Source organism: Synechococcus sp. CBW1002 (genome assembly GCF_015840915.1).
Lineage (GTDB): Bacteria > Cyanobacteriota > Cyanobacteriia > PCC-6307 > Cyanobiaceae > CBW1002.
This window is the reverse complement of record NZ_CP060398.1, coordinates 2357931-2413561: the sequence shown is the minus strand read 5'-3', so window position 1 is coordinate 2413561 and position 55631 is coordinate 2357931. Positions and strand designations below refer to the sequence as shown.

The 55631-nt window shown below is 67.2% G+C and carries 54 protein-coding genes, 1 tRNA gene and 1 pseudogene (2 of these 56 cut by a window edge); 28 read left to right on the top strand and 28 right to left on the bottom strand.

From position 1 onward, the window contains the following. Both H8F24_RS19485 and H8F24_RS11775 read left to right on the top strand, forming a co-directional pair. On the top strand, positions 1–49 hold the end of the coding sequence (locus tag H8F24_RS19485) for a transposase (RefSeq protein WP_197157219.1). It extends 461 nt beyond the left edge of the window; 49 of the gene's 510 nt are visible here — the last part of the coding sequence; its start codon lies beyond the left edge, outside the window; the stop codon is at positions 47–49. Then, positions 46–1104, top strand: coding sequence for an IS3 family transposase (locus H8F24_RS11775; protein WP_231597781.1), 1059 nt, complete (start codon positions 46–48; stop codon positions 1102–1104). Before H8F24_RS19485 ends, H8F24_RS11775 begins: the two co-directional genes overlap by 4 nt. A 246-nt stretch (positions 1105–1350) precedes the next feature. On the opposite strand, the gene H8F24_RS11770 is transcribed toward H8F24_RS11775, so the two are convergent. Then, complete coding sequence (locus tag H8F24_RS11770; RefSeq protein WP_197154028.1) at positions 1351–1680, bottom strand: RNA-binding protein; 330 nt, start codon at positions 1678–1680, stop codon at positions 1351–1353. Between the two features lie 302 nt (positions 1681–1982). Between H8F24_RS11770 and H8F24_RS11765 the strand changes: the two genes are divergently transcribed. Further along, positions 1983–2183: a hypothetical protein gene (locus H8F24_RS11765; protein ID WP_197154027.1), complete on the top strand. Its 201-nt coding sequence runs from the start codon at positions 1983–1985 to the stop codon at positions 2181–2183. Between the two features lie 145 nt (positions 2184–2328). Here H8F24_RS11765 and H8F24_RS11760 read toward each other — a convergent pair whose 3' ends face one another. The 6 genes from H8F24_RS11760 to H8F24_RS11735 form a co-directional block, all read right to left on the bottom strand. Beyond that, complete coding sequence (locus H8F24_RS11760) at positions 2329–4230, bottom strand: DEAD/DEAH box helicase (protein WP_370594705.1); 1902 nt, start codon at positions 4228–4230, stop codon at positions 2329–2331. A 374-nt stretch (positions 4231–4604) separates the two neighbouring features. Next, on the bottom strand, positions 4605–5021 hold the full coding sequence (locus H8F24_RS11755) for a phosphomannose isomerase type II C-terminal cupin domain (RefSeq protein ID WP_197154026.1): 417 nt from the start codon (positions 5019–5021) through the stop codon (positions 4605–4607). A gap of 711 nt (positions 5022–5732) precedes the next feature. Continuing rightward, positions 5733–7472, bottom strand: a complete 1740-nt coding sequence (locus H8F24_RS11750) for an ATP-dependent RecD-like DNA helicase (protein WP_197154025.1) — start codon at positions 7470–7472, stop codon at positions 5733–5735. Then, on the bottom strand, positions 7469–11392 hold the full coding sequence (locus tag H8F24_RS11745) for a UvrD-helicase domain-containing protein (RefSeq protein ID WP_197154024.1): 3924 nt from the start codon (positions 11390–11392) through the stop codon (positions 7469–7471). Before H8F24_RS11745 ends, H8F24_RS11750 begins: the two co-directional genes overlap by 4 nt. Then, positions 11389–14808: an exodeoxyribonuclease V subunit gamma gene (locus H8F24_RS11740; protein WP_197154023.1), complete on the bottom strand. Its 3420-nt coding sequence runs from the start codon at positions 14806–14808 to the stop codon at positions 11389–11391. The genes H8F24_RS11745 and H8F24_RS11740 overlap by 4 nt, the downstream gene beginning before the upstream one ends. Positions 14809–14820: 12 nt before the next feature. Further along, positions 14821–15501, bottom strand: a complete 681-nt coding sequence (locus tag H8F24_RS11735; RefSeq protein ID WP_197154022.1) for a metallophosphoesterase — start codon at positions 15499–15501, stop codon at positions 14821–14823. A 133-nt stretch (positions 15502–15634) separates the two neighbouring features. Here H8F24_RS11735 and H8F24_RS11730 point away from each other — a divergent pair, with 133 nt between their 5' ends. Next, positions 15635–15973 (top strand): hypothetical protein, encoded by a 339-nt coding sequence (locus H8F24_RS11730; protein ID WP_197154021.1) that lies wholly within the window; start codon positions 15635–15637, stop codon positions 15971–15973. 6 nt (positions 15974–15979) lie between these two features. Here the strand turns inward: H8F24_RS11730 and H8F24_RS11725 are convergent, their stop codons facing one another. Then, positions 15980–16300: an MgPME-cyclase complex family protein gene (locus H8F24_RS11725; protein WP_197154020.1), complete on the bottom strand. Its 321-nt coding sequence runs from the start codon at positions 16298–16300 to the stop codon at positions 15980–15982. Further along, the gene (locus tag H8F24_RS11720; protein WP_197154019.1) at positions 16297–17046 is read right to left on the bottom strand and encodes a pyridoxine 5'-phosphate synthase; all 750 of its coding nucleotides are present in this window, start codon (positions 17044–17046) and stop codon (positions 16297–16299) included. Before H8F24_RS11720 ends, H8F24_RS11725 begins: the two co-directional genes overlap by 4 nt. 229 nt (positions 17047–17275) lie before the next feature. On the opposite strand from H8F24_RS11720, the gene H8F24_RS11715 reads away from it, so the two are divergent. The 4 genes from H8F24_RS11715 to grxD all read left to right on the top strand — a co-directional run bounded on the left by H8F24_RS11715 (position 17276) and on the right by grxD (position 19360). Further along, complete coding sequence (locus tag H8F24_RS11715; RefSeq protein ID WP_231598282.1) at positions 17276–17983, top strand: 1-acyl-sn-glycerol-3-phosphate acyltransferase; 708 nt, start codon at positions 17276–17278, stop codon at positions 17981–17983. 56 nt (positions 17984–18039) lie between these two features. Then, a complete protein-coding gene (locus H8F24_RS11710; RefSeq protein WP_197159163.1) occupies positions 18040–18585 on the top strand; it encodes a hypothetical protein in 546 nt (181 codons plus the stop codon). A 100-nt stretch (positions 18586–18685) separates the two neighbouring features. Then, positions 18686–18919, top strand: a complete 234-nt coding sequence (locus H8F24_RS11705) for a BolA family protein (protein WP_197154018.1) — start codon at positions 18686–18688, stop codon at positions 18917–18919. A 117-nt stretch (positions 18920–19036) separates the two neighbouring features. Beyond that, entirely contained in the window at positions 19037–19360 is a 324-nt protein-coding gene (gene grxD, locus H8F24_RS11700) for a Grx4 family monothiol glutaredoxin (protein ID WP_197154017.1), read from the top strand. A 58-nt stretch (positions 19361–19418) separates the two neighbouring features. Here the strand turns inward: grxD and H8F24_RS11695 are convergent, their stop codons facing one another. Continuing rightward, positions 19419–19685 carry a DUF6761 family protein gene (locus H8F24_RS11695; protein ID WP_197154016.1) on the bottom strand — a complete coding sequence of 89 codons (267 nt, stop codon included), beginning with the start codon at positions 19683–19685 and terminating at the stop codon, positions 19419–19421. A gap of 159 nt (positions 19686–19844) precedes the next feature. Here H8F24_RS11695 and H8F24_RS11690 point away from each other — a divergent pair, with 159 nt between their 5' ends. Beyond that, entirely contained in the window at positions 19845–20624 is a 780-nt protein-coding gene (locus H8F24_RS11690) for a response regulator transcription factor (RefSeq protein WP_231598280.1), read from the top strand. Positions 20625–20641: 17 nt separating this feature from the next. On the opposite strand, the gene H8F24_RS11685 is transcribed toward H8F24_RS11690, so the two are convergent. The 3 genes from H8F24_RS11685 to crtH form a co-directional block, all read right to left on the bottom strand. Next, a complete protein-coding gene (locus H8F24_RS11685) occupies positions 20642–21181 on the bottom strand; it encodes a hypothetical protein (protein ID WP_231597780.1) in 540 nt (179 codons plus the stop codon). Next, complete coding sequence (locus H8F24_RS11680; protein ID WP_197154015.1) at positions 21178–21462, bottom strand: hypothetical protein; 285 nt, start codon at positions 21460–21462, stop codon at positions 21178–21180. The genes H8F24_RS11685 and H8F24_RS11680 overlap by 4 nt, the downstream gene beginning before the upstream one ends. A gap of 151 nt (positions 21463–21613) precedes the next feature. After that, the gene (gene crtH, locus H8F24_RS11675) at positions 21614–23179 is read right to left on the bottom strand and encodes a carotenoid isomerase (RefSeq protein ID WP_197159161.1); all 1566 of its coding nucleotides are present in this window, start codon (positions 23177–23179) and stop codon (positions 21614–21616) included. A gap of 99 nt (positions 23180–23278) precedes the next feature. Between crtH and H8F24_RS11670 the strand changes: the two genes are divergently transcribed. Together H8F24_RS11670 and H8F24_RS11665 are read left to right on the top strand one after the other, a co-directional pair. Continuing rightward, positions 23279–24211: an NAD(P)-dependent alcohol dehydrogenase gene (locus H8F24_RS11670; protein ID WP_197169742.1), complete on the top strand. Its 933-nt coding sequence runs from the start codon at positions 23279–23281 to the stop codon at positions 24209–24211. 53 nt (positions 24212–24264) lie between these two features. Beyond that, the gene (locus H8F24_RS11665) at positions 24265–25356 is read left to right on the top strand and encodes an IS630 family transposase (RefSeq protein WP_197169690.1); all 1092 of its coding nucleotides are present in this window, start codon (positions 24265–24267) and stop codon (positions 25354–25356) included. 68 nt (positions 25357–25424) lie between these two features. Here H8F24_RS11665 and trmFO read toward each other — a convergent pair whose 3' ends face one another. Genes trmFO through H8F24_RS11650 form a run of 3 tightly spaced genes read right to left on the bottom strand, consistent with a single transcriptional unit; the run spans position 25425 to position 27550 of the window. Beyond that, positions 25425–26858, bottom strand: a complete 1434-nt coding sequence (gene trmFO, locus H8F24_RS11660; protein WP_197169741.1) for an FADH(2)-oxidizing methylenetetrahydrofolate--tRNA-(uracil(54)-C(5))-methyltransferase TrmFO — start codon at positions 26856–26858, stop codon at positions 25425–25427. 7 nt (positions 26859–26865) lie between these two features. Then, positions 26866–26988, bottom strand: coding sequence for a photosystem II protein Y (locus H8F24_RS11655; protein ID WP_197154013.1), 123 nt, complete (start codon positions 26986–26988; stop codon positions 26866–26868). 46 nt (positions 26989–27034) lie between these two features. Next, positions 27035–27550, bottom strand: coding sequence for a gamma carbonic anhydrase family protein (locus tag H8F24_RS11650; RefSeq protein ID WP_197169740.1), 516 nt, complete (start codon positions 27548–27550; stop codon positions 27035–27037). Positions 27551–27701: 151 nt separating this feature from the next. Between H8F24_RS11650 and H8F24_RS11645 the strand changes: the two genes are divergently transcribed. Next, positions 27702–27773: transfer RNA gene (locus H8F24_RS11645), tRNA-Lys, on the top strand. A 372-nt stretch (positions 27774–28145) separates the two neighbouring features. Here the strand turns inward: H8F24_RS11645 and H8F24_RS19480 are convergent. Then, positions 28146–28355 carry a hypothetical protein gene (locus H8F24_RS19480; RefSeq protein WP_231597779.1) on the bottom strand — a complete coding sequence of 70 codons (210 nt, stop codon included), beginning with the start codon at positions 28353–28355 and terminating at the stop codon, positions 28146–28148. A gap of 439 nt (positions 28356–28794) precedes the next feature. Between H8F24_RS19480 and H8F24_RS19475 the strand changes: the two are divergent. The 3 genes and pseudogenes from H8F24_RS19475 (at position 28795) to H8F24_RS11625 (ending at position 30262) form a co-directional block, all read left to right on the top strand. Beyond that, positions 28795–29208 (top strand): annotated as a pseudogene (locus H8F24_RS19475) (linear amide C-N hydrolase). A 249-nt stretch (positions 29209–29457) separates the two neighbouring features. After that, positions 29458–29913 (top strand): hypothetical protein, encoded by a 456-nt coding sequence (locus H8F24_RS11630; RefSeq protein WP_231597778.1) that lies wholly within the window; start codon positions 29458–29460, stop codon positions 29911–29913. 28 nt (positions 29914–29941) lie between these two features. Continuing rightward, complete coding sequence (locus tag H8F24_RS11625; protein WP_197154009.1) at positions 29942–30262, top strand: helix-turn-helix transcriptional regulator; 321 nt, start codon at positions 29942–29944, stop codon at positions 30260–30262. 9 nt (positions 30263–30271) lie between these two features. Here the strand turns inward: H8F24_RS11625 and H8F24_RS11620 are convergent, their stop codons facing one another. Then, entirely contained in the window at positions 30272–31600 is a 1329-nt protein-coding gene (locus tag H8F24_RS11620; protein ID WP_197169737.1) for an FAD/NAD(P)-binding oxidoreductase, read from the bottom strand. Positions 31601–31934: 334 nt separating this feature from the next. Further along, the gene (psbA, locus tag H8F24_RS11615) at positions 31935–33014 is read right to left on the bottom strand and encodes a photosystem II q(b) protein (protein WP_197154007.1); all 1080 of its coding nucleotides are present in this window, start codon (positions 33012–33014) and stop codon (positions 31935–31937) included. A 348-nt stretch (positions 33015–33362) separates the two neighbouring features. On the opposite strand from psbA, the gene H8F24_RS11610 reads away from it, so the two are divergent. Continuing rightward, on the top strand, positions 33363–35027 hold the full coding sequence (locus H8F24_RS11610) for a ferrous iron transporter B (protein ID WP_231597777.1): 1665 nt from the start codon (positions 33363–33365) through the stop codon (positions 35025–35027). Beyond that, the gene (locus tag H8F24_RS19470; protein WP_231597776.1) at positions 35018–35266 is read left to right on the top strand and encodes a nucleoside recognition domain-containing protein; all 249 of its coding nucleotides are present in this window, start codon (positions 35018–35020) and stop codon (positions 35264–35266) included. The genes H8F24_RS11610 and H8F24_RS19470 overlap by 10 nt, the downstream gene beginning before the upstream one ends. Here H8F24_RS19470 and H8F24_RS11605 read toward each other — a convergent pair. From H8F24_RS11605 to H8F24_RS11595, 3 genes are all read right to left on the bottom strand, one after another. After that, on the bottom strand, positions 35239–35496 hold the full coding sequence (locus H8F24_RS11605; RefSeq protein WP_197154005.1) for a FeoA family protein: 258 nt from the start codon (positions 35494–35496) through the stop codon (positions 35239–35241). The genes H8F24_RS19470 and H8F24_RS11605 overlap by 28 nt on opposite strands. A 73-nt stretch (positions 35497–35569) precedes the next feature. After that, positions 35570–36139 (bottom strand): DUF3122 domain-containing protein, encoded by a 570-nt coding sequence (locus H8F24_RS11600; protein ID WP_231597775.1) that lies wholly within the window; start codon positions 36137–36139, stop codon positions 35570–35572. 287 nt (positions 36140–36426) lie between these two features. Further along, a complete protein-coding gene (locus tag H8F24_RS11595; RefSeq protein ID WP_197169735.1) occupies positions 36427–36699 on the bottom strand; it encodes a hypothetical protein in 273 nt (90 codons plus the stop codon). 87 nt (positions 36700–36786) lie between these two features. On the opposite strand from H8F24_RS11595, the gene H8F24_RS11590 reads away from it, so the two are divergent. Together H8F24_RS11590 and H8F24_RS11585 are read left to right on the top strand one after the other, a co-directional pair. Then, positions 36787–36939 carry a hypothetical protein gene (locus H8F24_RS11590; RefSeq protein WP_231597774.1) on the top strand — a complete coding sequence of 51 codons (153 nt, stop codon included), beginning with the start codon at positions 36787–36789 and terminating at the stop codon, positions 36937–36939. Between the two features lie 78 nt (positions 36940–37017). Continuing rightward, positions 37018–39213, top strand: coding sequence for a beta-glucosidase (locus H8F24_RS11585; RefSeq protein WP_231597773.1), 2196 nt, complete (start codon positions 37018–37020; stop codon positions 39211–39213). Positions 39214–39224: 11 nt separating this feature from the next. Here the strand turns inward: H8F24_RS11585 and H8F24_RS11580 are convergent, their stop codons facing one another. Beyond that, positions 39225–40331: a glycosyltransferase family 2 protein gene (locus H8F24_RS11580; RefSeq protein ID WP_231597772.1), complete on the bottom strand. Its 1107-nt coding sequence runs from the start codon at positions 40329–40331 to the stop codon at positions 39225–39227. Positions 40332–40406: 75 nt separating this feature from the next. Next, positions 40407–40976: a triacylglycerol lipase gene (locus H8F24_RS11575; protein ID WP_231598279.1), complete on the bottom strand. Its 570-nt coding sequence runs from the start codon at positions 40974–40976 to the stop codon at positions 40407–40409. A gap of 366 nt (positions 40977–41342) precedes the next feature. On the opposite strand from H8F24_RS11575, the gene H8F24_RS11570 reads away from it, so the two are divergent. After that, entirely contained in the window at positions 41343–43589 is a 2247-nt protein-coding gene (locus H8F24_RS11570; protein ID WP_197169732.1) for an AAA family ATPase, read from the top strand. A gap of 133 nt (positions 43590–43722) precedes the next feature. Here the strand turns inward: H8F24_RS11570 and H8F24_RS11565 are convergent, their stop codons facing one another. Both H8F24_RS11565 and H8F24_RS11560 read right to left on the bottom strand, forming a co-directional pair. Next, complete coding sequence (locus H8F24_RS11565; protein WP_197169731.1) at positions 43723–44520, bottom strand: transglutaminase family protein; 798 nt, start codon at positions 44518–44520, stop codon at positions 43723–43725. Between the two features lie 211 nt (positions 44521–44731). Next, positions 44732–46819 carry a glycogen-debranching protein gene (locus H8F24_RS11560; RefSeq protein WP_197169730.1) on the bottom strand — a complete coding sequence of 696 codons (2088 nt, stop codon included), beginning with the start codon at positions 46817–46819 and terminating at the stop codon, positions 44732–44734. Positions 46820–46927: 108 nt separating this feature from the next. Here H8F24_RS11560 and H8F24_RS11555 point away from each other — a divergent pair, with 108 nt between their 5' ends. The 3 genes from H8F24_RS11555 (at position 46928) to gluQRS (ending at position 49165) form a co-directional block, all read left to right on the top strand. Further along, on the top strand, positions 46928–47617 hold the full coding sequence (locus H8F24_RS11555) for an MBL fold metallo-hydrolase (RefSeq protein WP_197169729.1): 690 nt from the start codon (positions 46928–46930) through the stop codon (positions 47615–47617). Between the two features lie 173 nt (positions 47618–47790). Next, positions 47791–48066, top strand: coding sequence for an HU family DNA-binding protein (locus H8F24_RS11550; protein WP_197153997.1), 276 nt, complete (start codon positions 47791–47793; stop codon positions 48064–48066). Positions 48067–48193: 127 nt separating this feature from the next. Beyond that, complete coding sequence (gene gluQRS, locus H8F24_RS11545) at positions 48194–49165, top strand: tRNA glutamyl-Q(34) synthetase GluQRS (RefSeq protein ID WP_197172252.1); 972 nt, start codon at positions 48194–48196, stop codon at positions 49163–49165. A 333-nt stretch (positions 49166–49498) separates the two neighbouring features. Here the strand turns inward: gluQRS and H8F24_RS11540 are convergent, their stop codons facing one another. Beyond that, positions 49499–49663, bottom strand: a complete 165-nt coding sequence (locus H8F24_RS11540; RefSeq protein ID WP_197159363.1) for a hypothetical protein — start codon at positions 49661–49663, stop codon at positions 49499–49501. Positions 49664–49699: 36 nt separating this feature from the next. Here H8F24_RS11540 and H8F24_RS11535 point away from each other — a divergent pair, with 36 nt between their 5' ends. The 3 genes from H8F24_RS11535 (at position 49700) to H8F24_RS11525 (ending at position 53396) form a co-directional block, all read left to right on the top strand. Next, positions 49700–50020 carry a lactate dehydrogenase gene (locus H8F24_RS11535; protein ID WP_231597771.1) on the top strand — a complete coding sequence of 107 codons (321 nt, stop codon included), beginning with the start codon at positions 49700–49702 and terminating at the stop codon, positions 50018–50020. Positions 50021–50130: 110 nt separating this feature from the next. Beyond that, complete coding sequence (locus tag H8F24_RS11530) at positions 50131–50541, top strand: (2Fe-2S) ferredoxin domain-containing protein (RefSeq protein ID WP_197169728.1); 411 nt, start codon at positions 50131–50133, stop codon at positions 50539–50541. After that, a complete protein-coding gene (locus tag H8F24_RS11525) occupies positions 50538–53396 on the top strand; it encodes a GNAT family N-acetyltransferase (protein ID WP_197169727.1) in 2859 nt (952 codons plus the stop codon). Before H8F24_RS11530 ends, H8F24_RS11525 begins: the two co-directional genes overlap by 4 nt. On the opposite strand, the gene H8F24_RS11520 is transcribed toward H8F24_RS11525, so the two are convergent. Next, positions 53369–54313 (bottom strand): histone deacetylase, encoded by a 945-nt coding sequence (locus H8F24_RS11520; protein ID WP_197169726.1) that lies wholly within the window; start codon positions 54311–54313, stop codon positions 53369–53371. The genes H8F24_RS11525 and H8F24_RS11520 overlap by 28 nt on opposite strands. A gap of 97 nt (positions 54314–54410) precedes the next feature. On the opposite strand from H8F24_RS11520, the gene H8F24_RS11515 reads away from it, so the two are divergent. Beyond that, entirely contained in the window at positions 54411–55058 is a 648-nt protein-coding gene (locus H8F24_RS11515) for an NAD(P)H-dependent oxidoreductase subunit E (protein WP_197172249.1), read from the top strand. Next, a protein-coding gene (gene nuoF / locus H8F24_RS11510; protein WP_197169725.1) for an NADH-quinone oxidoreductase subunit NuoF crosses the window boundary here: on the top strand, positions 55058–55631 show its beginning. Its footprint extends 1079 nt past the window's final position; the window shows 574 of its 1653 coding nt (coding positions 1–574); the start codon lies at positions 55058–55060; its stop codon lies beyond the right edge, outside the window. Before H8F24_RS11515 ends, nuoF begins: the two co-directional genes overlap by 1 nt.

Sequence of the window (55631 nt, the reverse complement as noted above, 5' to 3'; positions counted from 1 at the left end):
GCTCTCAAAAAAGTTCAACCAGATCTTTCAACCGGACGAGGATCCTTGATTCCGTCTGGCGATCGCGGTGCGATCGTCGCGCTTCTACAGGAAGGCATCAGTCGTGGCCTTTCGGCCAAGGCCATTGCTGATCTTTTCGGCCTGGCGACACGCACGCTGAGGCGATGGGGCTTGATGATTCGGACCCAGGGATTCAGCTGCGATCAACGCAAGGGAGCGTCCAGGCATGTCATGCATCGTTTCAGCGAGGAGGAGCGCCAACAGGTGTTGTCCACTGTCAACGATCCACGCTTTGCCGATCTCACGCCTGGTCAGATCGTGGCGATCCTTGCCGAGGAGGGAGTCTACGTGGGATCGGAGTCAACGATTTACCGCATCATGCGCCAGGAAGGCCTGTTAAATCATCGCGGCAGGAGCCGCCCACCGCGGGAGCCAAGAGAGCCACCCGTGCTGGAGGCAACGGGCATCCATCAAGTGCTGGCCTGGGATATCACCCTGTTGCCGGGGCCTGTGAAGGGTCAATTCTACTACCTTTATATGGTGATGGATGTGTGGAGCCGGCGCATCCTTGGCGTTGAGGTGCACGATCGTGAATGCGGCGAACTGGCCAAGCACTTCTTTGATCGTGTCTGCCGTGATGAAGGGATCAGCTCGGGGTCGACCACGATCCTGCACGCCGATAACGGAGCACCCATGCGCTCCTACACCTTGGCCGCCAAGCTGGCCGAGCTCGGCATCTCCCTGTCATTCTCGCGGCCGCGGGTGAGCAATGACAACGCCTACGTTGAGTCATGGTTCCGAACCATGAAATATCACCAGAGCTATCCAGTGCGTCGTTTCCGGGATCTTCTCTCAGTGCGTGCCTGGGTCGATGGTTTTGTTGACTGGTACAACGCTGAGCATCGTCACAGCGGCATCAAGTATGTGACGCCCAATCAACGTCACTACGGAGAAGCTGACGCGATCTGCAGAGTCCGTCAGCAGACCTATGAGCAGGCGCGTGCGCAACATCCACGCCGCTGGGCCAGGCCACCTCGCGATTGGGCTCAGCCAACAGTCGTGCGGGTCAACCATCCCAGACCGCAGGACACTGTCGCTGCTTGAAGATCAGAAACCCAGGCCCCAGGGGGTTGTGGTTGGACCGCCCGCAAGAGGCGGGCCGGCCTCAGCCTCCGACCGGGGGCCGGCCGCTCAAGCCTGCGCTCCTGATCAACGCGCGATGACGATCAACATCCGATCTCGAAGCCCATGATCCTCCATCCGGAGTAGGCTTTCGAAGGTGCTCAGATCAGTACCCTGAGCGGACATCTTTGCTGATAGGCGCCGGGGCGCCATCGGATTCCAGTCGCTTCACCAGCGGTTTCCGCTACCTCCGCCGTAGCCACCGCCACCTCCTCCAGCACGATTGCCACCCCGTGCACCGCCGCCACCACCGCCTTCCCGGGGCGTGGCTTTGTTGACGCGGATCATGCGGCCCATCCACTCGACGTCCTGAAGGTCGTCGATGGCTTTCTGCTCAGCGGCATCGTCGCTGAGCTCAACGAAAGCGAAGCCACGTTTGCGGCCGGTTTCCCGATCAAGGGGCAGGCTGCAGTTGCGCACCTCTCCGTATTGACCGAAGAGATCAAGGAGATCCTCCCGTTCAGCCTGGAACGAGAGATTGCCGACGTAGATAGTCATTCAATGAACTGGACCTGGAACTGATCCGCAGATAGCCGTGTGTCCCTGGGAAGGCCCTTGAGAGCCAGGAGTCCGTACCGGAGCCGTTTGGAAAGGCCGTGCGGTCCAACCCTGCTGAGCGCGCCGAGGGGAGCCTGGACATCAATGAATCGCCATCAGCCTACTCGGAGGTCCCATCCCTGATCTCCCCTTGAGCGGGATGGAGAAGCGTGAAGAACTTGCGAAGGGATCCTGAAGAACGGCCATCGATCCCCGGTCCTGTCCCATTGTCAGCGAACCCTGATCCAGTTCCCATTAGTCCTATGGCATGCCCTGTCCCCTGGAGCCTGGCGTGGAGCGATGACGGTGAGCTCGCTGCCCAGGACCGCTTTGACCTGCTGCAGAGCCTGGTCTGTGTCGAGACCAGCGAGGTCCAGCCCTCCCTGATTGCCGCTGTCGAGCGGCTGTCCGTGACCGAGCTCAGCGTGCTGTCCAGTGTCGATGTCACCCGCTCGTGTGCCTGAGCACTGTGCCGGCGTGAGGTCAGTGCCCTTGCCGAGGGAAGCCTCCCCTGGAGCGGTGATCGTCACGACCTCCTGACCATGAAAAAAGCCGCTGCGGTTAGCAGCGGCTTCAAGACGCAGGGGGCTGCGGTGGATCGCTTCAGGCTCAGGAGAGCTTGGTGATCTGCAGCTCGCGGTTCATCACCCGCAGCCGGCGCAGATTTTCGAACACGTCTTCGGGCATGCCTTTGGGCAGGTCCACAGTGCTATGGGCGTCGAAGATGTGGATCCGGCCGATCATCTTGCCGGCGATGCCGGCTTCATTGGCGATTGCGCCCACGATGTTGCCGGGTTTGATGCGATCGCGCCAGCCCACCTCGATCCGGAAGCGATCCATGTCCGCATCCACGGGGGAGACCTCCTGGCTGCGGGGGGCTCCGGTGCTGCGACCATCCCGGCCGGCGGGGCGCCGCTCAATCGTTCGGCGTATGCCGCCATCGCGATCGCGCGGACTGCCGCTGCGGCTGTCGCGGGCGGGGCCGCGGGCCGCGGGCTGGCTCCACTGCTCGTCTCCGTGCAGCAGCAAGGGCTTCCCGACCAGGCTCATCTGCAGAGCCACCAGGGCCAGCTGGTCGCTGCTCACCTCATGCTCCTGCGCCACGCGTTGCAGGATCTCGCTGAGCAGGGCGCGCTCCTCCTCGGTGCCGATCGGAGTGGTGAGCCCGTTGGTGAGCTTCTGACGGAGCCGATCAAGGCGGTTCTGGTTGATGGTGGCGTTGCTGGGCACCTCCATCGGCTCAATGGCACGGCCCACGGCCCGCTCCAGGCCTCCGAGGAAGCGCCGTTCGCGGGGGGTGAGGAAGAGGATCGCCTCGCCGCTGCGGCCCGCCCGGCCAGTGCGACCGATGCGGTGCACGTAGGCCTCGCCATCAAAGGGCATGTCGTAGTTCACCACCAGGCCGACGCGTTCCACATCGAGGCCGCGGGCAGCCACATCGGTGGCTACGAGCACGTCGACCCGGCCGTCCTTGAGCCGCTCGATCGTGCGCTCCCGCTGCGCCTGGGGCACGTCGCCGTTGAGCACGGCCACCTCGTAGCCATGGCTTTCGAGAAACTCAGCCACGGTGAGGGTGATCGCCTTGGTGCGGGCAAAGATGATCGTTCCCTCACTGGACTCGGCCTCCAGCACCCGCTGCAGCACCGGCAGCTTGTGGGGGCCGTGCACCATCAGGTAACGCTGACGGATTCTGCCGCCGTCGGCCGCCTTGGTGCGGATCGTCACCTCCGCCGGCTGGCGCAGGTAGTTGTGGGAGATGCGCCGGATCTCGGCCGGCATCGTGGCCGAGAAGAGCACCACCTGGCGCTCGCTGGGCAGTTGCTCCAGCACCCACTCCACGTCGTCGATGAAGCCCATGCGGAGCATCTCATCGGCTTCGTCGAGCACCAGGGCACGCAGGCCGGAGAGATCGAGAGTTCCCTGGCGCATGTGGTCCATCACCCGGCCAGGCGTGCCCACAACAATCTGTACGCCGCGCCGAAGCTGCTGGATCTGGTCGCGGAAGTCGGCGCCGCCGTACACCGCCAGCACGCGCACGTTGGGCAGGCGGGAGGCGTAGGTGTTGAAGGCATCCGCCACCTGCATGGCAAGCTCCCGGGTGGGGGCCAGCACCAGGACCTGGGGTTTGCGTTGCTCGGGATCGAGACGGGCCAGCAGGGGGAGGGCGAAGGCGGCCGTCTTGCCGGTACCGGTCTGGGCCTGACCCACCAGATCCCGGCCGAGCAGCAGCTCGGGGATGGCGGCTGCCTGAATCGGTGACGGCTGTTCGTAGCCGATGGCGCTGAGGGTTTCGAGCAGCTCGGAGGCAAAGCCGAAACTGGCAAAACCGGAGGGTGCCGCAGGCTCAGGCTCTGATGTAGTGCTGCTCTTCAGGGTGTCTGTGGATGCAGCGGCGGTCACCGGCTTGACATCACGGCTTTCGCGATTGCTGTTGTCGTGATTCAGGTCTTCAGCGTCAGCGTTGTCGCTGGCTTGGAGGGGTTCAGCAGAGCTCGGCAAATCGCTGGTCAGCAGTTCTGCAGAGGTTGCGATCGAGTCAGCGGCCACAGCCAAGCTGGCCTCGATCAGGCTGGCGGCGTCAACGCCGGTGACGGCGCACAGGGTGCTGCCGCCTTCTTGAGATGGGGTCACGGGATGTCCGGGCCTGGGAAATCCTTCAACGCAGGCCGGCAGAGACCCAAGAATTGGAACTTGAAATGGTGTCGAACATCAGCAATCTTCTGCGGCTTGCTGGCTGCCGTGGATCGGCGGCTCCTGCGCTGCAGGGTTGTGCGGACTGAGGCTTGATCGGATCGGGATGAATGAATGGGGGTCCCAGCTCCGGTCCTGTGGTTCGACAGCTCACCTGAACTGCCACGCCCTTCATCAAAGGGTGAGGCTGCACCTTACACGCGACCGTAGTCATCGGCAAAGCGCTCAATGTCGTCTTCCCGTAACAGGGGGCCGCGCTGCACCTCGATGATCTCCAATCCTTCGCTGCCCGCTGCCGCCCGGTGGATCGTGAGCGGCGGAATGATCAGGCTGCTGCCCGGTTCGAGCGGCTGGGTTCTGCTCAGCGGCGCGTCACCCAGTTCCACGCTGCCCTGGCCCAGTACCACAAGCCAGTGCTCCAGGCGATGCTGATGCCGCTGCCGACTGAGGCGCTGATGCGGATCAAGGTGCAGGCGCTTGACCCGATAGCCGGGCCCTTCCGCCAGAAGCTCGAACCAGCCCCAGGGACGCTGCTCCGGTGGCTCAACAACGGCCCGATCAGACACCGCTGTGTCCAGGGCCGTTCCTGACTCCGATACGGGTCCAGACATCGGCAGAGGTCCAGCCAGAGAATCAGGTCCAGGTGGAAAAGAGCAGCTCAAATCGATCACGGCCATGGGCTGTTGATCGGCGGATTGCGGATGAATGATCACCAGCCTGGGCAAGTCGAGTCGTTCACCGGCATCCTGGCTCTTGCATGGGCTGAACAGGCCGGGATGATTCATCTGAATCTTCCAATTCGGCTGAACCTGCTTGACCTTCATCAGCAGACTCGATGGGTCGAGCCTGGGAGCCCGCCTGGGTTCGACCAAGGATGGCGATCCAGCTGAGCTGCACCTTCGAGCTCAGGACTTGGAACGCTTTGGAAGGGGGTGGTTTCAGAGCCGCCTGGGGCCGGGGCGTCCAGGTGGCGGTTCTCCGAGAACCTTTGGGGCACCTCGCTCGCGTTCGCCACAGAGGGTGAAGGCGGGGTCAGGGATGCAGGAAGGAATCGCCCAGGACGATGAACATCCTGATATCGATTTGGAGAACTCCCAGGGGGAGAGACTATTGGAGCAGGGGCTCTGAAACCGCCGGTTGGGGGATAGCTCCCTTCCCGGTTGAGAGAAGTATGAATCGCTTGGCAATGGCTCGCGCGGGCCGTTCATGTTTCGTTGACAGGTTGCGCGATGTGGTGCTGTGTAACGCCCGTGCAGCATCGGTATTCAGGCAAGAGCTGGCACACAGCTCAGGTACTCAGATCAGATCGTCAGGTCAAAGACTCAGGTGAGTGGAGCCGTGATCAGCAGGGCTTGGTGGCGGGCCCGGGTCAAGGCGGTGTAAAGCAGGCGAGGGTCGTCGCGCTCTGGATCCGGCAGCAGCACGATCACCGTGTCGGCTTCGCTGCCCTGGGCCTTGTGCACGGTGAGGGCGAGGGCCGGTTCCACCGCCCCTGCCATCTGGGCCGGATGCAGCCAGCGCAGATGGTCTTGGTTGGATGCTGCGGCGCGGTCTGGGCCGCCTGATGCGGCAGCGAACAGCAGGCGCCGCGCGCCGCCGCGTCTGTGCACCACCACGCCCAGATCGCCATTGGCCAGGCCCAGATCGGGCAAATTGCGGCAGCACAGCACCGGAGTTCCCGGCGGCCAGGCGCCAGGACCGGCCGTGGCGGCGTCGCCGAGCAGGGCCTGATGGATCGCTTCCACTCCCCAACGCCCCCTGCGCACAGGCGTCAGGATCAGCATCTCCCCCAGCGCCTCCAGCAGAGCACTGGCCCCATCGGTTGGCTGGCTGGAGCTGGCCATGGCGGCGGCCAGGCTGGCCAGCTGCAGCTGCCTGCGGCGCAGGGGTTCCAGCAGCGCCGCAGGCAGGCCCCGGACTGGATTGGCTTGTTGCCACGCCAGATTGCCGCTGGAGCGACACGCCTCAAGCTGGCTGGCCAGGCCGTGCAGATTGCTGCCCTGCGGGTCATGGCCTTCCCGGCCGCGCAGCCAGTTGGCCAGCTCGGCGATGGCGCCGTGGTTGCGGTAGGTGGTGGTGAGCTGCACAGCGGCCTCCCCCAGCGCCTTCAGCCGTGCCGGTCGCTGCAGTTCCAGCAGTACCGGTCCGGGACCCACCGGCGGCAGCTGGGCAGGATCTCCCACCAGCACCAGCCGACAGGTGGCCGGCAAGGCGTCCAGCAGCGCCTCCATCAGGGGAAGATCCACCATCGACACCTCATCCACCACCAGCAGATCCAGCTGCAGGGGCCGGTGGCGGTGTCGTCCGAATCGCTCCCCGTTGCTCTCCAGCAGCCGATGCAGGGTGCCGCAGGGGGTGCGGCGCAGCTTGCCGGCCACAGCGGGGGCGAGGCAGCCGGCACCATCCTCGATCGCCTGCAGCAACCGGGCCGCGGCCTTGCCGGTGGGGGCCGCCAGCTGGATCCGCAGGGCGGGCTGCAGGCTCAGCTGGGCCGCCAGGATCTGAACCACGGTGCTGGTCTTGCCGGTGCCGGGGCCGCCGCCCAGCAGCACCAGGCCGTGGTGCAGAGCGGCGGCCACCGCCCTCTGCTGCGTCCGATCCAGGCCTGCAGCGGCGGCACGGTCGAGGGCCAGACGCTGCGGGCTGGAATCGGCGATCGCCGGCAGTGGGGATCGGGCGCGTTGGATCAGGCTCTCCATCACCCCCTCCAGCTGCTGGTGCCAGCGGCGCCAGCGCACCAGCCGGCCATCCACCAGCACCAGCGGTGCTTCCGGAGCCTCGTTCAGCTGGATGGCCTCGGTGCTCAGGGGCGAGTGGGCGAGGGCCTGCCGGTGCCGCTGCGGCCAGTGGCTGGCTTCCACCTCCGCCGGTGCCGGTCCCTCCAGGTCCAGGTCCAGTTCGCCCCGCTCCAGCGCGCTGCCAAGGGCGGCCATCACCTCCAGCAGGGCCGGATCCAGCGGCGTTGCGGTGCACTTGCCTGCGTTGATCTGGGTGGCGTAGAGGCGTGGCAGGGCCTCCAGCAGCAGCTCGGCCAGGCCCAGTCCAGCGGCGGCGGAGGTCATGCGGTGGTATTCCGAACATCGCTCTCGCGAACACCAGTCTCCCGATCACCGCGCTGCAGCAGCGCATCCAGGGCCAGCAGGCGCTGCAGCGGTGGTCGTTCCACCACCATGCCGGGCACCTGCTCGGCCTGGCAGGGACCCGGGGCACCGCGCAGGAAGGCGTACACCCAGCCGCCCAGGTGCCGCTGCGGCCGGTATCCCGGCAGTCGCCAGCGCAGGTAGCGATGCAAGGCCACCAGGTAGAGATGCGCCTGCAGCAGATAGTGGCGCTCCACCATCTGGGCCGCCATGGCCTGGCGGTCGTAGTGGGCGGGTCCGCAGGCCAGCGGCCGTCCTTCCGCGTCCCGTTCCCCGATCCAGTTGCTTTTCCAGTCGAGCACCCACCAGCGCTCCCCCTGGCAAAACACCAGATCGATCGAGCCGGTGAGGAAGCCGCGGCTGGCCACCTCCAGCCCGCCAAGGGACCTGGCATAGCCGGCATCGACCAGGCCGCCCGGATGGGCGGCGAACACCTCGGCCAGGCCGGCGGCCGTGACCTGCGGAGGGCGCCGGTAAGGCTTCTCAAAGCCATCACGGGGCAGCTCCAATCCGTCGGGAGGCTCGATGGCAAGGGGCAGATCGAAGCTCATCTCGTTCAGCCGTTCCGCCAGGGGCAGATCCGCCAGCCCGAACGATCCCAGCTCCCCGCCCAGGGGGGTCTGGCGCAATTGCTCAAGGCCGGCCAGCAGGTTGGGTTGCAGCTCCGGCGCCAGGCCAGCACGCTCCAGTTCCTGCTGCACCACCGCCACGCTGGCTGGTGTGTCCGTGGGCTGGCGGTAATCCAGCCGCTCCAGGATGCGGTGCAGGGTGTCTCCAGGACCGGCGCCGCGGGGGAACTCCGCCAGTGGTCCGTGGCGGGACCAGGGCTGCCCGACGACCGTGGCGTTCGGCAGACTGCGTTCTGAAGCCGTTAAGGGCTTGCTGTCCTGATCCTTGGTCCTGGCGCTTTGGGCTGGGGTTTGGCCGCTGACGCCCTCAGCGCTGCCCAGAACCTCGGTTTCGCCCACCAGGCCATCGGTGTCGCGCCCCTGCTCGCGGGCCTCCGGCGCCAGGGAGGCGGCCCCGTGGGTCCAGCTGGAGTAGCTGCTGCGGCCCCAGCTGGTGTCGATGCGGTGGCGGGGCAGGGGGCCGCCCTCCAACGCTCCCTCGGGCGCCGGTCGCTGCCAGCGGCGGCCAGGCGGCGGCAACTGGGCCGGATCGAGGCGCTGCAGGGGCAGGTCATCCTCGTTGCGCGGCTGGCCGGAGGCGTCCTGGAGCCAGGGCGTCAGGGGGTTGTCGGTGTGCTTGGCGGGCAGGGGATCGAGCCAGCCGAGCACCAGCAGGTGCTGGGCCCGGGTCAGGGCCACGTAGGCCAGCCGTTCCCGTTCCTGCACCTGGGCCTGCCGGTCGGCGAGGGCGGCCTGGCGGCCTGGGCCCCAGTAGGGCGAGAGATGCAGGTCGAGGCGCGGCGCGGCGCTGCCCGGTGGCCGCCAGCGACGGCCCAGCTCCCGTGGGCTGCTGGTGGGGGCCGGTGGGGCGTGCCAGAGGTAGGGACACAGCACCACCGGATACTCCAGGCCCTTGCTGCGGTGCACCGTGACCACCGCCACGGCGGAATCGGCCGCATCGCTGTGGAGCTGATGGGCCTCCGGAACCTCGCGATCGGGATCGAGCCGCAGCCGCCGCAGCCAGTCCGCCGCGGCCGCGGCCGGCAGGGCCTGCTGATGCATGCGTTCCTGCACCAGTTCGGCGGCCTGCTGCAGATCGGCCAGCAGCCGTCCCCCCAGTGACAACCGGGCCAAGCCGGTGGTGCTCAACAGCTGGGAAAGCACCCCCATCAGACCCTGACGGGGCAGCAGCTGAGCGAGCCGGCCGAGGCGCTCGGCCAGTTCGGCCCAGGCCTCCGGCGTCGCCGTTGCCAGCTCCGTGGCACTCCAGCCCAGCAGCGGCGACGCGGCCAGCAGGCGGCGGCGGCCGTCGCTGGCCGGGTCGGCCAGGGCATCGAGCAGGCGTTGCAGGGTGGTGGCACCCTCGCTGGCGAACACATCGCCGCGGCTCACCAGGCGGCTGGGCAGTCCACGCTCGTCCAGGGCCCGGCGCAGGGTTTCGGCCTGGCTATGGGTGCGCACCAGCAGGCAGAGGTCCTGGGGTTGCAGCGGGCGCGTTGGGGCGGGGCCCTCGTCCGCTGCGGCGGTGCGGAGGCGCAGATCCCGCTCCAGCAGCTGCAGGCAGAGGCCGGCCATGGCCTCGGGCAGCTCGGCCTCCTGGGCGCAGGCCAGCAGCTGCAGCGGTCTCTCGCCGGCGGGCAACACCAGCTCGCCCTTGGTGGCGCGCGAGAGAACCTTGGGCGCTGGCAGCTCCGACCGCTCCAGCCCGATGTGCATCAGGGCATTGAGCCCCTTCACCAGGGGCTCCGCAGAACGACGGTTCTCCCGCAGGGCATGGACCGCGTCAGCGCGGTGCCGGGCCAGGCGATAGGTGGCCAGTTCGCCGCCGCGGAAGCGGTAGATCGCCTGTTTGGGGTCCCCCACCATCACCAGCAGGTGGTGGCCCCCCGTCGTGAAGGCTGATTCGAGAATTCGCCACTGGATCGGGTCCGTGTCCTGGAATTCGTCAACCAGGGCCACCCGGTAGCGCTGACGCACGGCCGCGATCAGGGCGGCATGGCGATCCCCCTGGGGCCCGGGGTCCAGGCCCAGCAGCAGGTCGCCGAATCCCATCTGGCCGTTCTGCCGGCGCCGCCGCCGCAGCTCCAGGCGCCCCCAGTGGCCGAAATGGAGCAGGGTCAGCTCCGCCGGCCCGTCCACCAGGGCTGCGATCGCCTCCATCAGCGGCGCTTCGGGCAGGGTCTTGCCCTCCCCTTCCATCGGTGCGGTCAGCTTCACCCAGGGTGCGGGGTGGAAGTAGTCGCGCAGCAGGGCCTTGGGGCTTCTGGCGGTGGTGCCGCCCTCGCGCAGCTCCAGCACCATGGCGTAGCTGGGAGTGGTCTCCAGGGAGGCGATCCAGTGATCCACCTGGGCGGCCCGGTCTGTTTTCGGTTTGGCGGCGTAGGGCGTTGTCTTGGTCTGGATGCCGAGCGCTTTCCAGTCGGCCGGCAGGCGGCGGAAGCTCTGCTCCAGTGCGGCGCCGTGCTCCCTCCACTCCTTCACAAAGCGCTCCCACAGCTGCGGCCACAGGGCCGTGAGCTGGGGTGCCAGCGGTTGGTCGGCCGCCATCGCCGCCGGCAGGGCATCGAGCTCCAGGGCCGGGTCGCCGTCGAGCTGCCCCAGCAGCTTCTGCAGACGCTGGAGCCCCAGGCCGCGGCTCTGCAACCCCGCCAATAACTCCGGCGCCAGGCCGAGCACCTGTTGCTGCCAGTAGTCGTGGCAGACCTGGCGGCTGCGTTCGCCATCGTCGTTCTCCAGCTCCACCGCCGGACCCAAGCCGGCCTCCAGGGCACGGCGTTGCAGGGTGCGGCGGCAGAAGCCGTGGATGGTGGTGATGTCGGCCCGATCGAGCTCCTCAAGGGCAAGCAGCAGCCGGCCCCGCAGCCGGTCGCGCACCTCCGGGTCTGGGGGTTGCAGGGCCAGCCAGTCGGCCAGCACCTGGTCGGGGGGCTGGGTGGTCGCGGCGGCGGGGGTCTCCAGCAGCGTCAGGGCCTCCTGCAGCCGGCGGGCGATCCGGTCGCGCAGTTCGGCGGCGGCGGCTTCGGTGAAGGTCACCACCAGCAACTGCTCGAGGCTGAGGGGCTCCTCCTCTCGGGTCACCAGCCGCAGCACCAGATGGGCCAGGGCAAAGGTCTTGCCGGTACCGGCGCTGGCTTCAAGCAGCTGCACTCCCGGGGTGAGCGGCACCGTGTTGGCATCGAAATCGAGAGCGGCACCCTCGAGATCGACGCCCTCGATTGCGGTGGCTTTGCTCATGGCCTGAGCTCCTCCCAGACCTGCAGCAGTGGTTGATGCAGGGCCAGGGCGTGGGCGGTGCAGGGCCCCTGCAGCAGGGCACGGCCGCTGAGGCTGCGGCCGAAACAGAGGGCCATCACCTCCTCATCCCGTTCCGCCTGCTGCTCAGGGCCGCCTTCCCATCGTTTGCAGGCCGCGGCGGCCCCGGAGCCGGCCTTCTTCGCTTCGGCGGCGGCGTAGGCCCAGCCCGTTTCCGGCGGCACCGGCCAGCAGATCCGCTGGAAGGCCTGGCGCCACTGGCGCAGGTTGTCCAGGGCGGCGGCGGCCTCCGCTGGGCTGGGGGGGCTCAGGCGCTCGCGGGCCCGGAAGCAGGCACCGTCGCGGCCGATCAGCAGGGCCTGGCGCGGGCCGGCGCCGGCGGCGCAGGCCAGCAGCAGCTCCAGCCAAAGCTGCAGCCGCTGGCGGCAGCGGGGGGTGGCGGTGTGGACCAGCACCAGCTGGTCGCCGCGCCAGCTCAGATCGCCGCAGAGATCCTGATGGCGCAGCGTCTCCTGACGCGGCTCCCCCAGCCCGGCCAGGCAGGTGTGCAGCGAGGTCCAGCGCTGATCGAGTCCACTGCTCTCCAGCAGGCCGGCGGCACCGGGCGGCAGCACCCCCTGGCCCCGCTGTCGCCGCGGCCAGTCGGGAGGCGGTGGAGGTTCCGGTGCTGGGTGTTCCGTGCCAGCCAAGGTGTCGACTGCCAACCGGTCCAGTTCCTGGCGCAGCAGTCGGGCCCGCTGGAATTCGTCGAGACTGAGATCTTCAAGATCATCGACCCGGCGGGCCCATTCGCGCGGCCGCAGCCCCAGGCTCTCGAGCCAGCAGTCCTGCGGGGCCTGCAGCCAGGCGAGCAGGTCAGCAAAGGCTTCGCCGGCGGCAGAAGGCTTGGTCTTGTCGGTGGCGCTGACGGTCAGCTGGTCGCGGCCGGGGGCGGCCAGGGCCGCGGGCGGTTCACTGCGCTGCTCCTCCAGCAGCCGGCGCGCCTGCAGCAACCGGCGGTCGCTGCAGGGGGCGGGACGATCGCCTTGAGGCAGAAAGTTGCGCCGCTCCAGGGGATTGGCGCAGTGGTTCCAGCGCAGCCGGTCCACGGCCTCCTCTCCCAGCTCCTGCTCCAGCAAGGCCAACCACTGACGCACCGGCGTCGAGGGGCTGAGGGCTTCGCCGCTGCGTTGATCGCGGCTGCTCCAGGTGATCAGCAGGTGCTGGCGGGCCGAGAGCAGGCTTTCGAGCAGCACGTAGCGATCCTGATCGGCGGGGCTGGGATCACCCAGCTGCCGTTGGCGCTCCATCAGGTGAAAGCCGGGCCGCTCGACCTGGCGCGGGAACTGACCGGTATCCAGCCCCATCAGCACAATCACCCGATGGGGAATCGCCCGCATCGGCTCCAGGGCGCTGATCGTCAGCGCCCCACTGCGGTGGCCGAAGCGGCCGCTGTCGGCACTGAGCTGCTCGCCCAGCACCTCCGCCACCACGGTGGCATCGAGGATCAGCGCACTGGAGCCGGCCACACGCAGCCAGTCGGCGATCGCCCCCTGAATCAGCGGCAGCTCCCAGGCCCGTTCGCCACCGGCTCCGAACAGCTCCTCCAGCAGCTGGCGCAGCACGGGTGCCCAGGCCGCCGGGGTGCGGCCCTGGCCCAGCAGCCCCAGCCAGCGGCGCAGGTCCTGGAGGAACAGCAGCCAGCGAGTCTGCTGTTCCAGGCTCCCAGCCAGCGGCAGGGGGGAGCACTCCGCCGGAGCCAGCCCCGGCTCCGCTGGCAGCACCAACCCCAGCAGCAGCCGGTCGATCGCCCAGCCGAGGCTGTGGGTGGGGTCGCCAGCACGGCTGTCGCCGTCGAGGCCCCAGCGGAAGCCGGCCCGTTGCAACAGCGTCGTGATGGCGCCCGCCTCGCTGGCGGGGATGCGCCGGTTCTCCAGCAGTGGCGAGCAGCCCAGCAGACCCTCGAACCCTGAGGCGGTGAGCCGTTCTCCGCCGAGCGCCAGAAGGCCCAGCAGCCCCTGGGCGATGCCGGCCTCGCTCTGCTGGCTGCGGTCGGTGAGGCGCCATGGCAGCGCCACGCCGGTGGCGTCGGTGTCACCGAACACCGCGGCCACCAATGGCGCGAAGGCCTCCACCTGGGGAGTCATCACCAGGATGTCGCGCGGGGCGAGACCGGGATCGGCCGCCATCAGTTGCAGCAGCCGATCCCGCACGATCTGCACCTGCCGCAACGGCCCCGGACAGGCGTGGAACTCCAGGGAGCGATCGCCCGGCGGAAGGCAGAGTGGTTCGGCGGCCTCCGGCTCCACCAGCTGCTGCTGCCATTGCTCCAGCAGCGTGGCGGCGCGTGGCGCCTGGACAGCAGAGCCGTGGCGGGCCATGGTTGCAGCGCCCAGGAACAGATCCTGTTCCTCCCAGGCACCCAGCTGGGTCTCCCCTGATCCCTCCAGCAGCTGCTGAAATTCGGCGCCCAGCCGCCCGAAGCGGGCTTCCAGGCGCGGCGCCTCCAGCAGCCAGTCTTCCCCAAGGGGGAGCTGGGCCAGGCCCCCATCACCCCGCCGTTTCCAGAGCTCACGGCAGGGGGTGAGCAGGTAGATCTCCACATCCAGAACCCCCGAGAGGGCCTGCAGCAGCTCCACCTGAACGGGCGCCATGCTGCTCAGCCCGAACAGCCGCAGGGGCCTGTCGGGTCTCAGGGTCGTTGGCAGAGCTCCATCGGGCCACGGCTCGCCAGGCAACCGGTCGGCAGACCACTCCCGTAACCGTTCGATCGCCTGGCCCACCCGCAGACCGAACGGCGGCACCGACAGATGCTCGGCCAGCTCCGCCAGCAAGAGGGGCTGCCACCGCTGTGCCGCACTCAGTTCCCGGCCGCGGCCGTCCACCGCCCGGCCCTCGATCCAGGCCCCCACCATCGCCGGCCGGTAGAGGGTGTAGTCGTCGAAGGCGTCGGCGATGCTGCGGCCCAGCTGCCAGAGCGACCGGTCGAGGGTCTCTGGCCGGCCGCTGCCATGACCTCGTTCGTCCAGCCAGCGGCGCAGGGGCAGGGCCTCCGGCCGCTCGATCAGGGCCGGAAGCCGCTCCAGCAGCGGCCAGACCAGCTGGCTGGCACGCCAGGGATCGGCTGCGACCGGCGCTGGGGCGGCCTGGTCAGAAGGGGTGTAGACGCTGGTGTGGTCATCGGCGTTCAACAGGCTCTCCACCAGCTGGCGCAGATGGCTGCCGGGAAAGGGAAAGCGCAGGTTGGCGGCGATGCCCCCCAGCCCAATCGCGAGCTGTTCCCCCAGCCAGCGGCTGGTGGGCCAGGTGTTCACCAGGATCTCGACACGCTCGAACGGTCCGGGCGGATGCGCCAGCAGCTGGGCGGCCAGCAGCTGGGCCAGTACCTCGGCCCGGTTGCTGCGATAGAGCGTCAGCACGGTGGTCTGCCCTTAGAAGCGGCCGCCCGCCAGTGCTTCCGGGTAGGGCATGCCGGGCGGCAGTGGGCAGAGATCCAGACCGCTTCTGAGACCCGGCACCGCCCTGTGGCGACCGGTTTCGGGGCAGTAGGCGGTGAGTTCGCCGCCGTAGCAGGCGGCCGTGTCGATCATCACGATGCCGTTGAGGCGCCGCAGCTCTGGCCCTGGGGTGTGGCCCACCACCACCTCGCCGAAGCGGCCGTCGTAGGCCTGCCAGAAGGGCAGGCGGATGCGCAGGTCGGGCGTCCAGTCCACCGGATCGAAGCCGGCGTGGGTGGCGGCCCAGCCCTGCCCCCAATACACCAGCGGCAGGCTGGCCAGGCGATCACGCCAGATGCGGCAGAGGCCATCGCCCAGCTGGCGGTAGGTGTCGCAACCGGCCAGGGCCTGCTGGCCGAACCAGTGGCCCTGGTCGAGGGCCTCGAGCAGCGCCTGCTCGTGGTTGCCACGCAGCCAGACGGCCCGGCCGCTCAGCACCAGCTGCCACACCATCCGCATGGTGCGCTCGATCTGGGGGCCGCGGTTGATCACGTCGCCACAGAACACCAGCCGATCGTCAGGCGGCAGCGCTCCGATCAGCCTCTGCAGGGCATCAGCACAGCCATGGACGTCCCCGATGACCCAATGGCGTGGGGGACGTGAAAAGGGCGTCATCAATCGGATGCGTTAGTCAGAGTCTTGCCCCGGGCCGGTCGGATTGTCATCTTTTCTCTCCTGGCCATGCAGCGCAGAGGGCGCCATCGTTCGCTGAGATCGCTGATACGGTGCGGCCTGGAGCTGCGATGGGATGGATCCAAAAACTCTGCCACCGAGTCAGCGGGTGAAGCTTCTCGTCTCGGCCCTGAATGGTGCCAAGCGCACCAACGAGGCCCTGGCCCGCTGCAGCGATGGCGAGGCCATGCTCGATGTGCTGCTGGATGCCTCCGCGAAGCTCGGCCTTGGCCTCAGCCGCGACGACCTGATGAACACCCCGCCGATCCGCGACTGGATCTGGTGGAAGAACAAGGAAGCGCCGCTCACGATCGGCGACAGCAAGCCCCGCTACCAGCAGGATGGTGGCCAGGGGCGACTCGCCTCCGGATCGGAGGGGGAACCGGAACGCAAGCGCTTCCTGGGGTTGTTCTGAAGCCCCTCAGGCCAGGCTGGCCAGGGCATCGGGGATGGACGCGCTCGGGGCCTCGAACGATCCCTGGGCGACGAATTCCAGGCGCAGTTTCATGAAGGTGATGAACTTCTCATCGGTGGAGACCACCGCCGCGGCCGGGCGAGGCACGGTGGCGGCGATGGCCGCCAGTTCGGGCGCCTCGAGGAAGGCCGGCCGCTTCACCAGCCAGAAATCGATGGCGCGTCCCTTCTCGCCGTAGTTGCTCACCCGCTCGCGCAGCACTTCCTCAAGCGGCTCCTCGACGGTGAGGAAGGCTTCACTGGCGGCGACGAAGTGGTACGTGCTCATGGGTGGTGGCTGCCGAACAGGGGGTCGCGGCGGGGATTCTGAATCAGCGCCTTCATCTGCCGCACCGCCGTCTCCAGGCCCACCGCCAGGGCGCGGGCCACGATCGTGTGGCCGATGTTGAGTTCCTCCATGCCCTCGATCGCTGCCACCGGTTCGACGTTGCGGTAAGTGAGGCCGTGGCCGGCATTGACCCGCAGCCCCAGCTGGCGGGCGTGGGTGGTGGCCTCGATCAGGCGGGCCAGCTCCAGCGGTTGCTGCTCCCAGGGGGCTTCGGCGTAGGCGCCGGTGTGGAGCTCCACCCAGCGGGCGCCGCTGGCGACGCAGGCCTGCAGCTGGGCCCCGTCCGGATCAACGAACAGGCTCACGCCGATGCCGTTGTCCTGCAGATGGCCCACCAGGGCGCGCAGCGGATCGATCTGGCCGGCCACGTCCAGCCCCCCTTCGGTGGTCACCTCCTGGCGCCGTTCCGGCACAAGGGTGACCATGTCCGGCCGCAGGCGCAGGGCGATCGCCTCCATCTCGGCGGTGGCCGCCATCTCCAGGTTGAGGCGGCTGCGCACGGTGGCGCGCAGCAGTTCCACGTCCCGGTCCTGGATGTGGCGCCGGTCTTCCCTCAGGTGCACGGTGATGCCATCGGCCCCGCCCAGCTCCGCCAGCAGGGCGTGGGTGACCGGATCGGGCTCGACCGTGCGACGGGCCTGGCGCACCTGGGCGATGTGATCGATGTTGACGCCGAGGCTGGCCATGAACAGGGAATGGGGGCGGGGGGCCGAGTTTATGAAGGGCCGCAGGCGTAACTGCCCGTGGCGCTGCCCGTGGCCGCGGCGGGCTTCTTAAGTTGAGTGCAGGCGACGTTTCGCGGTGATCGGCGGTTCGGTGTTGGCGCAGACCGAGAAGCCGTGCAGCGGCCATCCCTTCCATGCAGTGGAGTCCCACGGCTCGGACTGTTCATCAGAGCCGGCACCCTCTTCAAGCCTGGCTCTGCGCGGCGAGGGTGGCTCCCTGCGCGAGCGCGGCCTCTGCAACGGCATCAATCCCTGGCTGGCCCCGCTGGCCATGGTTCTTACCCAGGACGTGGCCCTGAAGGGTTTCTTCTCCCGACTGATCGTGCAGGGGGCCGAGCATTTGCCCCATCTGGGGCCGGTTTTGCTGGCTCCCACCCACCGGGCCCGCTGGGATGCGCTGATGCTGCCCTTTGCCGCCGGTCGACGCGTCACAGGCCGCGATTGCCGCTTCATGGTGACCATCGATGAAATGCGCGGGCTGCAGGGCTGGTTTCTGCACAGGCTCGGCTGCTTCCCGGTGAACCAGAGCCACCCCACCCTGGCCAGCTTGCGCTACCCCCTCGATCTGCTGGCCAACGGGGAGCAGCTGGTGGTGTTCCCCGAGGGGCGGATCCGTCGGGAGGACGGCCCGATCCGCCTGCACCAGGGGCTGGCCCGCCTGGCGCTGATGGCTGCCGGTCAGGGAGTGGATCCGGCGGTGGTACCGGTGGGCATCGCCTATGGGCACGCCGCGCCGCAACTCGGCGATCCGGCTGCCCTCCAGTTCGGCGAGCCGCTTCGGGTGGAGGGGCAGGGCCGCGCCGCTGCCCTCTCGCTCACCCACCGCCTGGCCGACGCGATGCAAACAGCTGAGGAAGCGGCTCGTGCAGCGGTGGGGCGACCACTGCGGGTCTCATAAAGTCCCACCCAGTCATTGGCCGTCCCGTGCGCAGGCTCTTCGCTGCCCAACGCCTCATCCGAGCTGGGCGCCATGCCGGTGCTCTGGCCGGTTCCGTTGCCCTGGCCGCTGTGCTCGGTGCCCCTGTGCTGGTGGCTCCGGCCCAGGCCCAGCAGGAGGAGCCCCAGAAGGCCCTCGAAGCCTCCGGCAGCGCCTTCAATCTCGAGTCGGTGCGGGCGGTGATCGCCCGCGGTGATGCGGCCGCCGCTGCCGGCAACCTCACCCAGGCCCGCAAGGATTACGACCAGGCCCGGGATGCCACCCGCCGCCTGCTTGGTTTCTACCGCGATCTGAGCGGTTCCTTCCGCGGCCTCGATGCCCGGATCCCGCGCGAGATGGATCGGAAGGGCCGCGAAGCCCTCGAAACCCTCGCCCAGGTGAACCTGCGCCTGGCGGCCCTGTTCCGGCGCCAGAACCAGCCCGAGGTGGCCGTGCCCCTGCTGGTTGAAGTGGTGAAGGTGATGACCCCTACCAACGAGGAGGGCCGCAAGGCCTATCAGAGCCTGGTGGAACTGGGCTTCGTGACCACCCCCTACGGGGCTCCCTCCACCCCGGCCCCCTGAGGCCCGCCTCGCCTGATCCAACCCGGAGGGGGGACTTTCTCGTCGGCTGAGAGAGCGAGTCCCTAGATTCCGCTCCGCACAGTGCTCGTTCACCGCCCCCATGGTTCATCCGGATCAGGTCAAGGAGGCGATCAGCCGGGTTCTGCCCGATGCCAGCGTGTCGGTGGAGGATCTGACCGGCGGTGGTGATCATCTGCAGGTGTCGGTGGTCTCGGCTGCCTTCGCCGGACTGCCGCGGGTGCGCCAGCACCAACTCGTCTACGGAGCCCTCAAGCAGGAACTGGCCAGCGAGGCCATCCACGCCTTGGCCCTGCAGACCTCGGTTCCCGCCTGAGATCGGATTTTCCGCTCTTTGTGAGCATGCCTGTGTCTGACCGGCTGTCTGGTCAGGTCGGGCCTTTGATTCCGGCGACCCGTTTCGCCATGTCCTTCACCGTTCCCCCCTCACCCCATGGACGCCAGTCTTCAGCAGCGCATCGAGACCCTGGTCGGCAGCAGCCCGGTCTTCGTGTTCATGAAGGGCAGCAAGCTGATGCCCCAGTGCGGCTTCTCCAACAATGTGGTGCAGATCCTCAACGCAATGGCGGTGCCGTTCGAAACCTTTGATGTCCTCTCGGACATGGAGATCCGCCAGGGCATCAAGGAATTCTCCGACTGGCCCACGATCCCGCAGATCTATGTGAACGGAACCTTTCTGGGGGGTTCCGACATCCTGATCGAGATGTACAACTCCGGCGAGTTGCGCGAAACCCTGGCGGTGGCCCTGGCCTCCTGAAGGCCTCGAATCCCGGCGCGACGATCCCGAAGCCCAGAAGCGATGACCCCGAATTGACTCAGTGCCGCTCCATCTCGTAGAGGGAGCGGGGGTCACCATCGGGGCCGATGAAGCTGGAGGGATCAAGGATCCAGCGATCGATCAGTTCCTCGAGGCGCCGCTGGGCCAGGGGGTCGAGCACGGCCGTGCGCCGCAGGGCGTGCAGGTAGCCATCGGCATACAGACGCAGCTCCGCCGGCCCGTGGTAACGGCTGGCCAGCTCCTGGCAGGCATCGCAGAGCGACTGGAAATGGCGGATGGCGTCGGGGTGCTGGAGGGCGGTCATGGGGGGCAAGAAACCCGGGGCCGGGACACCGGCGCACAGACGGGCTGAGGCGTTCGCTGCGGAGGGAGAGGCAGGGGACAGAACGAAAGGCATCAGGCGATACCCGTTTTCCCCTTACCCTGCCAGTAGCGTATCGGCAACAGGGGGCCAGGGGTGGACCTGAAGACCCAACAGAATCAGGCTCCAGCCATCAGCCAACCGAAACGGGTCTTGGTGGTGGACCCCCATGCCACCTTGCGCACGGTTCTGGCCCAGCGGCTCCGGCAGGATGGTCATCTGGCTGCCGCCGTGTCCACGGCGCGCGAGGCTCTGGATGTCTGTCAGGAGCAGGCTCCTGACCTACTGGTGAGTGCGGAGCTGCTGGAGGAAAGTTCAGCTCTGCGATTGGGGGCCATGCTGCGTTGCCCAGTGATGGTGCTCACCGCCCGTTCGGGCTCTGAGCCAGTGGTGGCCCTGCTCGATGGTGGCGCCGACGACGTGTTGCGTAAACCGTTCGGTCTGGAGGAACTGGCGGCCCGCTGCCGCACCCTGCTGCGCCGCAGTGGCAGTGGCCTGCAGGAGCGGGTCTGTGTGGGGCCTCTGGAAGTGCATCTGCTGCTGCGGCAGGTGACCCTGCGGGATCAGCCCGTGGAACTCAGTCCTCGGGAATTTGCCCTGCTCTGTGCCCTGTTGATGCCCCCCGGGGTGGTGCGCAGCCGCCAGGAACTGCTTCGCATGGCCTGGCCGCCGTTCAGTGGCGGTCCCCGCTCGGTGGATACCCAGGTGCTCACCCTGCGCCGCAAGCTCGAGCAGGCCGGTCTTGGCGAGGGCGGCGGCATCGAAACGATGCGGCAGCAGGGCTATCGCTTCAGCCTCGACACCCTTCCCGATCCTGTACCGGACGCTGCATCCGACCAGCTTCAGCTTCACCAGCCCCACCAGCTCGGTCGGCTGAACTGACCCTCAGGATGGAATGCTCAGGCAATCGGCCTGACAGCCAAGGCCATGATTTCGCCGATCAACAGTGCAACGACCAGCGCCGCCAGGAGCTGGTAGGTCCAGGGTGGGCTGATCCGGCCGATGGAGCTGGTGTCGAGCCCTGTTTGTTGGCTGAAGCGGCCCAGAAAGTCTTCGAAGGCGGCAACCCGCTGTGGCAGCAGGGTGGCCGCTCCTTTCGTATTTCGCACGTAGTAGACGCGCCCCCCCTGGCTGGTGGCCACGGGCGTGAGGCCGCGCACCTGGCTCCACTGCAAACTCCAGCCGCGGCGCAGCAACCAGCGGCACCAGGCGGGATGGCCCACCCGCAGCCCCTGCGCGTCCAGCTCGACCCGCTCGCTGGTGACCGCCAGCACCAGCAGCAGACCCAGCGCCACGAGCACGGCCATGGCCAGACGCAGCCCCTCAGGGGCGAGGGGCGGCAGGGGCAGCACCAGAGCCAGGTAAAGCCCCAGCAGGGTCAGCCGGATCAGCGGCGCCATCGGATGGATGGCCGGATCCTGGGCCTGCTCCGGGGTCATCGGTCGTCGGCGGAGCCGGGCAGCGGTTCGATCACGGCGCTCGGTTGGTAGCGGCCGCCGAACACCTCCGCTTCACGGCCCTTCCAGAAGGCACCCAGGCGCATCAGGTCGGCATGGGCGTCCTGGAGGCTGGTCAGGTAGGCCTCCGGCTCCATCTCGTCCTTGGCCTCCTTGAGCTTGGTGAGGCGCAGCAGGTGCCACATCCAGGGTTTGCCCATCTCGCCGCGGGCTTCGAGGTAGCGGGCCAGGTCTTCGGAGCTGGGGGTGGGGACGGAACTCATCGGCTGGAAGCCGTCGCCCGAGGGCGCGCGACGGCAGGAACGATGGTCACGCTATGGAGACATCCCCGCAGCTGCGAGAGCAGCACGGGCGGTTTTCCGCTGGTTCTGAGCTGACCAGTTCTGTGCGGATCAGCTGGACAGCCAGCTCCCTTCAGGCGGGCAGCGCCCAGGGGTTGAGGCCCAGATCGGCGCCGATGCGGTGGGCACAGGCGAAGCCGCTGAAAGCCACGGCATTCAGCCCCTGGCCGGGGAAGCAGGAATCCCCCACGCAGTAGAGGCCGCCGATGCCGGTGCGGTTGAAGGGCATCGGCAGGAGGCCCGGCAGGGGCAGGGCTGGAATCGGCCCGTAGCTGCCGCCCATGCGCCCGAGAAAACGGCGGTGGGTGCGGGGCGTGCCGATCTCCTGCAGGCGGATGGCTCCGGCCAGGCCGGGCAGGATCGCCTCCAGGCGCTGCACCAGCCGCGCCGCGTCCGCCTCCTTCTTGGCGCGATAGGCGGCGGGGCTGAGCTGGCGCCAGTGCTCGATGGCGCTGGGGGTGAAGGTGTGCACGATGTGGCGGCCCTCCGGCGCCAGGGAGGGATCCAGCAGGGTGGGGATCGACACGAAGATCACCCCCTGTTCCTCCTCCATCTGCGACCAGTCTTCGAGCAGCAGGTGGTGGCAGTGCAGGCCCGCGGGGATCAGCGAGGCCTCCACGCCCAGGTGCAGCGACAGGAAGGAGGCGGAGGGTCTGTAGCGGCGACGCCAGGTGGCTTCGGCCCTGGGGGTATGGGCGGCATCCACCAGCGGCTGGTTGACGGATCCTTCAGCGTCGGGCGCGCCGGCGAAGGTGTCCCAGCGGGTGGCATTGCTCACCACCCGCCGCGCCTGGATCGTTTCGCCGCTGGCCAGCTTCACGCCCACCGCCCGGGCGTTGGGCCGATCGCCTTCGAGCAGCACCTCGGTGACGCGGGCCTTGTAGCGGATCGCGCCGCCGTGCCGCTCCAGCCCAGCCACCAGCTTCTCGGCGATCATCCCCACGCCGCCCCTGGGGTAGTTGATGCCGCCGGCGTGGCGGTCGGAGAACACCATGCCGGCGTTGATCATTGGCGTGCGATCCGCCGGCATCACGCTCCAGCAGAAGCACTCCATGTCGATGAACTTCAGCAGGGCCGGATCCTGGATGTGCCGGCGGGCCACGTCGCCCACGTTCACCGGCAGCCAGCGGGCCAGGCCGAGGCAGGCCAGCGGTGCACGGAAGAACACCTTGGCCAGGTAGGCCGGATCCTCGAGCGAGAGCAGCGGCATCGCATCGAGGCAGCGGAACACCTGCCAGCAGGTGTCGTAGAAGGCGCGGATGCCGCGGGCTTCGTGGGGGAAGAGGGCGGTGAGATCGGCGAGGAAGGTATCGTAGTTGCGGTCGACCGCCACCTCCAGGCCGTCGGGCAGGTGGTAAGCGAGCTGGGCTGGATCCGGCACCGTGGCGCAGCGTTCGCCCACATCCGCCAGGGCGCGGGTGAGCAGGTTGGTGTGGCCCTTCTCGCCGAAGCCGAAGATCATTGAGGCGCCCACGTCGAAGGTGAAGCCCTGCCGCCGGAAACTGCCCCCCGAGCCTCCCGGGATCAGGTAGCGCTCCAGCACCAGCACCCGGGCGCCCTTGGCGGCCAGCTGGGAGGCGGTGACCAGCCCGCCGATGCCCGAGCCGATCACGATCACGTCCCAGTCAGGCCTGTCCACCGGTGCTGCGAGGGAATCGCTCACGTCTTGCCAGCATCGCCGCCGCAGACCCTAGGTGCCGGCCTGGCTAGAACCGGGCGGTAGCCGCAGCCCCCCTCGATGCAGATCACCGTGTGGCAGGCCGACAGCGTCGGGGCTGCGCTGCAGCGCAGCTCGGCGCAGCTGCTGGAGCCAGGCCCCGATGAAGCGCTGCTGGAGGTGCTGCACGGCGGCCTCTGCCACAGCGATCTGTCGATGATCGACAACAGCTGGGGCATCAGTTCCTATCCCCTGGTGCCTGGCCACGAGGTGGTGGGCCGGGTGGTGCAGGTGGGCGAGGGGGTGGATCCCTCCCTGGTGGGCCAGCTGCGGGGTCTGGGCTGGATCGCCGGCTCCTGCCGCCATTGCAGCTGGTGCCTGGGGGGCGAGGCGAACCTCTGCGCCGATCTTGAGGCCACCGTGGTGGGCCGCAGCGGTGGCTTCGCCAGCCATGTGAAGGGCCATCAGGACTGGCTGATTCCGATTCCTGAGGGGCTCTCGCCGGCCGATGCCGGTCCACTGTTCTGCGGTGGCATCACCGTGTTCGCCCCCCTGCTTGATGAGGCCGTGTCGCCCACGGCCCGCGTGGCCGTGATCGGCATCGGTGGGTTGGGCCACATGGCCCTGCAGTTCGCCAAGGCCTGGGGTTGTGAGGTCACCGCCATCACCACCCATCCGCAGGGCAAGGCCGCTGAGGCCGCGGCTTTCGGAGCCCATGGTGTGCTGGCGCTCTCGGCCCTGACAGACCATCGCGGCCGCTTCGATCTGATCGTCAACACCAGCAATCACAGCCTCGACTGGGATGCCGTGGTGGGGGCCCTGGCACCGCGGGGGCGGCTGCATCAGCTCGGGGTGGTGACCGAGCCGATCCCCCTGCAGGCGTTTCCCTTCATCGCCGGCCGCCTCCAGTTCACCGGCAGTCCCACCTCCTCCCCCGCCAGCCTGCGGCGGATGGTCGACTTCTGCGCCCGCCATGGCATCAAGCCCCAGGTGGAGCACCTGCCGATGGCCTAGTATGCCGTCCCGGAAATAACAGCTAGAATCGAGAGTGTCACCCGAGGTGCCTTGTGGCGCTTGGTCGTCCGATGCCTCCGCTGGTCCTCAGCGAGGACGAGGTTCAGCAGTTGCGGGCCCTTGCAAATTCCCGGTCGTTGCCGCATTCGATCGTGCAGCGCGCTCAGATCGTGCTGGCCTGCGGTGCCGGCGAGACCAACACCGCCATCGCCAAACGGATGGGGCTGACGGGGATGACCGTTGGCAAGTGGCGCAAGCGGTACCGGGAGCTGGGCCTGGAGGGCCTGCATGACGAGCTGCGGCCGGGTAGGCCTCGCACCTACGAGGACGACACGGTGGCGGAGGTGATCAACCGGGCACTGCAGACCAAGCCCACCGATGGCAGCACCCAGTGGTCTGCGCGCTCCCTCGCGGCTGCCACCGGCATCTCCAAAACCACCGTTCACCGCTGGCTGCAGACTTTCTCGGTCCAGCCCCACCGGCAGAAGTCGTTCAAGCTCTCCACCGACCCGTTCTTTGTGGAGAAGGTCCGCGACATCGTCGGCCTGTACCTGAACCCTCCGGATAAGGCGATGGTGCTCTGCGTCGACGAGAAGACGCAGATCCAGGCACTGGACCGCACCCAGCCGCTGTTGCCCATGGGCCTGGGTTACGTGGAGGGCGTCACCCACGACTACATCCGCCACGGCACCACCACGCTGTTCGCTGCTCTGGATGTGGCAACAGGCGAGGTGATCACCCAATGCAAGCCCCGCCATAGGCATCAGGAGTTCCTGGGGTTCCTGCGCCAGATCGAGAAGTCGGTCCCCGAGGAGCTTGATGTCCACTTGATCGTCGACAACTACTGCACCCACAAGCACGCCAAGGTGAGGGCCTGGCTGGCGCAGCGGCCCCGCTTCCACGTGCACTACACACCGACCTACGCCTCCTGGATCAACCAGGTGGAGCGTTGGTTTGGGATCATCACCCAGCGGGCGATCCGACGCGGCAGCTTCTCCAGCGTCAAGGAGTTGATCTCCAAGATCGAGCAATTCGTGGCGGCCTACAACAAGACCAAGGCGCCGTTCAACTGGACGGCCACAGCGGATTCAATCCTGGAGAAGCTCCAGCGACTTTGCTCGCAGATCTCCGGGACGGCACACTAGATCAACACCGCGATCGAGCGGCTGCGCCAAGGGGATGTGCGCTACCGCTTTGTTTTGGACGGTCCCATTTAAGCGGTGGTTGCCTGAAGGGCAGTGGCCTGAAGACCGGCTGCCTCAAGGCTGGCTGGCTGGAGACCGGCCATCTGAAGACTGGCCGCCTGAAAGGGCTCCAGATCAGACAGGGCCCGGTCGCGGTAGGCGCCGTAGCGGCGGCGCTTGTCGCGGATGCGTTCGGCCAGCTCGGGCAGCAGGCCGAAGGTTGGCGGCATCGGCTGGAAGCCGCCGCGCTTGCCTGAGCCGCCGCAGGGGGCCTCGGCGATGAAGTGGGTGAGGGCGCCGATCATGGTGGTGGCGGGCAGCTGGATCGGCTGCTCACCCCGGGCCAGCCGGGCGGCGTTGGTGCCGGCCAGCCAGCCGCCGGCCACGGCCGCCGCATAGCCCTCGGTGCCGGTGATCTGGCCGGCGGCCAGCAGGGTGGACCGGCTGCGGAACTGCAGGGTGGGATCGAGCAGCTGGGGCGACTCCAGGAAGGTGTTGCGATGCATCACGCCGAAGCGCACGAATTCAGCGTTCTCCAGCCCCGGGATCAGGCGCAGCACCCGCTTCTGCTCGCCCCATTTGAGGTTGGTCTGGAAGCCCACCAGATTCCAGAGGCGGCCGTCCTTGTCTTCCTGGCGGAGCTGCACCACGGCATAGGCACGGTTGGCGCGGCGCACGTCGCGGTCGTTGACATCTCCCCAGCGGGGATCCCAGAGACCGATCGGCTTGAGCGGCCCATAGCGCATGGTGTCTTCACCGCGGCGGGCCAGCTCCTCGATCGGCAGGCAGCCCTCGAAGAAGCTGGCGCTCTCCTGCTCGAAATCCTTGAGCTCGACCTGCTCAGCGGCCAGCAGCGCCTCTCGGAAAGCGAGGAACTGCTCCTTGTTCATCGGGCAATTGATGTAGTCGGCATCGCCCTTGTCGTAGCGGGAGGCGCGGAAGGCGCGGCCCAGATCGATGCTCTCGCCCTCCACGATCGGACTGGCGGCATCGAAGAAGTGGCAATCGGCCCGGCCGGTGAAGGCGCGCAACTGCTCCGCAAGCGGTTCGCTGGTGAGCGGTCCGGTGGCCAGCACGGTGATCTGATCGGCCGGCGGCAGGTCCACCTGCTCGCGCCGCTCGATCGTGACCAACGGATGGGCTTCCAGGGCGGCGGTGAGGGCAGCGCTGTAGCGGCCGCGATCCACAGCCAGGGCACCTCCGGCGGGCACCGCGTGGGCATCGGCGGTGCGGATCACCAGGGAACCCAGCCGACGCAATTCCTCCTGAAGCAGGCCAGCAGCCCGATCACTGGAGAGCGCACCAAAGCTGTTGCTGCACACCAGCTCAGCGAAGTCAGCGCTGTGGTGAGCCGGGGAGCGCCGCAGCGGCCGCATTTCCACCAGTACAACAGGAAGTCCGGCCTGGGCGATCTGCCAGGCCGCTTCAGTGCCGGCGAGTCCGGCACCGATCACCAGAACCATGAAGGGATCAGGCGCGGGCGCGCTTGATCATCAGCTGCAGCTGACCCACGGCGGCGCGGCCGATATGGAACACGGCCCAGGCCGCAGCCAGAACGATCGGAGTGGCAACCAGCAGCAGCCGCAGATCCATGGCTTGAAAAGGGGAATTTGGAGGGATCTTAAGGCCAGGCTGGCATTCAGAAGCCCCGCTCGCTGCTGCGGCCGGCATGGGCCTGCGCCAGCTGGCGATAGCGGTGGGCATGCTCTCTCTGCTCAGCGATCGCCTCCGGGCTGAGCTGGTGTTTCACCTGGGCCGGTGCCCCCATCACCAGGGCGCCGGCCGGCACGTCGCGCGTCACCACCGAGCCGGCCGCCACCAGGGCGCCAGCCCCCACGGTGACGCCATTGAGCACGATGGCGCCGATGCCGATCAGGCAGCCGTCTTCGAGGGTGGCGCCATGCACCACGGCCCGGTGGCCGATGGTCACGTCGGCGCCGATGGTCACGGGCTGGCCGGGATCGCCATGCAGCACGGCGCCATCCTGCACGTTGCTGTTGGCGCCGATCACGATCGGGCAGACATCACCGCGGGCCACCGCCGTGGGCCAGAGGCTCGCCCCGGTGGCGAGATCCACCTCACCGATCACCACCGCCGAATCGGCCACCCAGGCCTCCGGGTGGATCCGCGGCTCGGGCCAGGGGAAGGGGGCCATGGGGCGCGGCTGGCAAGGAAGTTCCATTCTCGGTCGGCTCGCGATCGGCCTGCGATCGGCTGACGATTCTCCGCCCGCTTGGACGGGACCCCCGCCGGGTGATACGTTCGCTTGGAGCCCGAAAGGGCTGCCATGGGTTTCGCCCACTGGCGGGTCGCTAGCTCAGCGGTAGAGCACTCGGCTTTTAACCGATTGGTCCTGAGTTCGAATCTCAGGCGACCCATGATTCATGTCCCGCCATACTGTTGGATTGCAGTGCAGTTGATCTTCACCAAGTTCACGGCTTGCGCTCGTCTCGTCTGAAGGCCATAAAAGATTGCCGGCCGCAATGAAGCGCATTCACAACCCGGGCTTTGACACTGTCCCACTTTGGGTGCTGACCCAACCATGAACGTCGTGTCGTACCAGTGCACGCCCGGCCTTGCCAATCACCCCAGACCTACAGTCATGCCGATCTGAATACCTTGGTGCTAGTCCATCAGATCAGCCTGCCGGTGGTGAGGGAGGACCCCCTTACTACGGATGTTTGTTGCCGAACCCTGCACCGCGATGCCCGTGTCGATCCGCTCGATGGGTGGGGTACTGGTCTGTACTGCTAAAGGCTGAGTACAGACCTGTACCCCTGCGAACGCGGCTTGGTGGCGGCGGTGGAATCGACCACGGCGCTCCCGATCAGCTGAAGCAGTTCGAATAGATCATCCAGGCCGACAATCTGGACTTTCCCTATCCTGTCCAAGCTCTGAATGGCGCGACCGACGCCGATACCGCCGCCGGCATCGGACACAACCCAACCCCAGAGCGCCAAGGCTCGGATCGGCGGTGAAGTTCAGCGTTGAAGTTCAGCGGTGAAATCTGACTGTGTTCAGCACCCGCCCTGCGAATCGAGGCACTGGGAAAAGAGGATGTGCGTCTTGCAGAGGTGCAGACGGCTTCATCTCTGGGCATCGGATCGACGGGCGGTGGCCGACCCGTCCTTCAAAGGAGCTTCAGCGATGTTCTGCAGGGCATTCGTGCTCGAGAATCGCGCCGGCCTGAATGGATTCCTGCACGGGCGTGCTCAAGGGAATGAAGCAGGGCCTCCTGAGAAAGGAAGAACCAGCCCCAGGTCAGCAAGGTGGGGAGGCCCTGCTTTCAGCGTCTGATCTTGGCCTCTGGCCCCTGGGCCAGTTCGGGTCGGTTGCCGAAGTCAACGCTGCCATCGCCCCACAGCCCGTGAAGCTCGAGCCCTCGCGCTGCTGGGAGGTGTGGTGTCTCCCTTCGATGACGTGGTGAACGACGCCAACGGCGCTTCCATTGTCATCGAGTTTCACAGGGGCAAGTTGTCGCTCTACGACAATCCAGTGATGGTGATGACCAATGCACCACGGTTTGATTGGCATTTAACCAATCTCGATAACTCTACGGTCCTGAGCAAGATCGATTGACCGACAGTTCACTTCGGCGACTCCATGGCGGTTCAACCGGATTCCGGAGTTGCGACCACGGGCCTGCCTGCATCCAACACCTCGGTGGGGCACTTCGTACGCGGGGCGTTCTACGCCCAGTACACGGAGAAAGCCAGCACGCCGGACAGGGCTATGACGACGCTGGCCCATGGAATGAACAATGTCGATCGGCCATGCGGAGGCACAATCGATCGTCCTGAGAGATTGCCATGATTTGGATCATACTAGGTTTGAACTTTCAGCCCTTGCCGGTGCAAGCAGTCCGCTGATCGTGCCCTTGCAGCAGACTGGCAGCAAGGCGGTAGATGGCACAGCGGCTCTGATGACGGCTTGAACGCCATGACAGCCGGCCTCATGGGCTCGGGACACGGAGCCAGCACTGTTGGAGCCACCAGTGGGCGGAAGGATCGCAGTCGAGACGAGGCAGCCCCATGCGGGCCTGCCTGGGGCTCTGAGACAGCGGTGGCACTCATTCGGTGCAGCCGCTCGCTTCCCTTGGCCACCCGCGCCGTTTATACCTTCGCCCGCTTCCCGGATGCTCCAGTGCGCCATCTCACCCTTCATCACGACGGCTATCCCACCGGCGCCGCCTGGAGGTTTGCCGCGGCCCTGCGCCAGGGCGGCAACGCCTCGACGTTCCTCGCCGCTTTCGTGAGCTCCCAGCCAGGGGCGGCCCCTCTGGCTGGAGCCGACCAGGCCGCCGATGCCGACTACCGCTATCTGTTGACGCTGGTGGGCCGCCACGTTCCCCGTCTGCAGGTGGAATGCTGGCGCCGGCTGCCGGGGGCGACCAGCTGGCAGCGCCGCTGCGGCCCGATGCTCCTGGCCACCTTCATCCAGCGCTTCCTGCCCGGTGATCCGCTCCCCATGGGCAGTCAGCCCTTGCCGGCAGCGTGCATAATGCGTACAGAGACATAACCCTTCTGCCGTGGGTGTTGCCGGGTCCATGCCCAGTCCTCAGCTCCTTGAGGAGTACAGCCAGTTTTTCAGGCTCCTGAGCGAGCCGGCCCGGTTGCAGCTGCTCTGTCACCTGCAGAAGGGGCCGATGGACGTGGCCTCCTTGATCGAGGCCACCGGTTTCTCCCAGTCCCACATCAGCCGTCAGCTGGGCCAGCTGCAGCGTGCCGGGCTGGTGAGCTGTGAGCGCGATGGGGTGCGGATGATCTACCTCGCTGATGATCCCTTGGTGCAAGACCTCTGCACCTTGGTCCAGACCCGGCTGAAGCAGAGGCTGGAGCAGCAGCTGCAGCAACTCAGGGCTGCCTGAGCTCTCGGCTCAGCAGGTTCCGGCCTGGCCGGCTCCCGATTCGGCCTCGCTGCTGTCCGATTCGCGATAGTCCAGCCGCAACAGGTGCACCAACGGTGCGAAGGGTTTGAGGTAGCGGCTTTCGTGGGGCTTCCCGGGCAGCATTCGGTTCCAGTAGAGCCATGGCAACAGGCGGGTCTTCATCAGCCACATGCTCCAGCGCGGCTTGGTGGGGTCCACCAGGAAGGAGCTCACCGGCTTCTGGCTGTAATCGAACTCCGCCATCACCACGTTGCCGTAGCCGGTGATCAGGGGGCACACCGTGTAGCCGTCGTACTGAGCATCCAGGGGCTTGCCATCCAGGAAAGCCAGCAGATTGGCCGACACCACCGGGGCTTCTCCTCGAACGGCACCGGCTGTCTTGGAGGTGGGCAGGCCGGCCACATCGCCCAGGCAGAACACATTCGGCCAGCTGGGATGCTGCAGCGTGAACGGATCTGTCGCCGCCCAGCCGCCAGGTCCGTCGCCCGCCAGCGGACTGCCAGACACCACCTCCGGTGCTGTCATCGGCGGCACAGCGTGGAGCATCGCGAAGGACAGTTCCTCGATGCGCTTGCTGCCGCCTGGCTCCTCCACTTCAAAGACCGCCACCTGCTCCTTGGCCCGAACCTGCCTGAGATTCCAGCCGAAATGCACTTCGATGCCGCGGTTCCGTACCACCCTCTCCAAGGTGCGTGCATAGGCCGGCACGGAAAACAGAGATGTGAGGGCAGAGCAGAAGATCACCCGTGTGTTCACCCCCACGCCGCTTCTGGCCTTGAAGTGATCGTCGGCCAGATACATCACCTTCTGCGGCGCACCGCCGCATTTGATCGGTGTCTCGGGCACGGTGAAGATCGCGGTGCCGCCCTGGAACTGTTTGATCGTTTCCCAGGTGTAGGGGGCATAGCGGGGTGAGTAGTTGCTGCACACCCCATGGCTTCCCAGGGCCTCCGGAAGACCCGCGATGCGCTCCCAGCGCGACTGCAGACCCAGGGCCATCACCAGGGTGTCGTAGGTCAGGATCTCACCGCTGCTGGTGGACACGGCGTTGGCCGCAGGATCGAAGCCCGTGGCGGCAGCCTGGATCCAGGTCACCCCGGTGGGGATCAGGGAGGCCTCATCGCGGCGGGTCTGCTCGAGAGCCATGATCCCTCCCCCCACCAAGGTCCAGCCCGGTTGGTAGTCATGATCCGCCGATGGCTCAAGGATCGCGATCTCAATGCCGGGACGCTGCTGCAGCAGCAGGTTGGCCACCGTGATGCCGGCGCACCCCCCACCGACGATCACGACCTGATGATGACGGGAAGAGGCAGCCATCAGAGCTAACGCCCATCAACAGGGTCCAGGTATCAAAACTAACAAGGCATCACCAGCAGAAAGGGGCTGGGCTGGGGCAGCAGCTCAAGCCCACCAGGGTTTGCTGCCATCTCAGAAGTCGGATTCTGTCCAGGTCACTGGAGCGAAGGTGAGCAGGTTGAGAGCTCTGGGTGTCGCTCGTGGATCTGTTCATGGCAGGCACGCCTGAACGAAACACGGGCCTGGAGTGATCCCGGCCCGTGCGAGGGAGCGTCTTAGTGACGCAGCTGGCTCCACGGAGCAGCCAGCGGCACCGGCTCAGTGATGGATCGACTGGGCGAGATTCAAAGTCTCACTAACCGATCGCTGGTGCACTCAGGGCAACGGGCTGGCTTTCCACTGCGGCAAGATCGAGCGGGAAGTTATGGGTATTGCGTTCGTGGATGGCCTCGATACCAAGACCGCCGCGGTTGAGGATATCGGCCCAGGTGTTGATCACATGGCCTTGATGGTCGAGCACTGAATGGTTGAAGTTGAAGCCGTTGACATTGAACGAGAAGCTGATCACGGCCAGGGTGGCAAACCAGATCCCCACCACAGGCCAGGCTGCCAGGAAGAAGTGGAGGCTGCGGCTGTTATTGAAGGAGGCGTACTGGAAGATCAGGCGGCCGAAGTAGCCATGGGCGGCCACAATGTTATAGGTCTCTTCTTCCTGACCGAACTTGTAGCCACGGTTCTGAGACTCGCTCTCGGTGGTTTCCCGCACCAGGGAACTGGTCACCAGGGAGCCATGCATGGCAGAGAACAGGCTGCCACCAAAGATGCCGGCCACGCCCAGCATGTGAAACGGATGCATGAGCACATTGTGCTCGGCTTGCAGCACCATCATGAAGTTGAAGGTGCCACTGATCCCCAGGGGCATGGGGTCTGAGAAGGAGCCTTGCCCGATGGCATACACCAGCAGCACGGCGGTGGCGGCACCCACGGGGGCGCTGTAGGCCACGGCAATCCAGGGGCGCATGCCCAGGCGGTAGCTCAGTTCCCACTCGCGGCCGAGATAGGCATAGATGCCGATCAGGAAGTGGAAAATGATCAATTGATAGGGGCCGCCGTTGTACAGCCACTCATCGAGGCTGCTGGCTTCCCAGATGGGGTAAAAGTGCAGACCGATCGCATTGGAGCTGGGCACCACCGCGGCCGTGATGATGTTGTTGCCGTAAAGCAGGCTGCCGGTCACGGGTTCGCGGATGCCGTCGATGTCGACGGGCGGAGCGGCGATGAAGGCAACGATGAAGCAGATGGCTGCCGCCAGCAGGGTGGGGATCATCAGCACACCGAACCAGCCGATATAGAGGCGGTTGCTGGTGCTGGTGATCCAGTCCTTGAAGGACTCCCACGGGCGGCTCCGGGATGGAGCGACTGAGGCAGACGTCATCGACACAGGAGCAAAGGGAGAATGGAAAGCGGAGGGGCCGGCCCTGCCGGGAGGGCGAGCCAGCCAGCATCCGTCTCTTCCTCATACAACACTAGCGTTGAAAGCGCTTTAACGGAGCAAAGGGGGATAAGTAGTTGTGCCTGAGTTTTTGGCGTGCTGCTGCGGCCCCTCTCTCCCCTTTGGGCTCTGTCTTTCTCAGCTGTCCACGCTCCATCCGAGTGGGGCCATGTCCCTGGACCAGGGGGCTGCCTTGTCGAGCAGACTGGACAATGGCGGTGACTTCCGTCGGGTTCACGTCCCGCCTGGGGCTGGCTGGTCTCAACTCCTTCGACCCGGTGCGTGCCAGGCATGAAACATTCCGAAGCTGCAGAGGCCTCTGCCCAGGGCGGGGCCCAACGTCGGCGCTTTGGTTCGGCTGGCGGATGTCATGGGCCGTCAACCAAGCCTCCAGGCTCCGCCTCCGTCACGGTGGCGTTGCTGGGCCTGCCCAACACCGGTAAGTCGACGCTCTACAGCCGGCTGACCGGTCGCCATGCCCATATCGCCAACTGGCCCGGGCTCACCGTTGATCTGCTCTGTGGCGATCTGCCGCCGGCCGCCGATGGTCGTCGGTTCGAGCTGGTCGACCTACCAGGTATCCACGACCTCAGTGGCTCCAGTGAAGACGAAGCAATCGTCCAGAGTTACCTGCGAACAACCCCGCCGGATCTGGCGCTGGTGGTGATCAACGCCAGTCAGATCAGCACCCAGATCGCCCTGGCCCTGCAGGTGCGAAGCCTGGGCGTTGCCACCGTGCTGGCGCTCAACATGAGTGATGAGGCCAGACGTTATGGCATCCGCATTGACCACGCTGCCCTGAGTCGGCGGCTGGAGATGCCGGTGCTGGCGATCAACGCCAAGAGTCGTGAGGGCCTGGAGGCGCTGCTCCACACTCTCCATACCGTCCAGGCGGATCCTTGCCCCACCATTGCGGCCGCTTCACCTGTCGATGAGGCGCTGGATCGGCAGGTGGCGGAGCTGCTTGCAGGTGTCGTGGTGATGCCGCCGGACAGGCGTGTGACGAGAAGCCGCGGCCTCGATCGGATTCTGCTCAATCCCCTGGTGGGCCCGCTGGTGTTCCTGGCGATTGTGCTGATCATGTTCCAGGGGCTCTACATCGTTGGTGGCAGCCTTCAGGAGGTTCTGGGGGTGATCTTCGATGCGATTGAGAACCACCTAATTGTTCCTCCCCTTGCGAACCTCGGCACCCCGGAGTTGCTGCAGGGCTTTCTGGTGGACGGCGTCTGGATGGGTGTCACCACCGTCGTCAGTTTCACGCCGCTGATCTTTGTCTTCTATCTGGTGATGGCTGTGGTGGAAGACTCGGGCTATCTTCCCCGGGCCGCCTTTCTGATGGATGGCTTCATGCACTGGCTCGGCCTGGATGGTCGCGCCTTCGTGCTGCAGGTGATGGGTTGCGGCTGCAATGTGCCGGCAATTCTAGGCACCCGCGTGATCCGCGATCGCGCCATGCGGTTGCTCACCATGCTGGTGATTCCGTTTGCCCTCTGCCAGGCGAGGCTCACCGTCTTCATCTTTCTGGCTGGAATCTTTTTCCCTAAACCCTGGTGGGCTCCTGGGCTTGTGGTCTTCGCCTTTTATCTGCTCAGTTTCCTGGCGGCGATCATCACAGGACTCCTGTTCAAGCGAGCTTACCGCAGTGATGAGGCTTTCGTGCTGGAACTGCCGCCTTATCGCCAGCCGAGCCTGGGCACGATTCTGCAACGGGCCTGGATGGAGATGCTCAACTTCGTCACCAGCACGCGCCTGTTCATCGTGATCGGTGCTGCGGCGGTGTGGTTGCTGACCAACCTTCCCCCGGCGGCGGCCTCCGGCAGTGGCGCCAGTCTGGCGAGTGCCATCGGTGGGCTCTTTCAACCGTTGCTGGGCCCGATCGGTATGACCCCGGATCTCACGGTGTCGTTGTTCTTCGGTTTCATCGCCAAGGAAATCCTGCTGGGGCCATGGCTGTGATCTACCGCACCAGCGAGAGCGGCCTGGGAACAGCGATCCAGAGCGCGATCACACCCTTGCAGGCGCTCAGTTTCATGACCTTCACCCTGCTCTACACCCCCTGCCTGTCAACGGTGGCGATTCAGCTGAAGGAATCGAAAAGCAGGATGTTTGCGCTCATGTCCGTGGGTTGGTCGCTGTCGCTGGCCTGGTTGATGGCTCTGCTGGTGTATCAGGCCGGCGGCTGGCTGCTGGCCTGAGCGGCTTCATCGGCGCAGACCTCCATCTGCCTGGCATGCTCCTGGCGCAGCATGAACTCGAACATGCCATGGGCGAGATGGAGAATCCCGCCAGGTCTGCCACGCCGGATCACTTCGAGGCGAACACCCGGTTTGATGCCCATCGCCTTCAACCGCTGGCAAAGCGCTGGATGGCCTGGCAGGGTCTGCAGGGTGACGTGGTCGCCGGCAGAGGCCTGGCTGAGGATCATGGCTGCGCGACTGCTCCGGGCGCTGAACAACTCTAGGTCCCGCATGGTGGATTCCTGGGCGAGCCTGCTCGGTTCAGCTGACTGGATGGTCGGCTGCCTCTGCAGGAGCCCGGGGCAGTGTGCTGATGGCGGCGATCATGTCGGGGATCAGCACCAGCTCCCGATCGGCCCCACCCTGCATCGGCACCAACAGCCTCAGGGGCAGGGCGGAACTGGGCCGTGGCATCAGCTCCGCCAGATCGAACTGAGCCGATCCATCGGGAATGGCCGTCTCCCCGGCGGGCACCATTTCCTGGCTTCGGTTGGGCAGCTCCCAGTGATTGCCCATGGTGTCCTCGATGGCGACAGAGCGGCCATGATCCGGATGCTGATCCGGGCCCAGGCCATTGAGCCGCAGTCGCCAGCCGGCCTCGAAATCCGGATCAGGCTGCTCGAACAGGCTGACCAGCCAGCGATCGCCGCTGGTGTCGCCCTGCGACCAGCGCTGAATATCGGCTGCAGCCTGAGCCGGTGGGGCAATCCCCAGCCCCAGGATCAGAAGGAAGGCAACAAGGCGGACCATCAGCAGGGCCTGCCAGCACCGGCGCCAGGATCGCCGCACTCCCAGATCTGGCCCGCAGGCGACCAGGACAGAGATTCTCATGACGGCAATTCCGCATCACGACTTCATCACGCTAGCGTTTTGAATGAATCCGGAGCTGATCGTGCGTCGCACCTGATCTTCGGAGTCGTGGTGGTCACAGCCCATCCCAGCTTCGTTCTGGCGGCTGAGCCAGGTTCTGCGCCTGTGGATTCAATCGCCCCTTTCAAAAGGGGAACGGCTGGCAGGTTCGCCAGACCTCCTGAGATTGCAGGGCTCGGCGATCTGCACGACCTCGACAATCTTTGCGGCATGGTCGCTGCCCATTGACCGGAGGGGAGTGCCGTTCTTCATTCATCTGGAGCATCAGAGGAAGGTGACAGCAATGCAGGACCACGTCGGTCCATTCCGTCTCCATAATTCTGTAGATCGGCTTGGTCTGGACGGTATTGCGGAGTGTGATGGGCTGTCGCCATCGGGATGATCCTGAGGGAACGATCGATTTCAGGGTCGATGTCGGCCAAGGGGATGATCAGGTTCGTTTCGCTGATGGCCTGACCGTGCCGGTGCAGACCTCCCGCGATCAGATCACGTTTGAGGAGAAGGAAACCAACAGTTTCCATCTCTCCGACAACGATACTGATGATGTTGCTGTTGGAGTTCCCAGTCCAGATGCTCGGGCCCTAGGAATCCCCTTTCGGGTTGCTCCCGTGGTGATTCATCTCGACCATCGCCACGACCTGAAGCACCGCACCACGATCGCCCGCCGTACCCTCAGTTTCGAGGACCATGAGCTGGTCAAGCCAGACGTCCTGGGAGCCCGATGGATGGATGGGCGTTGTCATGAAGTCCCGCCCCGCTGATCCGCAGCCGCAGCCGCAGCCGCAGCAGGCATTGTTGAGCAGCGTGGCGGAACTGGAGGATGTTCCTAGGTTGAGGCGGTGACTGATCCCGCTCCCGACCCTGCGTCTCAGGCCCGGGCTCTGTCGCTGCTGGCGGAGATGAGCCTGGCCGAGAAGCTGCATCTGCTCGACGGCGACACCCCGTTCTGGGCCGGCATGGTGGACATCGCCACCCGGGATGCCTCCCATCGCCATCCCTGGCCCACCGGTTGCCTGCCGAGGCTGGGCCTGAAGGGGCTGCAGTTTGTCGATGGTCCCCGCGGTGTGGTGCTCGAAGGGGGTGCCACCACCTTTCCGGTACCGATCGCCCGCGGTGCCACCTGGGATCCCGAGCTGGAGGAGAGGATCGGCGAGGCGATCGCCCGCGAGGCCCGCAGCTTCGGGGCCGACTGGGTGGCCGCCGTGTGCGTCAACCTGCTGCGCCATCCCGGCTGGGGCCGGGCCCAGGAGACCTATGGCGAAGACCCGGTGCATCTGGGTGCCATGGGAGCAGCGATGACCCGCGGTCTGCAGCGCCACGCCATCGCCTGCGTCAAGCACTTTGCGCTCAACTCGATCGACAGCTCCCGCTTCCTGGTGGACGTTCGTGCCTCGCAGCGGGTGCTGCATGAGCTCTACCTCCCCCACTTCCGCGACTGTGTCAAGGCCGGCGCCGGCTCGGTGATGAGCGCCTACAACCGGGTCAACGGCGAATGGTGCGGACAGCATCCCCAGCTGCTGCAGGACATCCTCAAGACCCGCTGGGACTTTGGGGGATTTGTCGTCACCGATTTCATCTTCGGTGTGCGGGATGGGGTGCGGGCTCTGCTGGCGGGCCAGGACCTGGAGATGCCGTTCCGGATGATCTTCGAGGGCAGCCTCAGCGAGGCGGTGGCGGATGGGCGCCTGCCGATCCACCGCATTGACGAGGCAGTGCTGCGGCTCTTGCAGGCCCAGCTCACGGTTCCTCCAGGCTCCTATCCGATGTCCCTGCGCCACGGCGCCGACCATCGGCAACTGGCCCGGGAGGCGGCCACCAAGTCGATCGTGCTGCTGAAGAACGAAGGATCGGTGCTGCCCCTGCGGGGTCTGCACTCCCTGGCCGTGATCGGTCCGTATCTGGCGGTGGCGAACCTGGGCGATCGGGGTTCCTCGGACACCCGGCCCGAGCCGGGATCGGTGGTCACACCCCTGGCGGGCCTGCAGGCCGCCGCCCCAGAGCTGCGGCTGGAGGTTGCCGATGGCGCCGACCTCAGGGCGGCCACCGCCCTGGCCGCCGAGTGCGACGCGGCCCTGCTGGTGCTGGGGCTGGACTGGCGCCTGGAGGGAGAGCACATCCATCCCGGCGACATTGCCCCGATCCTGCAGCAGGTCCCCCCGCCCGATGGCCTGCTGCGCCTGGGGCGGAGCCGGGTGTTGCCGCTCTGGCGACCCGTGGCCCGCCTGATCGCCTGGATCACCAGCTACGGCTCGGCCAGGCGGGGCGGCGACTTCGCCGCGGGAGATCGCACCGGGCTGGATCTGCCGCCTGAGCAGGTGGCGCTGATCGAGGCGGTGGCCGCCGCCAATCCACGCACCGTGGTGGTGCTGATGGGTGGTGGCGCCATCCTCACCGAGGGGTGGCACGACCGGGTGCCCGGCCTGCTGCTGCTCTGGTACCCGGGGCAGCGGGGCGGCGAGGCTCTGGCCGACGTGCTGCTGGGCCGGGTCTCCCCATCCGGGCGCCTCCCCTTCACGATCCCCACCAATGCGGCGCATCTGCCGCCCTTCGAGCCCCGCGCTCAGCAGGTCACCTACGACCTGTGGCATGGCTACCGCCGCCTGCGGCGTGAGGGCCATCGCGCTGCCTATCCCTTCGGCTACGGACTCTCCTACAGCCGTTTCGAGCTGGCAGACCTCACAGCCGCGATCGAGCCGCAGGCCGGGGAGGAGGGCGAGCTGGTGGTGGAGGTCACGGTGCGCAATGGGGGCGCGATGGAGGCCGATGAGGTGGTTCAGGTCTACCTGGAGCCGCCCGGCCGGCAGGTGGAACGCCCCGCTCGGGTGCTGGTGGGCTTCCAGAGGGCCAGCATGGCGATGGCAGAGCAGAGGCGCCTCGTGCTGCGGATCCCGCTGCGGCGGCTTGCCTACTTCGAGGAATCCAGCGATGGCTTCGTGCTCGAACCTGGCCTGCACCGGCTGGTGGTGGCGCGCCATGCCGAAGACGCTGGACTTGCCCTGGAGTTGCAGGTCGAAGGCCGCATCCTGGGCCGCTGACGCCAGCAGCCTCAGGCTGTTCTGGCTCGGTCGCGGGTGCTGAAGGTGCGGCCCTTCCAGCTGACGCGACCGCGCTCGAGGTTGAGAATCGCCAGCACGAAGACGCCGATGAAGAACAGAACGGGGATCGGGAACACGAGGTTGATCCAGCCGAAACGACCCACCCGGCGGGTGATCAGCAGCAGCTGCAGCGCGTAGGCCCCGTACACCACGGCATTGGGCAGCAGGGCCGGATCGCCCACCATCGGCCAGCCCAGCAGGGAGGCCGGCAGGCACCAGGCGGCCCAGAACAGCCCCGACAGCCACAACAGCACAGCCAGCATCCAGGGCCAGCGCACCTCGCCAGCGGCGGTGGCGAAGTTCTTGCCGAAGCCCGTCACCATGTCGCGCAGACCACCGGGATACATGCGGTAGTCGATCGCGCCGAGGCCGAGGAAGGCGCTCACCTGCAGGCCCGCCTGTTCATAGCAGTGGCCTAGAAACCAGTCTTCCACCACCTTCCCCGCCACGGCGGCATGGCCGCCGCTGCGGTCGTAGTCGATGCGGCTGGTCACCAGCGCCGGACCGAAGGCGACGCCACTGCCCTGGCCCAGGGGCACGGCCATCAGCCCCACCAGATTGAACAGCACCGAGAGCTGTTCATAGGGCTTCTCCGTGCGGTGGTAGGGCTGCACGGACACCAGTCCACCCAGGGTCTGGTGCTTCGCCAGCAGCCGTTCGAGGAAGCTCGGCAGGGGCTCGGTGTCGGCATCCAGGAACACGAGCACCTCGCCGTGGCTGGCTCGTACGCCGTTGTGCAAGGCCCAGGTCTTGCCGCACCAACCCTGCGGCAGCGGCGGCGGTTGCATGACGGTGATCGGCAGCTCCTGGGCACACTCCATGGCGATCGAGGCGGTGCGATCGGTGGAGTGGTCGTCGATCACGATCACCTCCAGCGGCCGTACGCTCTGGCGGTTCAGGGCGGCCAGCAGGTTGGGCAGGGTGGTCTCCTCATTGCGGGCCGGGATCAGCACCGAGACCCGCGGCACCTGACTGAGGGAGGCCTCCGGCAGCAGGGGCATGCGCAGGGAGAGGAACCAGCCCAGCAGCCAGCGCACCAACAACGAGATACCGAGCAAGTCGATCAAAGGCCTGCCTGCCGGATCACCCCAACGCTATGCGGCTTCCCCTGGGGGGCCAGTAGGGATCCCCGTTCAGGGCCGCAGCAGCTCCTGGGCCAGGGGCCGGATCGAGGCGGGGTCACGCAGGATCTGGGGATGGGTCCAGACCGGCAGCATGGTGCGCTCTCCCACCGGCAGCACGGCACGCCATCCCGGCAGCACGGCCAGATCGATGGCGGAGTAGAAGCTGTGGCAATCGATCCCGCGCAGGGCGTCCTGATCGCTGTTGAGCTGCTGTAACAGGGGGCTGCCCATCTTCAGATCGGCGATGCCGGCCACCAGCTGGCGGGGCCACAGCTCGGCCGTGAGCGTGCCCTGCTGCGGGCTGCCGACGCTGATGAACCGCCGGGTGCGCCGATAGCCCCCCAGCAGCTGGATCCAGGTGCGGGCGATCACACCACCGATCGAGAACCCCAGCAGATCGATGGGCTGATCCAGCCCGAAGGCCGCCTCGATGTGGCTGCCGAGCAGAACGGCTGCCTCTTCGATCGGTGTGCGGCCCAAGCGCAACGGCAGATCGGGGATCAGCAGCGGATGGCGGCGGTCCCCCAGCTCCCGTTTCAACCGATCAAAGACCTGCGGGCTGTCCAGCAGCCCATGCACCAGCACCAGGGGAGGGGCCGACGGCGCCGGAGCATCGGACGCGGGCGGTGTGGCGGCGACGGCGGGTGCAGGAGAGGGAGGAGAAATCGTGGGTGCCCCGCAAGCGTCTGGAAAAAATTCAACGGCATTCCTCCGATTTGCAGAAGAGCCGACCGGGAGTGGAAACCGGCACGGCGTCGCGTGATCCCCGCTCGATCCAGGGCCTTGAGCAAGGACTGCTCCTGCAGAGGCAGCTAGAGCAGTGCCCGTCCCAGCCGCCATGCTTGTGGTACCCGGGTCTGGCTTGTGATGCCAGCGTTTGCCAGTGAAGGACTGGCGGGTGCAGGTAGCGTGCGAAAAACTGGGGAGAATCCGGTCGTCTGCCCCATGGCGCCACTGCGTTGCCACCTGCTGATCGGTCCACCCGCCAGTGGCAAGACCACCCTGGCGCGAGCCCTGGCTCCCCTGCTCAGCGGCCCCGGACAGCCGCCCGCGGTGGTGCTCTCCACGGATGCGATCCGCGCCGAGGTGTTCGGCGATGCGGCCGTTCAGGGGCCCTGGGGCGACATCCAGCAACGCCTGCACCAGCGCCTGCAGGAGGCGGTGGCCAACGGCAGCCCGGTGATCGTGGATGCCACCCATGCCAGGCGGGCCTGGCGGCTGGCAATCACCCAGGCCCTGTCGCTGCCGGTGGCCGTGGAGTGGATCGGCTGGTGGCTCCATACGCCCCTGCCCACCTGCCTGGAGTGGAACCAGCGACGCGAGCGCCCCGTGCCGGTGCCGGTGATTCAGGAGATGGCCGCCGCCCTGGCCGATTCCCATGCCGGCCCGCAGCGCAGCGAGGGCTTTGCGGCGATCTGCGCCCTGGTGCCCAGCCACCATGACGATCTGGTGCCGGTGCTGCAGAGCGAACTGGCCGGTCTCGTCAAGCGGATTCGATCGTCCCGCAATCGCGAGAATCGGCTGCAGCGACACGGGTACTCGCGCCTGCTCGATCTGGAGCGGCTGCTTCACCTGATTCGCCTGCTGGTCTCCTTCCCCGATCTCGAGGCCTCCGATCCGGGGACGCGGGAGGAACTGGAAGCCTGGGTGTCACCACCGCCGCAAGGGGACCTGGCCGAACGGGCCGCAGCCTATCTGCGCCGTCTGCATGGCGACTGCTACGCCGATGCCGCAGCCCTCCGCCGTGACCTGCTCTGGCTCGAGCAGAACGGCTTCACCAGTGCTGTGGCGGTCGATGCACCGATCCAGCTGCTGGAGCCGGGACCGGCGGATCAGCCGCTGCGGCGCCCGGCTGTGCCGGCCAGTGGGGGTGTGCACGGTGGCTCGCCGCCCATGGCCGATGGCCCGGTGTTCCTGCGGGTGATGACCCTGCTGCGCCACATGTTGCAAGCCCCCTTCGATCGGGCGGGGGAAAAGGGGAGCAATCTGCACCAGCACCTGATCGCCCAGATCGAAGCGATTCCCGGCGCCTATCTCCGCGGCGAAAGCGCCACCCTGCGCAAGGACATCGAAAAGATCCTCACCCCCTACGGCTTCCGCTCCCGCAACGACAACGTCCGCCATGGCTACTGCCTCGGCACCGCCATCCTCTCGGCGGCGCGGCTGCGGGAGGTGCACGACGTGGTGCGCCAGGCCGCCGGGCGACTCGCTGATCCCTCGGCCCAGGAGCTGCTGACCGAACTGGATGAACGGCTGGGCTGGGCGGGACTCGACATCAGCGAAGCCCTGCCGGTGCGCAGCTATGCCCGCCACTCCATCCTCGAAGCCGCCCTTGTTCGCAGGGAGTCGCTCGCTGCACCCCGGCAGGCCGAGCGGATCGAGACGGCGATCCTGGAACACCGGCGGGTGTGCCTGGAGCGGTTCGCCTCCGCCGGCAGTTTTCCAGAAAGCCCTCAAGGGATTCTGAGGGTGTGGCCGCTCCAGTTGATCTTCCACAACATCGGTTGGTATCTCCTCTACGAGGACGACCAGGTGGGGCAGGCGGAGGGATTGATCCGCAGCGAGCGGCTCGATCGACTGGCTCGGACCCGCAGCGAGGGGCGGTTGCGCCGCAGTCCTGAGGAGCATCGCCGCTCCCTGCAACGGGTCGAGCGCCTGCTGCACCATTGCGGCGGCATCTACTTCGGCGAGGAGCTGGCGCCGCAGCTCGCCATCGCCAGCAGCTCAGCGCGGCTGCGCGACACGGCCCTGGAGACCCTGCGCTTCTCCTGTACCGCTTCGGCTTTCGCCTTCATTCGCGAGGGGGTGGCGCGCTACCCGATCGAGCACACCCGCTTCTCCCTTCCCCTGGCGGGTGATCGCTGGTGGCGCCACCCCAAGGCGCCCCATGTGCTGAGGCCGAATGCAAAAGACGACAGCCATCCCTATCCGGTGGAGCTGGACCTGCCCAGCTGGACGGTGGCCCGTGATGTGGACCTGCGCAACTGGCTGTTCGGCTTCGGAGGCGAGCTTCGCATCGAGGCACCCGATGGGATGCGTCAGGAGTTGCTGCGGCATGTTCGAGCTGCCCTTGCGGTCTATGGGGAGACGGACGCCGCGCCGCCGCGCAAGGCCGCTGGGGCCGCCGAGCCCAGCAGGCGGCAACCGGAAGCACCGCAGTTTTTCTTCTCCAATCGATGCCTCAGGGACTGAAGCCAGGTGCGGATCGTGAGTCTCTGCCCTGGCCCCACGACAGACCGATCGTCGCGCGCCACGTCAGCGTTGCGTCGATCGCGTGGTTCTGCATGGCGCGTGGTTCAGGCCTGCTGCGCTGCAGTCGGTGCCATCAGCTGTCGCCTCCGTCCAGGCGATCAACATGAACGCTCTGCGTTTCTGGGTGTACAGCAGGCCCAAACTGATTGTAAATCGCCACATCGGCGGCATCGCGGCCATAGCCGATCACCACATAGCCACCACGAAGCTCGGTCTGCGTGGCATCAAAGGTATACCAACGCCCTGCAACGTAGGCTTCAAACCAGGCGTGCAGGTCCATGGGCCTGAGCCCATAAAGATATCCAGCCACCAATCGTGCTGGGATGCTCAGGCTGCGGCAAAGAGCAATACCAAGGTGAGCTAGATCGCGACAGACTCCCGATCCTTTTGCATGGACTTCCGTGGCCGATAGGGGAATGTAATTGATGCCTGGTTCATAACGAATTGTGCTGCGCAACCAGCTTTCAATTGCCTTGACCTGGTCGTAGCCGAGTCGTTGTCCGGCTACAATGTCTGCGGCCATGAGGCCGAATCGGTCGGATTCGCAATAGCGACTTGGCAACAGGTAGCTGAGCACGTTTTCGGGAAGATTCTCGATGGTGACAATGGGCGCTCCCGGCGCCTGGTCAACGTGGTCAGCGGTCAGCACTTCGGATGTGGTGTGAATGGCAAGCGGGCCCGGGAGGGCAACCAGTCGCTGGCAGAGATTGCCGTAACCATCCGTGTACTCGAATACGGGGATGTAGGGATTTAATCTGTATTCTTCCCGAGCGATCCATTGCTGAGCGCCACTGCGCAATCGCAGCATCAGAATGAAGGGGGTTGGCGCTGTGATAGTGAAGGTTAAACTACAGCCTGTGCGCAGCCACATGTGGCAGGCTCACCAGCGAAATCCTCTCTCAATCTAGCGGCTCAGATCCTGCTGCAAAGCCGTGCAGCTCTGTCTGCAGGCCTGTGTGCGCGTCTGCTGTCGATGCGGTACGGCATTTGATTCAGATCGGCAGCCTGTGTCAGAGATGTGCCGGCAGCGTCAGTGTCCCCAGCGCGGCGGAACCTGAAATCCGCCATCAGTCTTGCAATCATCAGCCCTTCAGCCGCAATCCCTTCACCAGGGGTGCCGCCAGCATCAGCATCAGGCTGCGGCTTTCCAGCGGAGCCCCGGACGGGCTCCACCGCTCCGGACGGGCAGGCAGATCCAGGCCCGCAGGCAGGGCCGTATCGATGATCCGCATCCAGCCGGCGGGGCAGGGCGGCAGGTCGAAATGCATCGCCTTGCCATAGGCATTCATGCCGCACCACAGCAGGGCGCCATGGTGGGGATCGTGCAGGCTCCAGGCCAGGGTGTGGGACCAGCTGGCCCAGTCGGGCTTGCGCAGCTCAACCCCGTGCCACTCCCGCCACAGATGGGAAGGTTCCGAACCGGGCGCTTCTTCCACCAGGCCATCGAGAAAGGGCGCTTCCGGGTTGAGCAGGGCCGCCAGATGGCGACGCAGGGTGAGCAGTCGAATCACATAGGTGCGCAGGGCCAGGTCTTCGGCATCGGGCTGCCAGTGCATCCATCCGAGCGGATTGTCCTGGCACCAGGTGTTGTTATTGCCCCCCTGGCTGCGGCGCACCTCGTCGCCCATCAGCAGCATCGGCACCCCTGGCGCCAATAACAGCGAGGCCAGCAGATTCCTGATCTGGCGATCCCGCAGGACGCTGATGGCGTTGTCGGTGCTGGGCCCCTCCACCCCGTGATTCCAGCTGTTGTTGTGGTTATCGCCGTCGCGGTTGTCCTCGCCGTTGGCGAGGTTGTGCTTGCCGTTGAAACTGACCAGATCAGCCAGGGTGAAGCCGTCGTGGGCGGTGAGGAAGGTGATGCACTGGCCCGGACGCACCGGCGCAGCGGTGAACAGATCGGGACTGCCGCTGAGCCGCTGCCCCACCGGCCAGCAGGTGCGATCGTCTCCCTTCCAGAAGCGGCGCAGGTCATCGCGAAAGCGGCCGTTCCAGGTGGCCACTCGCCGGGCGGGGAAGTCGGCCAGGCGATAGAGGCCGCCACAATCCCAGGGTTCGCTGATCATCTTCAGATCACTCAGCTCCGGATCGGCCTCCATGGCCTCGAACAGGGGAGGATCATTGAGGGGGGCCAGCTGCTCGCCGCGGCTCAGGGCGATGCCCAGATCGAAGCGGAAGCCGTCGATGCCCAGCTCCACCGCCCAGCAACGCAGGGATTCCAGGATCAGGCGCCGAACCAGGGGCCGGTTGGCAGCGATCGTGTTGCCGCAGCCACTGACGTCGAGATAGTCGCCGCGCTCGTTCTGCTGGTAATACAGGCGATCGCCAAAGCCCCGCCAGCTGAGGGTGGGGCCGGCCTGGTTCCCCTCGGTGGTGTGGTTGTACACCACATCCAGGAGCACCTCCAGACCCGCCTGATGACAGGCCATCACCAGCTGCCGCATCTGCTCACGGGCCTGCAGCGGGTCGTCCCCCTGCAGGTAGGCGGGATGGGGCGCCATCCAGCTCAGGGGGCTGTAGCCCCAGTGGTTCAGGCGACCGGGTGGCGCATCCTGGGGATCGAAGGCCATCACGGGCAGCAGTTCGATCGTGGTCACCCCCAGCTCCCGCAGATAGGGGATGGTGTCGATCAGCCCCAACAGGGTGCCCTGGCGTTCGGCCGCCACCGGAACGCCGCCCCCCTGGGTGAAGCCGCCCACATGCAGCTCGTAGATCACCGTGGACTGCCAGCTGTGGCGAGGACGCGGAGCGACGACGAAATCGAAGCGATCCCGCTCCGTCACCACGCCCTTGAGACAGCAGGCGGTGTTGGGCACGCTGCCCACGGCCGTACCGCGCCGATAGCTCTGCCAGCCGGCGATCGCCCGCGCGCAGGGATCGAGCAGCACCTTGGAGGGGTTGAAGCCGTGGCCGCCCGGCTGGATCGGTCCGAAGACCCGGTAGGCGTAACAGCAGCCGATCCCGACACCCTCCACCTCCACATGCCAGTGGTCGCCGGAGCGATGGCGGTGGTCGAGCTCAATCACCCGATCCGGCTCGCTGGCCTCTCCATGGGGGAACAGGAGCAGCTCAAGCCGCGTGGCCGCGGGGGCGGCCACAGAAAAATTCACGCCATGGCTGGTGGTCGCGGCTCCCAGGGGCCAGGGATGACCGATCCGGATTGAAGACAACGACCCGGCCTTGGGCGTGATCAGGCTAAGGCAGACCCTGCCACACGCCACGGGCACCGCCACTGCAGCACCGGCGGCAGGACCGGATTCAATGGAGAGCCCATTGCCATGGCCATCCTGTCCGCACCTCCGATCGATCCGGGCCGTCCTCCCCTGGCTGTGCTTCCCGGACTCTGGTGCTTTGCGCCCAATCGCGACTGCCAGGGAGGCACCGCCTGGCTGCTCGCCCTGGCGGATGGCGATCTGCTGGTGGACTGCCCCGCCCTCAGCGAGGCCAATCTCACCTTTCTGGAGGCACGGCCGGCCCTGGGCCGGATCGTGCTCACCAGCCGCGAGGGCCATGGCCGGGTGCGGCGGCTGCAGGAACGGCTGGGCTGGCCCGTGCTGGTGCAGGAACAGGAGTCTTACCTCCTGCCCAACCTGCAGGACCGGGTCGACTGGGGGGAGGAGGCCGAGCCGGCCCCGGGGCTGCGGCTGCTCTGGACCCCCGGCCCTACCCCAGGCTCCTGCGTGATTCACGTCCAGGCGCCAGCAGCGGCGGGGCTCGACATCCTGTTCTGCGGCAGGCTGCTGGGGCCCACGGCACCGGGGCGGCTGGTACCGCTGCGCACTCCCCGCACCTTCCACTGGCCGCGGCAGCAGCGCAGTCTGGTGCGGCTTCGCCAGTGGCTACCGCCGGCCTCACCCCAGTGGATCGCCTGCGGCGGCGGGCTTGGTGCCCTGCGGGGCGACAAACTGTTGGCCGGCGGCAGTTCCCTGATCAGCGAACTTGCCGAACAGGTCGCTACAGCGGCTTGACGGGGGTATCCCCACTCTCCAGACTGGCCGAGATCCCTTGCGGCAAGCCGTCTGTCGAGTTGCCGACCGGGATCAGTGCCCATACCATTGGCGCGCCCCACCCAAAAACGGCGGTCGGAACCCGCGCCGATCAGCCAGCCCTCCACCGCCGACCTGAGATTTTTCACCGTCCGATGAACAAAGCAGACCTCGTCAACCTCGTGGCAGCCCGCACGGAGCAGACCAAGACCGATGTGGCCCAGGTGGTCGACGCCCTGATCGACACCATCATCGATTCGGTGGTGGAAGACAAGAAGGTGTCGATCCTTGGATTCGGCTCCTTCGAAGCCCGCAAGCGCTCGGAACGGCAGGGACTCAACCCCAAGACCGGCGAGAAGATCAAGATCCCGGCCAAGAAGGTTCCTGCCTTCACGGCCGGCAAGATGTTCAAGGACCGCGTTCAGGGCTGAGTCCCCGATTCATCCCCCTGGATCAGGTGCGGTCCTGCAGGGCCGCTTTTTTTCTCGCTGAAGCCCACGTTTCTCCGTGCCCTCCCTTGCGTTGCCCCGCCATCTGCAGGCGCAGCTCGAGCAGGGGATGGAGCTGCGTTCGCGCAGCCGCTACCGCGGTCGTTACGCCCCCTCGCCCACCGGCCCACTGCACCGGGGCAATCTGCGCACGGCTCTGCTGAGCTGGCTCGATGCCCGCCTGGCCGGCGGGGAATGGTTGCTGCGACTCGACGATCTCGACACGCCGCGCAACCGAGCCGGAGCTGAAGACGGGATCCTGGCTGATCTTCGCTGGCTGGAGCTGGACTGGGACGGGCCGGTGATTCGCCAGAGCGAACGCCGCGGCCTCTACGCCAGCGTGCTCTCAGCCCTGCGCCGGGCCGGGCGTCTCTACCCCTGCCGCTGCAGCCGCCGTCTGCTGGCGGACATCTCCGCGCCCCATGGCCAGCCGGCGGTGTATCCGGGGTACTGCAGGGAGCGGCTGCCCCAATGGGGCTTCCTCCAGGAGCGGCTGCCCAGCTGGCGGTTGCGGCTGGCGGAGGGGGCGCTGCTGTGGCCGGAGCGCCGTGGGGCTCCCGGCCGGCTGGATGCTGCCACCGAGGTGGGGGATGTGGTGCTGCGGCGCTCCGATGGTTTCGTGGCCTATCACCTCGCCACGGCCGTGGATGAGCTGCTGTTCGGCGTCACCGATGTGGTGCGGGGCGAGGACCTTCGCTGGGCCAGTGGTGCCCAGGTGGCGGTGATGGCTGAACTGGGGGCCACGCCACCCCGCTACTGCCATCTGCCGCTCTGGCGCGACGGGCAGGGCCGGCGGCTGAGCAAACGGGAGGGAGCCGAGGGAGCGGCGGGCCTGCGTCAGCAGGGTCTTGATGGGCCGGCGGCGATCGGGCTCCTGGCCGCGAGCCTGGGGCTGGTACCGGATGGCAGCCGGATCAGCAGCGCCGAGTTGCTCAGTGAGCTGTTGCGTCAGCTGAGCAGGCAGGAGCCGCGTGCCGATGACCTGGCCTCAGACCTTAAGGAAGGTTTCGGGATCAGAACAACCAAAATCGCCCACAGTTGAAGCATCTCGGCGGCTGGCTCTGCAGCTCTGCTCCGCCGCCACCGAATCGACGAGGACCGGAGATGCAAAGCCCAAGACCCCATGCAGCCATCGGAGCCGATGCCGAAGCCAGCACGGCTGTGATGGCCAGTGGCAAGGGCTACAGCAGCGTGTCAACCCAATGCCGCCAATGCGGCGGCAGCGGCATCCTGCGCCACGGCGATCAACAGTTCCGCACCTGTCTCGACTGCCTCGGGCAGGGCCAGCTCAGGACCACAGAACAGGGCAACACGCTGCGGAGGCTGATCGAAGGGTCCTGGAGCGGCCCGCTGTCACGGGGGCTTTCGGACCACATCACCGTTGTGACGAACGCTTCTGCTTCCAGATGAAGAAGCCGGCCGTGCCCACCACGATCGCCAGAGGAGCTGCGGTGAGCAGCAGCAGGGCCACGGCTGTCCAGTCGGTGTACATGTCCGGTGGGATCAACGCCTGGCCATCATCCCAGCCGGTCTGCGCCATTCCACACTGATGACATCCGTCCCGTTCGAGCTTCCGATGGACAGGCTGTCCCTGCGCGTTCTCTCTTTGGGTGAACAGCCTCTGCGAGCTCTGTCTCTGCGGGTACTGATCCGGGGGCTTGCCCCTGCCGCCGCCCTCGCCCTGATCGGCGCGGGTGCGGGCCAGGCCGGCGTGGTGTTCCAGAACTGTGTGCAGGATGCCGATGGCGGCATCACCTGCGACACCCGGCCCACCGGCAACACCCTGATGGACGACGAAGCCGCTCGCTTCGGCCTGTTCGACGAAGCCAGCCCGGGATGGAACGAGTTCGATCCCTACCAGGGGTACGACGACATGTTCGGCGGCAACGAAACCTGAGAGCGGCTCGCTGACAGCGGCGGCTGACCTGGCTAAAGCAGACGCAGGGATCAGCCGCCTGCCCGTCGTGCCTGAACGTTCCAGCGGCGATGCCCAGCGGGGGGAACGCCATGAGCCGTGAGCCCGTCGTGCTGCGCTGCTGCAGTGCCAGCAGCTGCCGCAGCGCCGGCAGTGAACGGCTGAGCAGGGCCTTGCTTGCGGCCCGCGCCAACGGCGAAGCCGGTGAGGCCGCCGTGCTGATCCGAGCGGTGGGCTGCCTGAGACTCTGCGGCCGCGGGCCGCTGGTGGCCCGCGACGGGCCTCGCGGAACGGAGCTCTTCGGCGGCCTCGGCACCGAGCAGGCCGCCGATCTGCTCGCGGGTTGTCAGGCCCGCCTGGAGCCCCATCGCATCGATCTGGATCAACTCACTTTCCAGCTGCAGGAGCCCGATGTTGACGGGCAGAATTCGGCTGTGATGGACGGCGGGGAACCTGCTGTCGGCTGGATGACAGAGCCGCACCATCGCGAGCGCCTGCCATGACCGACCCAGTGGGCCGCACCCCCGGCCATGGCCAGGGCAGAAGCACCGACCCCACCTACGACATCCTGCGCAGCGAGAGGCAGCCGCTCGGGGCCCTGTTCAGGCCAGGCTGCGTGGCTGTGATCGGTGCCAGCGAGCGGCCCGGCAGCGTGGGCCGCACCCTGCTCTGGAACCTGATCCGCTCGCCCTTCGGCGGCACGGTCTATCCGGTCAATCCGCGGCGCCACAGCGTGCTGGGAGTGCGCTGCAGCGCCAGCGTGGCGGAGATTCCCGAGCCGGTGGATCTGGCCCTGATCGCCACGCCGGCCGCCACCGTGCCCCAGCGGCTGGCGGAGTGCGCCGCCGCCGGGGTGAAGGCGGTGATTGTGATCTCCGCGGGCTTCCGGGAGGTGGGGCCCGCAGGGCTTGCGCTGGAGAACCAGCTGCGCGAGACGCTGCGCGGCTCCGGGTTGCGGCTGCTCGGCCCCAACTGCCTGGGGCTGATGAACCCCCGCCTGGGGCTCAATGCCACCTTCGCCTCCGGCATGGCGGCGCCAGGCCATGTGGGCTTCCTGAGCCAGTCCGGGGCGATCTGCACCGCGGTGCTCGACTGGAGCCATCAGCAGGGGGTGGGCTTCAGCGCCTTCGTGTCGATGGGCTCGATGCTGGATGTGGGCTGGGGCGATCTGATCACCTATCTGGGTGACGATCCCGCCACGCGCAGCATCGTGATCTACATGGAGGCGATCGGCGATGCCCGCGCCTTCCTCTCGGCTGCGCGCGAGGTGGCGCTGACCAAACCGATCGTGCTGATCAAGGGCGGGCGCAGTGCCGAGGCGGCGCGGGCGGCGGCCTCCCACACCGGGGCCCTGGCGGGCAGCGACGTGGTGCTGGAGGCAGCGCTGCGGCGCTGCGGCGTGCTGCGGGTGGATCGCCTCTCGGACCTGTTCGACCTGGCCGGTGTGCTGGCCAAACAGCCCCGACGCCCCAGCGGCCGGCGCCTGGCGATCGTCACCAATGCCGGCGGCCCGGGGGTGCTCGCCACCGATGCCCTGGTGCTCAGCGGCGGCCAGCTGGCCCAGCTCTCGAACGAGAGCCTCACTGCCCTCGATGCGGTGTTGCCGGCCCAGTGGAGCCATGGCAACCCCATTGACATCCTCGGCGATGCCGATCCGGAGCGCTACGCCCGCACCATCGAGATCGCCCTGGCCGATCCCGGCAGCGATGGCCTGCTGGTGATCCTCACACCCCAGGCGATGACCGATCCCACCACCACGGCCCAGCGCCTGCGGCAGCTGGCCGAGGCCAGCAGCAAGCCCCTGCTGGCCAGCTGGATGGGGGGCGACGAGGTGGCCCGTGGGGTGGCGATTCTCAATGCCGCCGGGATCGCCACCAACTCCTACCCCGACGCCGCGGCCCGTCTGTTCATCGCCCTCTGGACCTTCAGCTACAACCTGCGCGGTCTGTACGAGACCCCCGCCCTGCTGCCTGAGGCCGATGAGGGTGCCGGCGCAAGAGCGCCGGACGACCATGCCACCGGTCGCCGCGTGCTGGAGCGAGCCCTGGATGAGGGCCGTGAGCTGCTGAGCGAGACGGAGGCCAAGCAGGTGCTGGCGGGCTACGGCATTCCGGTGCTGGACACCCGCCTGGCCCGCAGCGCCAGCCAGGCCCGCGCCGCCGCCGAGGCCATCGGCTTCCCCGTGGTGCTGAAGCTCAACAGCCGCACCATCACCCACAAGAGCGATGTGGGTGGTGTGTGGCTGGATCTCGCCAGCGGCGAGGCGGTGGAGGCGGCCTTCGCCGCCATGGCCAGCCGGATCCCGGAGCAGTGCGGGCCGGAAGCTTTCGATGGGGTGTCGGTGCAGCCGATGCTGCAGCGGCAGGGGGGCCTGGAGCTGATCGTGGGCAGCAGTCTCGATCCCCAGTTCGGGCCGGTGATCCTGTTCGGCAGCGGCGGCACCCTGGTGGAGATGTACCGCGACAGCGCCGTGGCTCTGCCGCCCCTGAACACCACCCTGGCGCGGCGGTTGATGGAGCAGACCCGCGTCTACCACGCCCTGCAGGGGGTGCGCGGCGGCCCGCCAGCCGATCTGGAGGAGCTGGAGCGGCTGTTGGTGCGGCTCAGCCAACTGGTACTGGAGCAGCCCGCCATCCGCGAGATCGACATCAATCCGCTGCTGGTGCGGCCCGGCGATCCGGTGCGGCCCCTGGTGGCTGTTGATGCGCGCATTCTGATCCAGCCGGTGGCGGGCGCCACCTGTCCCCTGCCCCGACCGGCCATTCGCCCGTACCCCAGCCAGTACGTGCACCACTGGCGTCTGCAGGACGGCAGTCCGGTGACCATCCGCCCGATCCGGCCCGAGGACGAACCCCTGCTGGTGGCCTTCCACCGCACCCTTTCGGAAGAGAGCGTCTACTACCGCTACTTCCACATGATGTCGCTGAGCCACCGCATCACCCACGAGCGGCTGCTGCGCATCTGCTTCACCGACTACGACCGGGAGCTGGCCCTGGTGGTGGACCGGCGCGACCCCGATTCCGGCGAGCACCGGGTTCTGGCGGTGGGGCGGCTCAGCCGGATGCATGGCTCCAATGACGCCGAGTTCTCGATGCTGATCAGCGACCCGTATCAGAGGCAGGGTCTGGGAACCGAGCTGCTGGCCCAGCTGCTGCGCAGCGGCCGCGATGAAGGTGTCGACCGGGTGACGGCCGAGATCCTGCACGAGAACGGCGCCATGCAACGGGTGTGCAGCAAGCTCGGGTTCAGCCTGCGCTCCACCCCCGAGGTGATGGAGGCCTGGATCGATCTGGCCAGCGCCGCGCTTCCCGGTGATGCGGTGCAGGCTGATCAGGTCTCCAGCAAGGTCTCAACGTGAGCGGCGGCGCCGCCCGCCAGGCCCTGCAGCGCGTAGCCCCCCTCCAGCACGGACACCAGCCGGCCATCGGCGTGTTCGCTGGCGATGTCCAGGCAGAGCTGGGTGAGGGCGCCATAGTCGCTGTCCTCGAGCCGGAAGCTGCCCAGGGGATCGTCCCGGTGGCTGTCGAAGCCGGCCGACACCAGCACCAACTGGGGCCGGAACCGCTCGGCGGCGGGCCGCAGCACGGCGGTCAGGGCCGTGAGCACCGCCGGGCCGTCACTGCCGCCGGGCAGGGGGCAGTTGAGGGTGAAGCCCAGGCCCGGACCCTCCCCCCGTTCCGTGGCGGCGCCGCTGCCGGGGTAGTTGCCCCATTCATGCACGCTGGCGAAGAGCACGCTGGAATCGCGCCAGAAGATCGCCTGGGTGCCGTTGCCGTGGTGCAGGTCCCAGTCGATGATCAGCACCCGCTCCAGGCCATGCACCACCTGGGCATGGCGGGCGCCCAGGGCCACGTTGTTGAAGATGCAGAACCCCATGCCCCGATCGGCCTCGGCATGGTGACCGGGGGGGCGCACCAGGGCGAAGGCGTGGTTCACCTGGCCGCTGAGCACCGCCTCCACCGCTGCCAGGGTGCCGCCGGCCGCCAGCCTGGCCACATCTTCCGACGCGTCACAGATGGTGGTGTCGCCGGTGGAGAGTTGCCTGGCGTCGTAAGCCACATCGCGGCGCACCGTCTCCAGATAGCGGACCGTGTGGCAACGCTGAAGCTCCAGGTCCGTGGCGGGCCGGGCCCGGATCAGCTGGCAGCGCTGCCGCAGGCCGCGGCGCTGCAGTTCGGTTTCGATCGCCTCCAGCCGCCGCGGGCTCTCGGGGTGGCCGCTGCCCGTCTCGTGCAGCCGGAAGGCCGGATCGATCACCAGTCCCGTGGCGCCCATCGCTGACGGCCTCCAGGCCAGACTTCCACCACATTCGCTGACAGCCGTGCCGGCGCTGGCTAGGCCGGTGGCAAGACCGCGCCTGTCGCGTCAGCCCATGACCGCGCCGCTCTCCGCGCCACCATCAGCGCTCCGCCGGGCGGATCTGCTCCCCAAGGCGGTTCTCCCTGCCGAGACTGTTCTGCCTGCTGAGGCAGTTCTGCCTGCCGAGGCGGTGGAGCGCACCTCGCGGCTGATTCGTCAGCACCGTGGCCGCTCCGATGCCCTGATCGAGGTGCTGCACCAGGTGCAGGAGCTCTACGGCTATCTGCCGCCGGGGGCCCTGGCCCAGGTGGCGCGGGAGCTGAAGCTGCCCCTGGCCCGGGTGTTCGGGGTGGCGAGCTTCTACCACCTGTTCCGGCTCGAGGCCCCCACCGCACACCGCTGCGCCGTGTGCCTGGGCACCGCCTGCTTCGTCAAGGGAGGTGGGGAGCTGGCGGCACGGCTGGAGCGGCGGCTGGGGCTTCGGCTCGATGATGCTGCCGGCAACGGCACCTGGGCCCTGGAACACGTCAGCTGCCTGGGGGCTTGCGGCCAGGCGCCTGTGCTGGTGGTGGATGGCCACCTGGAGGCCCGCCTGCCGGTGGACGATCCGGCGGCCCTGGATGCACGCCTGGGCGCCCTGGGGCTCTCGGCAGACGACGCTTCCGGCGCCGATGCCAGGGCAGACGGCAGGGCAGACGGCAGTGGAACCGGGGCACGCTGATGGCTTCCTCTCCCCGGATGCAACTGCGCTGCTGCGGCGCCAGCGGCTGCCGGTCCGCCGGTGCCGAGGCCGTGCGGGCGGCCCTGCTTTCCGCCCGCGACCAGCTCGGCGGCGCCGCCGAGGCGGTGTCGATCAAGCCGGTGGGCTGCTTGCGACTCTGCGGCCGCGGTCCGCTGGTGGCCCTGGACCGTCCCGAGCCGAGCGGCGCGGAACCGGCCTGCCGCACCGAGCTCTATGCCGAGCTCAGGCCCGAGCAGGCCTTCGACCTGCTGGCCCGGGCCACCGGCAGGGGTGATGCCCTGGCAGCCCAGCGCCTCGACTCCGACCATCCCTTCTTCGCCCTGCAGAAGGCGGTGGTGCTGGAGGGCTGCGGTGTGGTCGATCCCGAATCGATCGACGATGCCCTCAACCACGGCACCTACGCCCAGCTGCGACGGGTGCTGCTGGACTTCAGCCCCGAGCAGGTGCGCGAGCAGGTGAAGCGCAGCGGTCTGCGCGGCCGCGGCGGTGCCGGCTATCCCACCGGCCTGAAGTGGGACACCGTGGCCCTGCAGCCGCCTGGCCCCCGCTATG

Excerpts from the sequence above, each read along its gene's own strand:
- H8F24_RS11770 (WP_197154028.1), bottom strand. The coding sequence starts at position 1,680 with ATGACTATCTACGTCGGCAATCTCTCGTTCCAGGCTGAACGGGAGGAT.
- H8F24_RS11765 (WP_197154027.1), top strand. The coding sequence starts at position 1,983 with ATGGCATGCCCTGTCCCCTGGAGCCTGGCGTGGAGCGATGACGGTGAG.
- H8F24_RS11755 (WP_197154026.1), bottom strand. The coding sequence starts at position 5,021 with ATGTCTGGACCCGTATCGGAGTCAGGAACGGCCCTGGACACAGCGGTG.
- H8F24_RS11750 (WP_197154025.1), bottom strand. The coding sequence starts at position 7,472 with ATGACCTCCGCCGCCGCTGGACTGGGCCTGGCCGAGCTGCTGCTGGAG.
- H8F24_RS11745 (WP_197154024.1), bottom strand. The coding sequence starts at position 11,392 with ATGAGCAAAGCCACCGCAATCGAGGGCGTCGATCTCGAGGGTGCCGCT.
- H8F24_RS11735 (WP_197154022.1), bottom strand. The coding sequence starts at position 15,501 with ATGACGCCCTTTTCACGTCCCCCACGCCATTGGGTCATCGGGGACGTC.
- H8F24_RS11730 (WP_197154021.1), top strand. The coding sequence starts at position 15,635 with ATGGATCCAAAAACTCTGCCACCGAGTCAGCGGGTGAAGCTTCTCGTC.
- H8F24_RS11725 (WP_197154020.1), bottom strand. The coding sequence starts at position 16,300 with ATGAGCACGTACCACTTCGTCGCCGCCAGTGAAGCCTTCCTCACCGTC.
- H8F24_RS11720 (WP_197154019.1), bottom strand. The coding sequence starts at position 17,046 with ATGGCCAGCCTCGGCGTCAACATCGATCACATCGCCCAGGTGCGCCAG.
- H8F24_RS11705 (WP_197154018.1), top strand. The coding sequence starts at position 18,686 with ATGGTTCATCCGGATCAGGTCAAGGAGGCGATCAGCCGGGTTCTGCCC.
- grxD (WP_197154017.1), top strand. The coding sequence starts at position 19,037 with ATGGACGCCAGTCTTCAGCAGCGCATCGAGACCCTGGTCGGCAGCAGC.
- H8F24_RS11695 (WP_197154016.1), bottom strand. The coding sequence starts at position 19,685 with ATGACCGCCCTCCAGCACCCCGACGCCATCCGCCATTTCCAGTCGCTC.
- H8F24_RS11685 (WP_231597780.1), bottom strand. The coding sequence starts at position 21,181 with ATGACCCCGGAGCAGGCCCAGGATCCGGCCATCCATCCGATGGCGCCG.
- H8F24_RS11680 (WP_197154015.1), bottom strand. The coding sequence starts at position 21,462 with ATGAGTTCCGTCCCCACCCCCAGCTCCGAAGACCTGGCCCGCTACCTC.
- H8F24_RS11670 (WP_197169742.1), top strand. The coding sequence starts at position 23,279 with ATGCAGATCACCGTGTGGCAGGCCGACAGCGTCGGGGCTGCGCTGCAG.
- trmFO (WP_197169741.1), bottom strand. The coding sequence starts at position 26,858 with ATGGTTCTGGTGATCGGTGCCGGACTCGCCGGCACTGAAGCGGCCTGG.
- H8F24_RS11655 (WP_197154013.1), bottom strand. The coding sequence starts at position 26,988 with ATGGATCTGCGGCTGCTGCTGGTTGCCACTCCGATCGTTCTGGCTGCG.
- H8F24_RS11650 (WP_197169740.1), bottom strand. The coding sequence starts at position 27,550 with ATGGCCCCCTTCCCCTGGCCCGAGCCGCGGATCCACCCGGAGGCCTGG.
- H8F24_RS11625 (WP_197154009.1), top strand. The coding sequence starts at position 29,942 with ATGCCCAGTCCTCAGCTCCTTGAGGAGTACAGCCAGTTTTTCAGGCTC.
- H8F24_RS11620 (WP_197169737.1), bottom strand. The coding sequence starts at position 31,600 with ATGGCTGCCTCTTCCCGTCATCATCAGGTCGTGATCGTCGGTGGGGGG.
- psbA (WP_197154007.1), bottom strand. The coding sequence starts at position 33,014 with ATGACGTCTGCCTCAGTCGCTCCATCCCGGAGCCGCCCGTGGGAGTCC.
- H8F24_RS11610 (WP_231597777.1), top strand. The coding sequence starts at position 33,363 with ATGAAACATTCCGAAGCTGCAGAGGCCTCTGCCCAGGGCGGGGCCCAA.
- H8F24_RS19470 (WP_231597776.1), top strand. The coding sequence starts at position 35,018 with ATGGCTGTGATCTACCGCACCAGCGAGAGCGGCCTGGGAACAGCGATC.
- H8F24_RS11605 (WP_197154005.1), bottom strand. The coding sequence starts at position 35,496 with ATGATCCTCAGCCAGGCCTCTGCCGGCGACCACGTCACCCTGCAGACC.
- H8F24_RS11600 (WP_231597775.1), bottom strand. The coding sequence starts at position 36,139 with ATGAGAATCTCTGTCCTGGTCGCCTGCGGGCCAGATCTGGGAGTGCGG.
- H8F24_RS11595 (WP_197169735.1), bottom strand. The coding sequence starts at position 36,699 with ATGGAAACTGTTGGTTTCCTTCTCCTCAAACGTGATCTGATCGCGGGA.
- H8F24_RS11570 (WP_197169732.1), top strand. The coding sequence starts at position 41,343 with ATGGCGCCACTGCGTTGCCACCTGCTGATCGGTCCACCCGCCAGTGGC.
- H8F24_RS11565 (WP_197169731.1), bottom strand. The coding sequence starts at position 44,520 with ATGTGGCTGCGCACAGGCTGTAGTTTAACCTTCACTATCACAGCGCCA.
- H8F24_RS11555 (WP_197169729.1), top strand. The coding sequence starts at position 46,928 with ATGGCCATCCTGTCCGCACCTCCGATCGATCCGGGCCGTCCTCCCCTG.
- H8F24_RS11550 (WP_197153997.1), top strand. The coding sequence starts at position 47,791 with ATGAACAAAGCAGACCTCGTCAACCTCGTGGCAGCCCGCACGGAGCAG.
- gluQRS (WP_197172252.1), top strand. The coding sequence starts at position 48,194 with ATGGAGCTGCGTTCGCGCAGCCGCTACCGCGGTCGTTACGCCCCCTCG.
- H8F24_RS11540 (WP_197159363.1), bottom strand. The coding sequence starts at position 49,663 with ATGGCGCAGACCGGCTGGGATGATGGCCAGGCGTTGATCCCACCGGAC.
- H8F24_RS11535 (WP_231597771.1), top strand. The coding sequence starts at position 49,700 with ATGGACAGGCTGTCCCTGCGCGTTCTCTCTTTGGGTGAACAGCCTCTG.
- H8F24_RS11530 (WP_197169728.1), top strand. The coding sequence starts at position 50,131 with ATGAGCCGTGAGCCCGTCGTGCTGCGCTGCTGCAGTGCCAGCAGCTGC.
- H8F24_RS11525 (WP_197169727.1), top strand. The coding sequence starts at position 50,538 with ATGACCGACCCAGTGGGCCGCACCCCCGGCCATGGCCAGGGCAGAAGC.
- H8F24_RS11520 (WP_197169726.1), bottom strand. The coding sequence starts at position 54,313 with ATGGGCGCCACGGGACTGGTGATCGATCCGGCCTTCCGGCTGCACGAG.
- H8F24_RS11515 (WP_197172249.1), top strand. The coding sequence starts at position 54,411 with ATGACCGCGCCGCTCTCCGCGCCACCATCAGCGCTCCGCCGGGCGGAT.